At 57.8% G+C, this 56,225-nt stretch carries 49 protein-coding genes, 3 tRNA genes and 1 pseudogene (1 of these 53 only partly in view); 30 read left to right on the top strand and 23 right to left on the bottom strand.

Annotated features, from left to right (window positions below):
- Positions 1–126: 126 nt before the first annotated feature.
- The 5 genes and pseudogenes from F0319_RS08695 to F0319_RS08675 form a co-directional block, all read left to right on the top strand.
- Positions 127–409: pseudogene (locus F0319_RS08695) on the top strand (integrase arm-type DNA-binding domain-containing protein); the annotation flags it as partial.
- A 180-nt stretch (positions 410–589) separates the two neighbouring features.
- Positions 590–856, top strand: coding sequence for a hypothetical protein (locus F0319_RS22245; protein ID WP_188035092.1), 267 nt, complete (start codon positions 590–592; stop codon positions 854–856).
- Between the two features lie 2 nt (positions 857–858).
- Positions 859–1,005, top strand: coding sequence for a hypothetical protein (locus F0319_RS22335; protein ID WP_240168086.1), 147 nt, complete (start codon positions 859–861; stop codon positions 1,003–1,005).
- An 818-nt stretch (positions 1,006–1,823) separates the two neighbouring features.
- A complete protein-coding gene (locus F0319_RS08680; RefSeq protein ID WP_008502540.1) occupies positions 1,824–2,180 on the top strand; it encodes a hypothetical protein in 357 nt (118 codons plus the stop codon).
- Between the two features lie 105 nt (positions 2,181–2,285).
- Positions 2,286–2,846 (top strand): YceI family protein, encoded by a 561-nt coding sequence (locus tag F0319_RS08675; RefSeq protein WP_115876103.1) that lies wholly within the window; start codon positions 2,286–2,288, stop codon positions 2,844–2,846.
- Here the strand turns inward: F0319_RS08675 and F0319_RS08670 are convergent.
- From F0319_RS08670 to F0319_RS08660, 3 genes are read right to left on the bottom strand one after another with little or no spacing between them, the layout of a single operon-like run.
- On the bottom strand, positions 2,838–3,629 hold the full coding sequence (locus F0319_RS08670) for an anti-sigma factor family protein (protein ID WP_136195164.1): 792 nt from the start codon (positions 3,627–3,629) through the stop codon (positions 2,838–2,840). The two genes, F0319_RS08675 and F0319_RS08670, sit on opposite strands and share 9 nt — an antisense overlap.
- Positions 3,626–4,156: a sigma-70 family RNA polymerase sigma factor gene (locus F0319_RS08665; RefSeq protein WP_133295001.1), complete on the bottom strand. Its 531-nt coding sequence runs from the start codon at positions 4,154–4,156 to the stop codon at positions 3,626–3,628. Before F0319_RS08665 ends, F0319_RS08670 begins: the two co-directional genes overlap by 4 nt.
- 7 nt (positions 4,157–4,163) lie before the next feature.
- Positions 4,164–4,691 (bottom strand): tetratricopeptide repeat protein, encoded by a 528-nt coding sequence (locus F0319_RS08660; RefSeq protein WP_023294382.1) that lies wholly within the window; start codon positions 4,689–4,691, stop codon positions 4,164–4,166.
- A gap of 760 nt (positions 4,692–5,451) precedes the next feature.
- Here F0319_RS08660 and F0319_RS08655 point away from each other — a divergent pair.
- From F0319_RS08655 to F0319_RS08630, 6 genes are all read left to right on the top strand, one after another.
- The gene (locus tag F0319_RS08655; RefSeq protein ID WP_149366687.1) at positions 5,452–15,519 is read left to right on the top strand and encodes a BapA/Bap/LapF family large adhesin; all 10,068 of its coding nucleotides are present in this window, start codon (positions 5,452–5,454) and stop codon (positions 15,517–15,519) included.
- A gap of 79 nt (positions 15,520–15,598) precedes the next feature.
- Positions 15,599–17,002, top strand: a complete 1,404-nt coding sequence (locus tag F0319_RS08650; protein ID WP_111965879.1) for a TolC family outer membrane protein — start codon at positions 15,599–15,601, stop codon at positions 17,000–17,002.
- The gene (locus tag F0319_RS08645) at positions 16,999–19,197 is read left to right on the top strand and encodes a type I secretion system permease/ATPase (protein ID WP_149366686.1); all 2,199 of its coding nucleotides are present in this window, start codon (positions 16,999–17,001) and stop codon (positions 19,195–19,197) included. The genes F0319_RS08650 and F0319_RS08645 overlap by 4 nt, the downstream gene beginning before the upstream one ends.
- A gap of 10 nt (positions 19,198–19,207) precedes the next feature.
- The gene (locus F0319_RS08640) at positions 19,208–20,377 is read left to right on the top strand and encodes a beta-barrel domain-containing protein (protein ID WP_149366691.1); all 1,170 of its coding nucleotides are present in this window, start codon (positions 19,208–19,210) and stop codon (positions 20,375–20,377) included.
- 250 nt (positions 20,378–20,627) lie between these two features.
- Positions 20,628–20,927 carry a type II toxin-antitoxin system RelE/ParE family toxin gene (locus F0319_RS08635; protein WP_063408809.1) on the top strand — a complete coding sequence of 100 codons (300 nt, stop codon included), beginning with the start codon at positions 20,628–20,630 and terminating at the stop codon, positions 20,925–20,927.
- Positions 20,928–20,937: 10 nt separating this feature from the next.
- Positions 20,938–21,285 carry a HigA family addiction module antitoxin gene (locus F0319_RS08630; RefSeq protein WP_063408808.1) on the top strand — a complete coding sequence of 116 codons (348 nt, stop codon included), beginning with the start codon at positions 20,938–20,940 and terminating at the stop codon, positions 21,283–21,285.
- A gap of 20 nt (positions 21,286–21,305) precedes the next feature.
- Here F0319_RS08630 and F0319_RS08625 read toward each other — a convergent pair whose 3' ends face one another.
- The 3 genes from F0319_RS08625 to F0319_RS08615 all read right to left on the bottom strand — a co-directional run bounded on the left by F0319_RS08625 (position 21,306) and on the right by F0319_RS08615 (position 23,999).
- On the bottom strand, positions 21,306–21,824 hold the full coding sequence (locus F0319_RS08625; RefSeq protein WP_149366685.1) for a DUF6622 family protein: 519 nt from the start codon (positions 21,822–21,824) through the stop codon (positions 21,306–21,308).
- A gap of 85 nt (positions 21,825–21,909) precedes the next feature.
- Positions 21,910–23,091 (bottom strand): aminotransferase-like domain-containing protein, encoded by a 1,182-nt coding sequence (locus F0319_RS08620; protein WP_149366684.1) that lies wholly within the window; start codon positions 23,089–23,091, stop codon positions 21,910–21,912.
- A 20-nt stretch (positions 23,092–23,111) separates the two neighbouring features.
- Positions 23,112–23,999 (bottom strand): LysR family transcriptional regulator, encoded by an 888-nt coding sequence (locus tag F0319_RS08615; protein ID WP_149366683.1) that lies wholly within the window; start codon positions 23,997–23,999, stop codon positions 23,112–23,114.
- Between the two features lie 97 nt (positions 24,000–24,096).
- Here F0319_RS08615 and F0319_RS08610 point away from each other — a divergent pair, with 97 nt between their 5' ends.
- Entirely contained in the window at positions 24,097–24,699 is a 603-nt protein-coding gene (locus F0319_RS08610; RefSeq protein ID WP_023308908.1) for a short chain dehydrogenase, read from the top strand.
- Positions 24,700–24,816: 117 nt separating this feature from the next.
- On the opposite strand, the gene F0319_RS08605 is transcribed toward F0319_RS08610, so the two are convergent.
- The 6 genes from F0319_RS08605 to F0319_RS08580 form a co-directional block, all read right to left on the bottom strand.
- Positions 24,817–26,196: an amidohydrolase family protein gene (locus tag F0319_RS08605; RefSeq protein ID WP_111965884.1), complete on the bottom strand. Its 1,380-nt coding sequence runs from the start codon at positions 26,194–26,196 to the stop codon at positions 24,817–24,819.
- 1 nt (position 26,197) lies between these two features.
- The gene (locus F0319_RS08600) at positions 26,198–27,154 is read right to left on the bottom strand and encodes a carbamate kinase family protein (RefSeq protein ID WP_111965885.1); all 957 of its coding nucleotides are present in this window, start codon (positions 27,152–27,154) and stop codon (positions 26,198–26,200) included.
- A complete protein-coding gene (locus F0319_RS08595; RefSeq protein WP_115876113.1) occupies positions 27,151–28,704 on the bottom strand; it encodes a xanthine permease in 1,554 nt (517 codons plus the stop codon). Before F0319_RS08595 ends, F0319_RS08600 begins: the two co-directional genes overlap by 4 nt.
- A gap of 11 nt (positions 28,705–28,715) precedes the next feature.
- On the bottom strand, positions 28,716–30,131 hold the full coding sequence (locus tag F0319_RS08590; RefSeq protein ID WP_188035091.1) for a YlbE family protein: 1,416 nt from the start codon (positions 30,129–30,131) through the stop codon (positions 28,716–28,718).
- A complete protein-coding gene (gene fdrA / locus F0319_RS08585) occupies positions 30,131–31,672 on the bottom strand; it encodes an acyl-CoA synthetase FdrA (protein ID WP_149366682.1) in 1,542 nt (513 codons plus the stop codon). Before fdrA ends, F0319_RS08590 begins: the two co-directional genes overlap by 1 nt.
- Positions 31,673–31,780: 108 nt before the next feature.
- Positions 31,781–32,386, bottom strand: a complete 606-nt coding sequence (locus F0319_RS08580; RefSeq protein ID WP_149366681.1) for an ankyrin repeat domain-containing protein — start codon at positions 32,384–32,386, stop codon at positions 31,781–31,783.
- A 320-nt stretch (positions 32,387–32,706) separates the two neighbouring features.
- Between F0319_RS08580 and F0319_RS08575 the strand changes: the two genes are divergently transcribed.
- Positions 32,707–33,636 carry a LysR substrate-binding domain-containing protein gene (locus tag F0319_RS08575; protein ID WP_149366680.1) on the top strand — a complete coding sequence of 310 codons (930 nt, stop codon included), beginning with the start codon at positions 32,707–32,709 and terminating at the stop codon, positions 33,634–33,636.
- Here F0319_RS08575 and F0319_RS08570 read toward each other — a convergent pair.
- Positions 33,633–33,791: a YqaE/Pmp3 family membrane protein gene (locus F0319_RS08570; RefSeq protein ID WP_045286357.1), complete on the bottom strand. Its 159-nt coding sequence runs from the start codon at positions 33,789–33,791 to the stop codon at positions 33,633–33,635. The genes F0319_RS08575 and F0319_RS08570 overlap by 4 nt on opposite strands.
- Before the next feature lie 181 nt (positions 33,792–33,972).
- On the opposite strand from F0319_RS08570, the gene F0319_RS08565 reads away from it, so the two are divergent.
- The 3 genes from F0319_RS08565 (at position 33,973) to F0319_RS08555 (ending at position 35,062) form a co-directional block, all read left to right on the top strand.
- The gene (locus F0319_RS08565; RefSeq protein ID WP_115876118.1) at positions 33,973–34,272 is read left to right on the top strand and encodes an ArsR/SmtB family transcription factor; all 300 of its coding nucleotides are present in this window, start codon (positions 33,973–33,975) and stop codon (positions 34,270–34,272) included.
- A 9-nt stretch (positions 34,273–34,281) separates the two neighbouring features.
- Complete coding sequence (locus F0319_RS08560; RefSeq protein ID WP_149366679.1) at positions 34,282–34,803, top strand: rhodanese family protein; 522 nt, start codon at positions 34,282–34,284, stop codon at positions 34,801–34,803.
- Between the two features lie 79 nt (positions 34,804–34,882).
- Entirely contained in the window at positions 34,883–35,062 is a 180-nt protein-coding gene (locus F0319_RS08555) for a YodC family protein (protein WP_133295013.1), read from the top strand.
- A 38-nt stretch (positions 35,063–35,100) separates the two neighbouring features.
- On the opposite strand, the gene stpA is transcribed toward F0319_RS08555, so the two are convergent.
- Entirely contained in the window at positions 35,101–35,505 is a 405-nt protein-coding gene (gene stpA / locus F0319_RS08550; protein ID WP_111965892.1) for a DNA-binding protein StpA, read from the bottom strand.
- 494 nt (positions 35,506–35,999) lie between these two features.
- On the opposite strand from stpA, the gene alaE reads away from it, so the two are divergent.
- A complete protein-coding gene (gene alaE / locus F0319_RS08545) occupies positions 36,000–36,449 on the top strand; it encodes an L-alanine exporter AlaE (RefSeq protein WP_008502567.1) in 450 nt (149 codons plus the stop codon).
- A gap of 32 nt (positions 36,450–36,481) precedes the next feature.
- Here the strand turns inward: alaE and F0319_RS08540 are convergent, their stop codons facing one another.
- On the bottom strand, positions 36,482–36,826 hold the full coding sequence (locus F0319_RS08540) for a DUF2002 family protein (protein ID WP_023308923.1): 345 nt from the start codon (positions 36,824–36,826) through the stop codon (positions 36,482–36,484).
- 160 nt (positions 36,827–36,986) lie between these two features.
- Between F0319_RS08540 and F0319_RS08535 the strand changes: the two genes are divergently transcribed.
- The 13 genes from F0319_RS08535 (at position 36,987) to leuA (ending at position 51,750) form a co-directional block, all read left to right on the top strand.
- The gene (locus F0319_RS08535) at positions 36,987–37,313 is read left to right on the top strand and encodes an ElaB/YgaM/YqjD family protein (protein ID WP_008502569.1); all 327 of its coding nucleotides are present in this window, start codon (positions 36,987–36,989) and stop codon (positions 37,311–37,313) included.
- Between the two features lie 252 nt (positions 37,314–37,565).
- Positions 37,566–37,805, top strand: a complete 240-nt coding sequence (gene nrdH, locus F0319_RS08530) for a glutaredoxin-like protein NrdH (RefSeq protein ID WP_111965893.1) — start codon at positions 37,566–37,568, stop codon at positions 37,803–37,805.
- The gene (gene nrdI, locus F0319_RS08525; protein ID WP_133295016.1) at positions 37,802–38,212 is read left to right on the top strand and encodes a class Ib ribonucleoside-diphosphate reductase assembly flavoprotein NrdI; all 411 of its coding nucleotides are present in this window, start codon (positions 37,802–37,804) and stop codon (positions 38,210–38,212) included. The genes nrdH and nrdI overlap by 4 nt, the downstream gene beginning before the upstream one ends.
- Positions 38,185–40,329: a class 1b ribonucleoside-diphosphate reductase subunit alpha gene (gene nrdE / locus F0319_RS08520; RefSeq protein ID WP_149366678.1), complete on the top strand. Its 2,145-nt coding sequence runs from the start codon at positions 38,185–38,187 to the stop codon at positions 40,327–40,329. Before nrdI ends, nrdE begins: the two co-directional genes overlap by 28 nt.
- Positions 40,330–40,338: 9 nt before the next feature.
- The gene (nrdF, locus tag F0319_RS08515; protein ID WP_149366677.1) at positions 40,339–41,298 is read left to right on the top strand and encodes a class 1b ribonucleoside-diphosphate reductase subunit beta; all 960 of its coding nucleotides are present in this window, start codon (positions 40,339–40,341) and stop codon (positions 41,296–41,298) included.
- Positions 41,299–41,628: 330 nt separating this feature from the next.
- The gene (gene proV / locus F0319_RS08510; protein ID WP_024907685.1) at positions 41,629–42,831 is read left to right on the top strand and encodes a glycine betaine/L-proline ABC transporter ATP-binding protein ProV; all 1,203 of its coding nucleotides are present in this window, start codon (positions 41,629–41,631) and stop codon (positions 42,829–42,831) included.
- Positions 42,824–43,888, top strand: coding sequence for a glycine betaine/L-proline ABC transporter permease ProW (proW, locus tag F0319_RS08505; protein ID WP_111965898.1), 1,065 nt, complete (start codon positions 42,824–42,826; stop codon positions 43,886–43,888). The genes proV and proW overlap by 8 nt, the downstream gene beginning before the upstream one ends.
- A gap of 9 nt (positions 43,889–43,897) precedes the next feature.
- Positions 43,898–44,893 carry a glycine betaine/L-proline ABC transporter substrate-binding protein ProX gene (gene proX, locus F0319_RS08500; RefSeq protein ID WP_111965899.1) on the top strand — a complete coding sequence of 332 codons (996 nt, stop codon included), beginning with the start codon at positions 43,898–43,900 and terminating at the stop codon, positions 44,891–44,893.
- 174 nt (positions 44,894–45,067) lie between these two features.
- Complete coding sequence (locus F0319_RS08495) at positions 45,068–46,252, top strand: MFS transporter (RefSeq protein ID WP_127732096.1); 1,185 nt, start codon at positions 45,068–45,070, stop codon at positions 46,250–46,252.
- Positions 46,253–46,565: 313 nt separating this feature from the next.
- Positions 46,566–47,096 (top strand): transcriptional repressor MprA, encoded by a 531-nt coding sequence (gene mprA / locus F0319_RS08490; RefSeq protein WP_023333174.1) that lies wholly within the window; start codon positions 46,566–46,568, stop codon positions 47,094–47,096.
- A gap of 126 nt (positions 47,097–47,222) precedes the next feature.
- Positions 47,223–48,395: a multidrug efflux MFS transporter periplasmic adaptor subunit EmrA gene (gene emrA, locus F0319_RS08485; RefSeq protein WP_045909303.1), complete on the top strand. Its 1,173-nt coding sequence runs from the start codon at positions 47,223–47,225 to the stop codon at positions 48,393–48,395.
- A 16-nt stretch (positions 48,396–48,411) separates the two neighbouring features.
- Complete coding sequence (emrB, locus tag F0319_RS08480) at positions 48,412–49,965, top strand: multidrug efflux MFS transporter permease subunit EmrB (protein ID WP_149366676.1); 1,554 nt, start codon at positions 48,412–48,414, stop codon at positions 49,963–49,965.
- A 129-nt stretch (positions 49,966–50,094) separates the two neighbouring features.
- The gene (leuA, locus tag F0319_RS08475; protein ID WP_149366675.1) at positions 50,095–51,750 is read left to right on the top strand and encodes a 2-isopropylmalate synthase; all 1,656 of its coding nucleotides are present in this window, start codon (positions 50,095–50,097) and stop codon (positions 51,748–51,750) included.
- Here the strand turns inward: leuA and F0319_RS08470 are convergent.
- The 8 genes from F0319_RS08470 to F0319_RS08435 form a co-directional block, all read right to left on the bottom strand.
- A complete protein-coding gene (locus tag F0319_RS08470) occupies positions 51,737–52,501 on the bottom strand; it encodes an AraC family transcriptional regulator (RefSeq protein WP_149366674.1) in 765 nt (254 codons plus the stop codon). The genes leuA and F0319_RS08470 overlap by 14 nt on opposite strands.
- Before the next feature lie 53 nt (positions 52,502–52,554).
- Positions 52,555–53,070: an S-ribosylhomocysteine lyase gene (gene luxS / locus F0319_RS08465; RefSeq protein ID WP_008499539.1), complete on the bottom strand. Its 516-nt coding sequence runs from the start codon at positions 53,068–53,070 to the stop codon at positions 52,555–52,557.
- A 153-nt stretch (positions 53,071–53,223) separates the two neighbouring features.
- On the bottom strand, positions 53,224–54,768 hold the full coding sequence (gene gshA, locus F0319_RS08460) for a glutamate--cysteine ligase (protein ID WP_115876132.1): 1,545 nt from the start codon (positions 54,766–54,768) through the stop codon (positions 53,224–53,226).
- Between the two features lie 83 nt (positions 54,769–54,851).
- Complete coding sequence (locus F0319_RS08455) at positions 54,852–55,280, bottom strand: YqaA family protein (protein ID WP_048975561.1); 429 nt, start codon at positions 55,278–55,280, stop codon at positions 54,852–54,854.
- Complete coding sequence (yqaB, locus tag F0319_RS08450; protein ID WP_032648006.1) at positions 55,277–55,843, bottom strand: fructose-1-phosphate/6-phosphogluconate phosphatase; 567 nt, start codon at positions 55,841–55,843, stop codon at positions 55,277–55,279. The genes F0319_RS08455 and yqaB overlap by 4 nt, the downstream gene beginning before the upstream one ends.
- A gap of 117 nt (positions 55,844–55,960) precedes the next feature.
- Positions 55,961–56,037, bottom strand: a tRNA-Arg gene (locus tag F0319_RS08445).
- A 28-nt stretch (positions 56,038–56,065) separates the two neighbouring features.
- Positions 56,066–56,142: transfer RNA gene (locus tag F0319_RS08440), tRNA-Arg, on the bottom strand.
- A gap of 20 nt (positions 56,143–56,162) precedes the next feature.
- A tRNA-Arg gene (locus F0319_RS08435) sits at positions 56,163–56,225 on the bottom strand; it runs 14 nt beyond the window's last position.

Genomic DNA, 56,225 nt, shown 5'->3' with positions numbered 1-56,225 from the left:
CGCTTACCGCTCATGGGCACCTCTCTTTAAGTCATCTTAAATGACTCTGAGGTGTCTGTTAAACCCGTGGCGATTCATACCAATTCATGAAGGAACGGCCACGATGGCACGGAACCCACTGAAATTATGCACTCTAAAGCGTTAGAGAAGGATCTAACGCTGCATGATGGCGACGTGCTTTTCCTGATAGTGAAAACAGTGGCAAAAAGCGCTGGCACTTTCGCTTTCAACGTCCGGCAACAAAACAGAGGGCAATCATAGGACTTGGTGCTTTTCCTACCCTTTCGCTTGCGGATGCCCTAGGGTTAAGAGCGGATTACCTTGCCCTATTAGCCACGGGGTTGACCCGCAAATTCAGGCCGAAGTTGCAGAGAAACAGCAGCAAATCGCTCTCGCAGTACTCCACTCGGACGGGCAATGGCCGAACGAATAAAAAGCGAGGGTAAGACGCTTAATGAGTTGGTAGCAAAAAAAGCGAAAACTTTTTTCGGCCCACAGGCAAATTTTAACAACCTTTCGGAAGTACAAAAAAAATCAGATCTATGCAGGTATCGTTGAATCCGCAGGCAAGTCAAACCCACTAGTAAACATGAAAATGATGCAGCTCTCGCGCGTTGCAAGGGGGTTAATTGTTCTTTCGATTGCGATTTCTGTTTACGAAATTTATGCCGCTGATGATAAGGTTTCTGAATCAGGCAGACAGATAGCGATTAATGGTGCAGGTATTGCCGGTGCTGCCGTAGGTGGTGCAATCGCGGGATTAATGTGTGGGCCAGGCGCACCTGTTTGCGTGCTCATCGGTGGCTTCGTCGGCGGCGCGCTTGCCGCATGGGAAATGGGACGTTTGTGGAATTGATTATGCAACAGGTTAATTCAATAACATTGGTTAAGGTTAGTGAAGCTACCGATGTTTCCCAGGCTCAATCTGACGTTGTGCTCAATGGTAAAAGCACCGGCATTATTGTACCGGGGCAAGTGCTTGAAGCAGCGGTCCAGATTAATTAGCAGCGTTATATCCTGTTTCTGACGGATGACATTATTTTTGAAGAATCCCTGACAATTGCCCTTATTGACGTTCATGACGGGCTTAAAGAAATTGTTCATTTGGGCAATGAGTACTCGACAGGAGCTTTTGCGGATCTCCAGGTCACTGACGATAGCGTGGATTTCAGGTTTATTGGGGATTATATCTGGACACTGAAAGTATCAGATTCACCTCGCCTGCGGCTTCCTTTTATTTCCGATCCAAAAGGCATTAAACGGAAGTCTGGTCTGAAAAAGTACATAACGATTTCTGCCACACCGGCGTCGGAAAACGTAAGCTGAAGTCATTATTTAACCGAATGAAAAGGCTTTCTGCTGAGCGAGATAAAAGTTCCTGAGAATTATGCAGACCCAGATAGCCCACCAGAATCCCCCTCGGTGATAACCCTATTTATCTGATGAAATCCAGAAAGCCCACACGGTACAACCCCTGCGGGCTTTACAGTACCATCACCTCATCGTTCCCCCATCCCTTTGACAAACATCAACACCCTCTACCCCCTCCTGTGCAAAATTACCCACACCACCCAGCGCTACGGAATAGCCGCTCACCCCGGAAGGAGCCCCACCATGTACAGACCCATAACCGTCATAATATTCATTCTCCTGACCCTCGCCGCCCTCGCGGAAATAGGCGTTTTATCCTTTGGATAATCCTCAGGCGAAATACCCCTCATCGGGGCATGTTGATCTCATTACAGTTTTTTCCTAAAGCCATCCCGTTTCGCCTGTGCCATGCTGAATCACGCTCATAACCGATAACGTTAAATGAGGATATTATGAAAAAAACAATTATCGCATTATCTGCCGTTCTGCTGGCTTCCCCAGTATTTGCTGCGACCACACATGCAACTGACGATACCGTCGCGGCGGCGAACGCAAACGCCAACGAGGCGAAGCAAAAACTGCACGAAGAGCAGAACAAAGGTGAAGAGCTGAAGCTGAAACAGAAGCATGCTGCGGAAGGTAAAAGCGAAAGCTTTGGCAGCAAGGTCAGCGAAGATTCCCAGAAAGCCTGGCATAAAACCAAAGAAGGCACCGAAAAAGGGTGGGATGCCACCAAAGAAGGCGCTGAGAAAGGCTGGAACAAAACCAAAGAAGGTGCCAGCGAGCTGGAAAAGAAAGTCACTGAGTAAATATTTATGCTCGCAAAAAGGTCGCGCTTGCGGCCTTTTTTATTTCTTCGAATATAATTAGCACCTCGGGCGTTTACGCAGTGCGCATTTATCGGAGAAACCACTATGTATCGCCTTTTGGCCTTTCTGGCCGTTCTGCTGTTATGCCCTTCCCTGCATGCTGCCCCGAAAAGCTACATTATCGACACCGATAACACCGCCATTCGGCTGTCGTGGCATGCCTTCGGCGGCATCCTCTCCTGGGCGACATTCAGCGGCGTGACGGGAGCCGTAACGCTCAACCCGGAAAACGACGTCGACGATCATATTCACGTCACCATTCCCGTAGCGACTCTCGTAGCCTCAAACAAGCTGCTCACCTGGCAGCTCAAAAGCGACATGTTTTTTGAATCCGAGCGTTACCCGACTATCGAGTTCATCAGCTCTCGCGTGGTCGCCCAGGGCGACGGTCGGTTCAGGGTGTTCGGCACGCTGACCGTGCGAAACATTGCCCGTCCGGTGATCCTGGAGGCCATCGTGAAAAACCCGCATGCGCAAGCCCTCACGCTGGATGCCACCACGGCGATCTCGCGCGCGTCCTACGGAATGGATAAGTTTGCCCTGGTCGTGGACGATCGAATTGCCATTGCCATTGCGATTCAGACGAATAAAGTGCCGTCATCCTGAGATCAGGCGCTGTAGCTGCTCCGCGTTTCCCCGCAGATGAGACGGCGGGTTGCGGCCAATCAGGACAAACTGGTAGCCCGCATCCTGCCACCACGCCAGGTTCATGCTGTGCCGCTTCTCCTGGCGGAGCGAGGCCGTCGCCTTTTCATCAACAGGAGAGATACAAAGCGCCATCGGGCCGTAGTCGGCGTTGATCCAGGCAATCTGCGCGATCGAGGTGGTTTCATAGCGCAGCATGCGCACCATTTTAAGCTCTGCCCCCTGAAGGACAAGCTGCGACATGTTCAGCTTCAGGCCAATGTCCTGCGCAGCCCGTTCCAGCCCGCGCTGCAGGACCGGCGTCGCGCTGTCCATATCCAGCAGCGTCTCGACGCTGTACAGGGACATATATTGCGCTTCGAGGTCGCGGATATGGGCATTCTCATCCGCAGGCGCAGCTGCGGGACGCAGCAGGTAGCCCAGACCGGAGCCAACCATCAAAAAGCTGACCGATGCGGCAATCAGCGCCCGCCTGCTGACGCCGACCGGCGAGGAGGATTGTGGATCGGGAAGAGCTGCCAGACGCGCCTGCATTGTCTCAAGAGGCGCGTCATCCAGCAGGGAGGCAAACGCCCCGGCGTAATCCTGGCTGCTTTTCATCAGTTCGTCGGTTCGCCCGGCGAGGCGTTCGTCATTTTTCAGTTGTTCTTCAAACTGCTGCGCGTCGGCGCGGCACATCTCGCCATCTATCCAGGCCACGATAGCGTCGTCGTTATAGGGCGGTACAAAACGGTGCGCGTTCAAGAGCGTTTCTCCTTTACCGGAGGCAGTGCGTCAGCGGATCTGGCAAGCCGAGCCCGTGCCGTCGCCAGCCGGCTCATCACGGTTCCGATCGGCACCGCCAGAGTGTCTGCCGCCTCCTGGTAGGTAAAGCCTTCGACATAAACCAAAAATACCGCGTTGCGCTGGGCTTCAGGCAGCGCGTTGACGCGCTGCATCACCTTAAGGTAATGCAGGCGTGTCTCATCCTGTTCACGGGTGTCCGGTGCCATAAGCTCGTCGCTGGCCACAAATCCCTGCCCCTGACGCACGTGTCGTGCCCGAAGTTCAGAGATCCAGATGGAGTGAAGGATCGCGAACAGCCACCTGTCTATGCGTGTGCCCGGCGTATACTGGCTGCTTCTTTCAAGCGCACGCACGCAGGTGGACTGAACCAGCTCTTCGGCGATATCCCTGTTTCGCGACAGCACCAGCCCATACCGCCAGAGACGCGGCAGGTGTGCGGCTAACTGTTGACGAACCTCACGGGTAGCGATGTGTTTTCCCTCCACGAGAAAATCAGGATTCCGGATGTCCGTTGATAGCGGCCTGCAGGTCGCGATACTCCTCACAGGACTGGCCACAAATACCGGCAATCACCTTCAGCTGTTCTTTCGCGAGGTCCGGGCGTCCTTTTACCATCCACGCTTCACCGAGATATTCCCGGGCTTTGGCATAATCCGGGGCGATAGCCAGCGCGCGCTGGTAGTAACCAATCCCTTCGTCCGTGCGGCCCAGTTTGCGCGTGGCGAACCCGCGGTAGTTCCACGCTTCAGCCGTATTGCCATTTTTCAGCGAATCAAGCAGGTTCAGCGCCGCCTGGTATTCTCCTTTCTTCGCAAGATGGTACGCATAGTTGGTTTTGTCCTGATCGCTGAGGCTGCTGCTCTTGTCCGGCACGCATTTCTGTGTGGCGCTGTCATACACCTGTCCGGAAGGACAATCGGGCGTTTTGCTCTCGGTACTATTATTGCCCATGGCCAGCGCCAGTGGGGACAGCAGGGAAAAAATTAGCACCGGGATCAAACGAAACGAGGTCGTGTTCATACAAAGCTCCAGGGTAAGAAGGAAGTGACGTCAGTTAACGCCCGACTGACGATTTTTATTCATTCTCCCCGTATTTTTTTGTTGTCGCAAAATCATGCCGACATCGTAGCTGCAATGGAAATAAATCAGGTTATTTTACCCTTTCCTTAACGCTATTCATTTCGCGTGATAGCAGAACTTTAACCCCTCACAAGAATATATTTCATTGTACGAGTGATATAATATATTTTATATCAAAAATGTTATCCTAACTTAAATGCATATTAAGCACGCTTAAAAAACAACGTTGATCATTATATTGAAAATGTCCCCTACCAATTATCATACTGCGTTAATGATATTCATAATCAGCATCAAAAGGAAAAAACAAAAGCATATAAAACAATATGTTATGCAATTTAAATTATTAACACCCCCCATGTATTAATGCCCTCTTCATTGTTTTGGCACTTATTTACGAAAGCTTAAGTTGCACAACTATCGTTTTCTGTCTATATCATTTTTATATTCCGAAAAATAATTCCTCTATTAAATACAGGGTTTTATAAGACGCAAAACACCCATAAAAACTGTTCTCTTTTATAAGTCATTAGATTCGCTCTGATGTTGCCACTCTGAATTCTGGCGGGCATCGTGCGCGCAAAAAACGACGGTGAGTGCTGCGTTATAACAGCGACTGCGCCGGGGGCGCCCTTTACCTTCTGCAGAGATGGCTCGTCTTGCTCGCCGTTCATGACACATCTGCTGGAGTAATACCTAAATGAGCCAAATCTCTGTTATTTCAAAACTTACTGGCGTGGAAACGACCACGGAAGGCACACAGGTTACGCTGAGCCATTCCTCTGTCGTCGAGCTCCATGTTGAGCGAGCGAGCGTCTCCCACTTCGCGCGAAATGGTAACGATCTGCTGGTTACGCTCCACTCCGGCGAGGTGATCACCCTTAAAAATTTCTACGTCGCGGACGCGCAGGGCGTGAGCCAGCTGGTGCTGCAGGACAGCCAGGGCGCTTTATGGTGGATTGAAGATCCAACCGGAGCCGCCACGTACGAATCCATCGCGTCTACGGACATGCTGCTTGCGGCCTCCGGGAGCGACGCCGGTGGTGCCGCCATCTGGCCATGGGCCCTGGGCGGGATTGCCGCTGCGGGCGGCATCGCGGCGGCGGCAAGCACCGGCGGCGGTGGTGGTGATAATGGCAGCAGTAACAATTCGGCCGATCCGGATACGACAGCGCCGAACGCGCCTTCCGGCCTTAAGTTTTCTTCAGATGGCAAAACGGTCACCGGTACCGCAGAACCCGGCAGTACCATCACGCTGAAAGACGCGAACGGTAACGTCATTGGCACAGGAAAAACGGGCAGCGATGGCAATTTTACCGTATCTCTCGACACGCCGTTGACCAACGGCGAGCAGGTGACCGCCACCGCGACGGATAACGCCGGGAATACCAGCCCGGGCACGAATCTTACCGCCCCGGACACCACTGCGCCCGATGCGCCAGCCATCACCAGCGTAACTGACGATACGGCTCCACAGACGGGGGCAGTCAGCAACGGTGGCAGCACCAACGATCAGCGCCCGCAGCTTACCGGCACCGGTGAAGCGGGCTCGACCGTGACGATTTATGACGGCGGGATCGCCATTGGTACGGCGGTCGTCGCCAGCAACGGCACCTGGACCTTTACTCCTTCAGTTGATCTGGGCGAAAGCACTCACCAGATTACCGTGCGGGCAACCGACGCTGCCGGCAACACCGGGCCTGCCTCGCCGGTGTTTACCCTGACGGTGGATCTTACTCCGCCGGACGCCCCGACCGCGATTGTGCTGACCGACGATACGGGCGTTATCAAGGGAACCATCACGTCGGGCGCGCCTACCGATGCTTCACTGCCGATCCTGGCGGGAACGGGCGAGCCCGGCGGAACCATCACTATTTACGATAACGGCGTGGTGGTTGGCACAACGACGGTGCTGCCCAACGGTACCTGGAGCGTAACGCCGAACGGTCCGCTTCCGGACGGGACACACTCCATAACCGTTACTGAAACCGATGCCGCCGGAAACCTGAGCGCGACCTCAGAGCCTGTCATCTTCACCGTGGACACCACGCCGCCGTTAGCCCCTGGAAACCTCGTGGTTTCAAATGATGGCGGCACCATCAGCGGTACAGCAGAGCCGGGCAGCACGGTGACCATCCGTGAAGGCGGCGCACTCGTTGGCACTCCAGTTGTTGCCGATAGTCAGGGTAACTTCAGCCTGACGCTGACCCCGCCGAAGCTCAACGGCGAAATCCTGACCGCTGACGCCACCGACACGGCAGGCAACACGAGTCCTACCACCTCCGCGGCGGCACCGGATATTACTCCACCGCAGACGCCAGTTATCGTGTCGGTGATTGATGACGTACAGGCCTCCACCGGCCCCGTGGGCCCGAACGGGATCACCAACGACCGGGCGCCGACCGTGAACGGGACGGGCGAAGCGGGCTCGACCATCACGATTTATAACGGCAGCGATGTCCTCGGTACGGTGGTTGTTCCCTCTTCCGGCCTGTGGAGCTTTACGCCGCCCGCACCGCTAACCGATGGCACGTACGTGCTGACGGCGAAGGCGACGGACCCCGCCGGTAACCCGAGCGGGTTATCTGACTCCTGGATAATTAACGTCGACGGGACGGCGCCTGGCGCCCCGTTGATTTCACAAGTCGTGGACGATGTCCCCGGGCGCACCGGCGCGATCGACCTGAATGGGACCACTAACGACACCACCCCGACGCTCAGCGGTACCGCCGAAGCAAACGCGACTGTCACCGTACGCGTGGACGGTGTTGCTGTTGGTACGACCGTCGCCAATGGCCTTGGCGTATGGATCTTTACCCCTTCCACCCCGATCGGTGAAGGCCCCCATGATCTTACCGCCGTCTCGACCGATGCGGCAGGCAACACCAGCGGCGTCTCCAACACCTGGACTCTGACGGTTGACAGCGTGGCGCCTGCTGCCCCGATCATTACCCAGGTGGTGGATGATGTGCCGGAACGCCTCGGCGCGCTCAACCCTAACGACAGCACTAACGACACCACGCCGACGCTCAACGGCACGGCTGAACCCGGTTCAACCGTCACCATCCGCCTCGATGGCACCGATCTTGTCACGGTTCCGGTCGACAACAATGGCGCGTGGACCTATACCCTCACGACGCCTCTTATCAGCGGGCCTCATACCTTTACCGTTGTCGCCACCGATACGGCGGGTAACACCAGCCAGCCGTCAGGCGGCTTCACCCTGACCGTCGATACCACGCCACCAGTGGCGGCAACCATCGGCACCGTGACCGATGACGTCGGCAGCGTTCAGGGTCCGCTCAGCAGCGGCGATACCACGGATGACACCAAACCGCAGCTGCAGGGCACCGCTCCGGCTGATGCGACGATCACCGTTTATGACGGCACCACCCTGCTCGGCACCGCCACCCTCGACGGCAACGGCGGCTGGAGCTTTACGCCCGTTACCCCACTCACCGACGGCCCGCATTCGCTGACGGTTCACGCCACCGATGCCGCGGGCAATACCACCATCTCCAGCCCGTTTGTGTTGACGGTAGATACCGTCGCGCCTGTCACGCCGGACGTGCCGGCCATCACCGTCAATCCTGACGGAACAGAAACAACGCTGAACCCGGGCGAAACCACCCGCGACACCACGCCAACCCTGAGCGGTACCGGCACGGCGGGCGATACCGTGACGATCTACAACAACGGCGTCAAACTCGGCGATGCTGTCGTGGACAATACCGGCAGCTGGTCGTGGACACCATCAACCCCGCTGCCCGGCGGTACCTATGACATCACCCTGACCGTCACCAACGTGGACGGCACGGGCAACGAAAGCGCCCCGTCGCAGCCGGTTACCATCACCATTGATACCGAGGCGCCGGCTACGCCTGCGGCACCGACCGTCACCGACAGCGTCACCCAGATCACCGGCCCCGTACCCGATGGCGGAACCACCAACGATCCGCGCCCGGTCCTGAGCGGCACCGGGACGCCGAACGATGTCATCAACATCACTGACACCGTCAACGGCATATCGACCGTCGTGGGCACCGTCACGGTAGACAGCAGCGGCAACTGGAGCTGGCGTCCTGGCAGCGACATTGCCGAGGGCAGCCACGCCTTTACCGCCACCGCCACCGATGAAGCGGGCAACATCTCTGACCCGTCGTCAGCGATTACGATCGTCGTGGATACCCTGGCACCGGCTACGCCAGCGATCAGCGCCGTGGGCGGTGAACCGAACGGAGGCTACATTACGGATACCACGCCGACAGTGGGAGGAACCGGCGTTAACGGTGAGACGGTGATCGTCTACAACAACGGCGTCGAGCTGGGTCGTGTCGTGGTGGCTAATGGAGAATGGAGCCTGACGCTTCCCACGCAAACGGACGGCCCGCTCAACATTACCGTAGTGGGAGTGGACGCAGCGGGTAACCTCAGCGCGCCGAGTTCAGTCTTTACCGTCACGCTCGATACCGTTGCGCCTGAGATCCCCGTCATTAGTGCCGTAGCCGACAGCCAGCTGTCCAGTAACGTGCTCTACACGAAGGACGGCACGCCAACCCTTACCGGGACCGGTGAACCCGGCACCACCGTTATCGTTTCCGTAGACGGTAACCCGTCGGGAGTGCCGGTGACGGTACAGCAGGACGGCAGCTGGAGCTGGACCGCCGGTACAACGCTGCCGGATGGTCCTCATACGTTCACCGTCTCTTTCAGCGATCCAGCGGGTAATTCCTCCGGTGATTCAGTACCGCTGAGCGTGACGGTGGATACTGCCGCGCCTGCCGACCCGGTCAACATGGCTCTGGCTCAGGAAGGAACGCCGCTGACCGGTACAGGTGAAATAGGAAGTACTATTACCGTGAAAGATAGCGGTGGCACGGTCATTGGTACCGGCGTTGTCGGCAGCGACGGCAGCTTCTCGATTGCGCTGAGTCCGGCGCAGCTGGATCCGACCACGCTGACCGTGAACGCTACGGACGCCGCAGGGAATGCCAGCGCGGGCGTGCCTTTTGTCGTCACCGACTCGTCGCTTGAGCTGCCGCAGGTGCCCGTCATCACGGCGATCGTCGATGACGCGGATCCGGTAACTGGCGATGTGAAAGGCAAAACGACCAACGACACCACGCCAACGCTTACCGGCACGGCCGAAGCGGGCAGCCTGATTACCATCTATCAGGACGGTAGCGCGACGCCATTGACGACGGTGACCGCCGACGGCAGCGGCAACTGGAGCTATACGCCGGCGGCGCTTGGCGAGGGGCTGCACACCTTTGAAGTGACTGCGACCCTCAACGGCCAGACCAGCGGCCGCTCTCCGGCGGCCAGCGTCACCGTCGACCTCACCGCTCCGGGCACGCCAACTATCGGCGCGGTGATTGACGACGTCGGTCCGGGCACCGGCCCGCTGACCAGCGGCCAGACCACCAACGACAACCAGCCGACCCTCACCGGTACCGGCGCGGTGGGCGATACCATCTCCATCTACAACAACGGGACGCTGCTGGGCAGCGTGCTGGTAGGCAACACCGGCACCTGGAGCTACACCACACCCGCCCTGGCAGAGGGCAACCATGTCCTGACCATCCGCGAGACCGATCCTGCGGGGAATCAGAGCGGCCCTTCGGCGGGCTTCACCGTCGTGGTGGACTCCGTTTCCGCCACGCCGGTCATAACCAACGTCACGGATAATGTCGGCAACGCCGCCACCACGGTGGTCAGCGGCAGCGAAACGAACGACGCCACGCCAACCCTTTCGGGGACAGCGGACGCAAACAGCGTGGTGACCATTTTCGACGGCGGCACCCAGATTGCCGTGGTAACGGCTGACGGCACCGGCGCATGGACGTTTACCCCTGACACCGCGCTCGGCGAAGGCTCGCACAGCTTCACCGTCCGGGCGACCGACCCGCTGGGCAACGTCAGCGCGGTCTCTGCTCCCTGGAGCGTGGTGGTTGACCTGACCGCTCCGACGGTTCCGACGCTGGATAATGTGAACGACGACGTCCCTGGCGGCGTCCAGGGTAACCTCACCAGCGGCCAGGTAACCAACGACAGCACCCCAACCATCAGCGGCACCGGGCTGGCGGGCAGCACTATCCACATCATGAATAACGGCACGCAGATTGGTACAACGACCGTTGACGGAAGCGGGAACTGGTCCTTTACGCCGACCGCGCCGCTGAGCGACGGCAGCTACTCCCTGCGCGCGTATGCAACGGATACTGCAGGCAACGCCTCGGCGAACTCATCGGTCTTCGCTTTTACCATTGATACCGCAGCCCCCGGCGTACCGGTGGTGACCAGCGTGATTGACGATGTCGGTCCGGTCACCGGGACGCTCACGTCGGGTAACAGCACCAACGACGCGCGTCCAACCCTCAACGGCACGGGCGAAGTGGGTTCTACCGTGCACGTGATCGTTGATGGCAACGAAATTGGCACAGCGGTGGTCAATGCCCAGGGCAGCTGGACCTTTACCCCGGGTACCGATCTGGGCGAAGGGCCACACGCCATCACCTTCAACGCCACCGATGCGGCGGGCAATACCGGCGGCACGACGACGCCGTTTACCCTGACGGTGGATACGGGCGTGCCGTCGGCGCCGATCATTTCGACCGCGGGTGACAACGTGGGCAGCATTCAAACTCCGCTCTCTTCGGGGCAGAGCACCGACGACACCACGCCGACGCTGAACGGCACCGCGACCGCCAACGCCACGGTCACCGTTTATGAGAACGGGCAGCCGGTCGGCACCGTTCAGGCGGACGGTACCGGAGCATGGAGCTTTACGCCATCAGCGCCGCTGGCCAACGGCAGCCATACCTGGACCGCCACGGTCACCGATGCAGCGGGCAACGTCAGCCCGACCTCGCCGGGCTTTACCCTGATTGTTGATACCGCGGCACCAAACGCGCCGGTTATCAGCCAGGCGATAGACGACGTGGGCAGCATCACCGGCCCGCTGACGTCCGGGCAAGCAACCGACGATACCGTTCCGCGCCTTGTCGGGACCAGCGAACCGTTTGCCACCGTGAAAATCTATGAGGGAACTACGCTTGTCGGAACAGGCACTGCGGATAGCAACGGGAGCTGGAGTATCTTGCTCAACACCACGCTGACAGCGGGCGCGCACAGCTTCACCGCGCAGGCAACGGATGCGGCAGGCAACACCAGCGTGTCCTCCACCAGCTTCAGCCTCACCGTCGACACCACGCCGCCTGCGCTGCCGGTGCTGACCAGCATTCTGGATGACGTGGGCAATGCGGCGACGCCGGTTGCGAACGGCGGGTTCACCAACGACGCGCAACCAACCCTCAGCGGCACGGCGGAAGCCGGGTCGACGGTGAAAATCTTTGATAACGGCGTACAGATCGGCAGCGTGACGGCGACCGGCGGCGCGTGGAGCTTTACGCCATCTCCGGCGCTGAGCAACGGCGCGCACACGTTGACCTTTACCGCCACCGATGCGGTGGGCAACGCCAGCGCACCTACCGCCGGGTATGTGATTAACGTCGATACCCTCGCGCCGGGCGCGCCGGTCATCAGTTCGGTGATTGATGATGTCGGCAGCGTTATCGGTCCGGTGACCGGTACGAATCCGACCAACGATACGCGCCCAACGCTAAGCGGGACAGCCGAAGCGAATGCCACGGTCAGGATCTACGATGGTATTACGCTGGTCGGCACGGTGACCGCCGATGGCAACGGCAACTGGACCCTGCCGCAAACCACCACGCTGACGCAGGGCACGCATAACTTCACCGCCACGGCCACCGATGCGGCAGGCAACACCAGCGCGGCGTCAGGTGTGACGACGATTATCGTCGATACGACCGCCCCAACGGCGCCGACCGGGACCCTCAACGCCGACGGTAGCGTCCTGACCGGGAGCGCGGAGGCGGGAAGTACCGTCACAATCCGCCTTGCGGACGGCTCGACGGTGACCGCGATTGCGGGCAACAACGGCACCTACAGTTACACCTTCATTAACAAACAGATCGAAGGCCAGACGCTGCAGATCACCGCTACCGACGCCGCGGGCAACACCTCCCTGCCGGGCTCCGTCCTTGCGCCGGTGTTGCCGCTCTCCGCCAGCAATAACGTTGAAGAGCTGAACCTCAGCACCACGGCGACCGTGACCAACAGCCAGTACAGCGACTACGGCTTCCTGCTGGTCGGCGCCGTGGGCAACGTCCTGACGCTGCTGGGCAATGACACGGCGCAGGTGAACTTCACGGTGGGCAACGGCGGCAGCGCGGATATCGTGGTGAATGCTAACGCTACGGGGGCGGTGCTCTCTCTGCTCAACACTCTTGAGCTGGTAGTTCAGCACTACGTCAACGGCGTCTGGACTACCGTGGTGGATACCGGCCAACCGCAGTTTGCCGATCTCCTGACCCTCGGCGCTACCGGCGTCTCACTGAACCTGACCGGGCTGGCCGACGGTAACTACCGCGTGCTTAGCTATAACACCAACCTGCTGGCAACCGGCTCCTACACCAGCCTCGACGTGGCGGTGAAAGAGACCGGTCCGGGTACGGTTACCGGCGATACCAGTCTCAACGGCAACGTGATCCTTGATACGGATCCGACCGCCGGCAGCGACAACGCGCCGGCCGGAACCACTATCTCCACGGTTACTAACGCGCAGGGCGTTACCACCAGCGTGAACGCCGACGGCACGGTGATCCAGGGCAAATACGGTACGCTGACCATCAACCGAGACGGCAGCTATACCTATAACCTGACCGACACCAGCGCTGCGGTCGTTGGCCGGACGGAGAGCTTCACCTACACCATCACCCATAACGGCGTCAGCGCGTCGGCGAACCTGGTGCTGTCTCTGGGTGCCGGTACGGTAATCAACGGCATTGTGGCAGTGGACGACACGGCCTCGCTGACCTTTGACACCACCGTGAGTGAGGTGAATAACGGCGCCTCATCTCAGAACGGTTTTACCCTGGTGGGCATTAATCTCGGCAGCACGCTGGGGCTTAACCTGCTGGACGACATGACCAACCCGATCATCTACAACGTGGAGGAAGGGACGACCCGCACCATGACCATCCAGGCCTCCGTGGGCGGCGTGGCGCTGGCGTCGGTGTTCGACCTGTACGTCTATAAGTTCAACAATGCGACCCAGACCTTCGAGCAGGTTCGCGTCGAGTCGGGCTGGCTGCGCGCTCCAGTGCTGGGGGGTACGTCACCGCAGCTGACGCTGAACCTGCCTGCCGGGGAGTATCTGTTCCTGCTGAATACCGCATCCGGGATCGCCGTACTGACGGCCTACACGCTTAACGTCCTGCAGGACCATGTCTACAGCGTGGCGAGCATCAGCGAAACCACCACGGGCGACGTGCTGGCGAATGATCCGGTTCCAGCGGGCACGCTGGTTACCGAAGTGAACGGCGTGGCGGTCAACAGCAGTGGAACCACCACCATTCAGGGAGAATATGGCACGCTGACCATCAATTCGTCCGGCCAGTACACCTATACCCTGAGAAGCGGCGTGGGGGCGGACCATATCAGCACGCCGGATACCTTCGTCTACACCGTTACCGCGCCTGACGGCTCGAAGGATACGGCATCGCTCAACATCACCCCAACCGCGCAGGCGATGAATGCGGTGAACGATGTCAGCGCCACGATGGACCTTACCTCGGTACATCACACGTCGGTCTATTCGGATACGACCGTGGGCACCGCCAGCTGGACAACGGCCCTTCTCTCGTCAACCCAGGGCAGCGGCAGCGGAACCTTCGTGGTCGACGCGAATACCGCGCTGCACAACGCATCGCTGCATTTTAACGTGGCATCGCTGCTGTCGCTGACCGGGTTGACGGTGAACTGGTCCATCAGCGACGGCTCTGGCGTGATCCGCAGCGGCTCCTTCAGCGGGGCCTCGCTGCTGGGCGGCAGTATCGACGTCGCGCTGACCGGGCTGGATCTCAACGCCGGAACCTATACGCTGAACTTTACCGGTAGCGTCCCGGGGCTGAGCGTCGGAAACATCACCATTACCCCAAGCGTGAACGGCACCACCTACTCGCTGAGTAATTTCGACGTCACCGGCAGCCACACCGTCAACGGCAATATCTTTGACGGCACCGACTCCGGCGGCGTGCTGGATCAGCTCCACTCGGTGGATACCCGTCTGAGCGTGACCGGCTACAACGGCGTGACCACCACGCTGGATCCGTATACCGGCAGCGCAACGGTGAATATTGTCGGCCACTACGGCACGCTGGCGATCGGCGCTGACGGCCATTACACCTATACCCTCAACAGCGGGGTATCGCTCTCAACCATGACCTCGAAGGAGACCTTCAACTACACCCTGACCGACTCTACAGGAAGAACGGACAGCGCCACGCTGACCATCAATATGGCGCCGCAGTTCATCAGCTCTGAGCATAACGACGCCATCACCGGTACGGCCTACGGCGATACGCTGATTTACCAGGTGCTGAACAGCACGGTGGGCAACGGTACGGGGGGTAACACCAGCAGTGCCGCGGGCGATCACTGGACCGGCTTCTCGCTGGCGCAGGGCGACAAGATCGACATCGGCGATCTGCTGGTGGGCTGGAACGGTAGCGCCGCGACGCTCGGGAATTATCTCCATGTCACTAATAGTAATGGCAATACCGTGATCTCCATCGACCGTGATGGTGCAGGGGGCACCTACACTAATACCACGCTCGTTACGCTTGATGGCGTTCAGACCACCTACGACGAGCTTGTTAACCAGCAACACATCATTACCTGATACCACCTGCAAGAGATGACCCGGGCGCGCAGCGCCCGGGCATAAATAATAAAGCCGTATTTTTTTATAGGGACATGACATGGGAATGAAGATGCCTTACTGGTGGCTCTCGTGCTGCCTGATATCTGTGCCCGCTTTCTGCGCAAATCCGGCGGCCACCATCAATACCGGACAGCTTCGCGAAACGCAGGAACTCCCCTCGCTCAACGGCCGCGTCGCACCTGCGGCTGGCAAAGCCGCACCCGGTTCATTGCAGCTTGGCGATGCCGTTAACCGCGCCGTCACCTGGCACCCGGCCATCAGCGAAGCCGTGGGGAAACTCTACCAGCAGAGCGAAGAGGTAGACGTCGCTAAGTCAAAATACTATCCGCAGATTAATGCCGGCGTGGACAACGGTTATTCCCACGACGGCGACCAGAACGGCTTTACGCCGTCGCTGGTGCTTTCTCTCTCACAGATGCTCTACGACTTTGGCAAAGTGGCAAGCCAGGTACGCGCCGAGAGCGCCGGCGTTGCCCAGCAGCAGGCCAACGTGCTGGTGAGTATCGACACTATCGCCCACGATACCGCCGTCGCCATGGTGCAGGTGCAAACCTGGCAGCAGATGGTTGAGACCGCTAAAGAGCAGCTCGACGCCCTCTCCTCTATTGGCACGCTGACCCGCCAGCGTAACGACGAAGGGGCCACATCGCTCTCTGACGTGGTGCAGACCGATGCCCGAATCGAAGGCGCGCGAGCTCAGCTGATGCAGTACCAGGCCAGTCTGGACAGCGCCCGCGCCACGCTGATGAGCTTTCTCGGCTGGAACAGCCTGAACGCGATAAGCAATGACTTTCCGCAAAAGCTGGGCCGGAGCTGCGACATCGCCGAGCCGGACGACCGCCTGGTTCCCGCCGTTCTCGCCGCCTGGGCGCAGGCTAACGTCGCCCAGGCTAACCTGGACTATGCCGACGCGCAAATGACGCCAACCGTCTCGCTGGAGCCGGAGGTGCGCCACTACATGAACGATCGCTACGCGGGCAGCGACACGCGGGATCGCACCCAGTATTCCGCATGGGTGAAAGTTCAGATGCCGCTTTATCAGGGCGGCGGCCTCACCGCACGGCGTAACGCTGCCGGACACGCGGTGGAGGCGGCGCAGTCCACCATTCAGCGCACGCGTCTTGATGTCCGCCAGAAACTGCTGGAAGCCCGCAGCCAGGTGATGAGCCTGCAAAGCACGCTGCAAATTCAGGGCCGTCAGGAGGCGCTCAGCGCACGCACCCGCGAACTGTACCAGCAGCAGTATCTTGACCTCGGCTCGCGCCCGCTGCTCGACGTGCTCAACGCCGAACAGGAGGTTTATCAGGCGCGCTTCACCCAGCAGCAGACCCTCGGTCAGCTGCACCAGCTGCAGCTCAACTGCCTGTATAACACCGGACAGCTGCGTCACGCGTTCGATCTTGATAACCGCACCATCCAGACCGTGGAGATCCAGCCATGAAGCAGCGTGATATCCCGCAAGGTGAAAACATGACGGATGAGGCGCTGGCGCAGTGGGCACAGGCCTTTGGTTTTGTTGCCACGCGCTATCGCGTCGCCTGCTCGCCCGGCGCGCTGATTGCAGGCGCACCCTGGCTGAAAGGCAAACCGATGGTGCCCGCCCTCACCCAGCTGGCCCGCGAAGCAGGGCTGTCGTTTCAGCTCCTTACCGACGATCGACAGGCGATCAACAGCTGGCGTCTGCCGGTTGTCGTAGCGATGAATGACGGCAGGATCGGCGTGATCGAGCATTTCGACGGGGACGATACGCTGGAAGTCAGCTTTTTCGACGACGAGACCTACACCAACCGGCTGTCGATGACGGCGATGCTGCCCGCTATACGCCACGTTATTGCCCTGCGTCCACTCGCCGCGCTAAAGGACAGCCGCGTGGATGCCTATATCTCCAAATATCGTCCGGACTGGCTCTACCGGCTGGTGATGCGCGATCTCCGCCCCTACAGCTGGGTGATGCTCGCCGCGCTGTTTATCAACGTGCTGTCGCTCTCCGGGATCGTCTTTTCCATGCAGGTCTATGACCGGGTGATCCCCGCCCAGTCCTACCCGACGCTGTACGTCCTGACCATAGGGGTGCTGATTGCCACCCTGTTTGGTTTTGTGCTGCGCGTGGCGCGCGGGCACATTATGGATCTGCTGGGCAAGCGCTCGGATATGCGCGTTTCGGATCGCGTATTCGGCCACGCTCTGCGGCTGCGTAACAGCGCGATCCCCCGCTCCACCGGCAGCTTTATCTCACAGCTGCGCGAGCTGGAGCAGATCCGTGAGATGGTGACCTCGTCCACCATCTCGACGATTGTCGACCTGCCCTTCTTTTTACTGTTCGTGGTGGTGCTGGCGATCATCGCCCCGCAGCTGGCGTGGATCGCCCCGGTCGCGGCGGTGATCATGGTCCTGCCCGGCCTGCTGCTGCAGAAGAAGCTGGCGGAGCTGGCAAAGCAGTCGGCGCATGAATCAACCCTGCGCAACGCGGTGCTGGTGGAGAGCGTGCAGGGCCTGGAGGACATCAAGCTGATGCAGGCGGAAAACCGCTTTTTGCAGCAGTGGAACAGCTATATCCAGATCACCGCGGAATCCGGCCTGCGCACTCGCGAGCTGACGCAGAATCTGATCAGCTGGGGGATGACCATTCAGAGCCTGGTCTACGCCGGGGTGATTGTGGTCGGCGCGCCGATGGTGATCGACGGTACCCTGACCACCGGCTCGGTGGTCGCCGCGTCGATGCTGGCTTCCCGCATGATCGCCCCAATGGCGACGCTGTGCGGCGTGCTGGCGCGCTGGCAGCAGGTCAAAGCCGCAAAAGAGGGGCTGGACAGCATCATGCAGCTTCCCACCGAAAACCAGCGCGAGGAGACGCCGATCCGCCAGGACGTCCTGCGCGGACACTATCTTTTCGAGCAGGCGCAGTTCCGCTATCAGCCGGACGATCCGCGCATGGCGCTGCGCATTAATCGCCTGGAGATAAGGCCGGGAGAAAAAGTGGCGATCCTCGGGCGCAACGGCGCGGGCAAATCAACCCTGCTGCAGGCGATGGCGGGCGGGATGGACCTGGCGGCGGGCGAACTGCGGCTCGACGGCTTCAGCCTGCCGCATCTCGACGTGGCGGACGTGCGGCGCAACGTCGGCTTTATGACTCAGAACGCGCGGCTGTTTTACGGCACCCTGCGCGAAAACATCACCCTCGGCATGCCGCGCGCCACCGACGAAGAAATTTTCGAGGCGCTGGAGCTGACCGGCGCAGCGGGCTTCGTCCAGAAGCTGCCCAAGGGGCTGGACTATCCGTTCATGGAAAACGGCGTAGGGCTCTCCGGCGGGCAGCGCCAGTCGATTCTGCTGGCGCGAATGCTCCTGCGCGATCCGAATATTGTGCTGATGGATGAACCCACCGCGTCGCTGGATGAGCACACCGAGCGGGAATTCATCCAGCGCCTGGGCGACTGGCTCGGGCATCGCACCCTGATCGTCGCCACGCACCGCGTACCGGTTCTGGAACTGGTGGAGCGCGTCGTGGTGTTAAAAGAAGGCATGCTGGTGATGGACGCGCCAAAAGCCCAGGCGCTGAGCAACAGCCGTATGCAGCAGCAACAGCAGCAGGCAGCAACCGGACGGGAGTGGAAAAATGAAAATCAGTCAGCGTGACGTGGCGGCAATGGACGATCTGGATAACGCCCTCGACTCCGAAAGCGGCTACACCGGCGCGCGCCGGATCGTGATCTTCTCGCTGCTGATGTTTGTGGTGCTGGGCGTCTGGGCGTGGTTTGGCGTGCTGGATGAGGTGTCAACCGGTTCGGGTAAAGTGATCCCCAGCTCGCGCGAGCAGGTCTTACAGTCTCTCGACGGCGGGATCCTCACCGAGCTGAACGTCCACGAAGGCGATCAGGTGCTGGCCGGACAGGTGCTGGCGCGGCTTGACCCGACGCGTTCTGAGTCGAACGTCGGCGAAAGCGCGGCGCGCTACCGGGCCTCACTGGCCTCCAGCGCCCGCCTGTACGCCGAGGTGAACGATCTGCCGCTGAAATTCCCGCCTTCGCTGGCGAAATGGCCGGATCTGATTGCCGATGAAACGCGGCTGTACAACTCGCGCCGCGCGCAGCTGGAGGATACCCAGCGGGAGCTGCGCGCCGCGTTAGATCTCGCCAATAAAGAGCTGGCCATCACCCAACGGCTGGTCAAAACCGGGGCCGCCAGCCACGTGGAGGTGCTGCGGCTGCAGCGGCAGAAAAGCGATCTGGAGCTGAAGCTCACCGACGTGCGCTCGCAGTATTACGTCCAGGCGCGCGAGGCGTTATCCAAAGCCAACGCTGAGGTGGATATGGTTTCAGCCATCCTCAAGGGCCGCCAGGATTCCGTCACCCGTCTGACGGTAAAATCCCCGGTGCGCGGGATCGTGAAAAATATCAAGGTGACCACCATCGGCGGGGTGATCCCGCCCAACGGCGAGCTGATGGAGATTGTGCCGGTGGACGATCACCTGCTGATCGAAACTCGCCTGTCGCCGCGCGATATCGCCTTTATCCACCCGAACCAGGAGGCGCTGGTCAAAATCACCGCCTACGATTACGCCATTTACGGCGGCCTGCACGGGGTCGTTGAGACGATTTCCCCGGATACCATTCAGGATGAGGCCAAGCCGGAGGTGTTCTATTACAGGGTGTTTATCCGCACCAGTCAGGATTACCTGGTCAATAAGGCGGGCAGGCACTTCTCGATTGTACCGGGGATGATTGCGACGGTGGACATTAAGACCGGAGAGAAAACGGTGCTGGATTATCTGATTAAACCGTTCAACCGGGCGAAAGAGGCGCTAAGGGAGCGATAGCCAATCGCCGGGTGGCGGCTGCGCATTACCCGGCCTACATCCCCCCAGGCCCTTGCAAGCGCAGCGCCGCCGGGCATTAAACCGCACGCCAGAACTGGAACCTGCCTCGGAGGATTAATCTTTAGTCATGCATCCCACTTCCCTTCAGCCATCGCCCAGGTAATATTAACCGCAGACAAAACGCACTTGCGCACAGTGCAGGAGTGCATTACTATTCATTCAGCTTCACGGACTGGAGCTCGCCAGCATTATGATTAGTTATTTTCGGGATCAATGGCTTGAGGATTTTTTTCTTTACGGCAGATCGAGCAATGTTATCCCTTCAAATCTGGAAACAGCGCTTGCGAGAAAGCTCGATATCATCAGGGCAGCAACCTCGCACAGGGATTTGCGATCGCCACCGGGTAATATGTATGAAGCATTGAATCCTCCGCTGAAGGGCTATTCCTCCATCCGGGTAAACAGGCAATACAGGCTCGTATTTCGCTGGACAGAGGGTAAAGCAGAAGATCTGTACCTCTCTCCACACAAGTACACGCAACACAAGTGAGGCATCATCTATGACACTTCAACAGGCACTCCGCAAACCCACCACGCCGGGCGACGTGTTGCAGTATGAGTATCTTGAACCGCTCAATCTGAAAATCAGCGATCTGGCGGAGATGCTCAATGTTCACCGCAACACCATCAGCGCGCTGGTCAATAACAATCGCAAGCTTACTGCCGATATGGCGATCAAGCTGGCAAAAGCCTTTGATACCACGATTGAATTTTGGCTGAACTTACAGCTGAACGTCGATATCTGGGAAGCGCAATCTAACGCCAGGACGCAGGAGGAGCTAAGCCGTATAAAGACCGTTGCGGACGTCATGGCTAAGCGAAAATCTGGCCAACCGGATGTAGCCTGATTCGAACAGGCGCGGAGATCTTACTCCGCCGGGCGAGGTGCGGCGCTGTTATACACGCCAATATAACGCGCAAATTTCCCAATAAACACACCGGCAAACACGCCGCCGGAGACGATCGCCAGCACGCTCATGGCGGGCTGCTGCATCGCCTGGGGAGAGACCGCGCTCATCACGCCCAGCACATACTTCACCCCGAACGCCAGCATCATAAACGGCAGCGCGGTGTAGTCGGCCTGGCGGTAAAGGCTGCGCGGCGCCTCTGCGCGGGTAATCACAGCCTGCTTAATCAGGACATACCCCAGCGCGGCCCCGGCAAGGATCCCCGCCGTCCACAATGCAACAGTCCCGGGAGTCAGCGTGCGATAGACTATCAGATCGTAAATATCCCAGATAAGAAAGATGCCCGGAATAATGGCAAGCCGCTCCAGCGTCACGGTGGCGGGCCGTCGGGCTTTAAGGCCGCGGGAGATAAGGAAGATAAACAGCACCCACACCCAGACGGGCGTGTGCGTCACAACACCGATCAGAAATTCAAACATGGAGTTCTCCATGGACGATTGCGGCCCGTGCCGCCCTGAACGCGTATTGCGCATAACGGCAAAACCACCGTTATGCGCAGGTCTTTTACAGCGATTTTTTCAGGCGTCGAACCGCTTCTATCAGCTGCTCATCCGTTGGGGTGACGAATGACATGCGCAGCGTTGTCTGGTCCGGCTCATTACAGTAGAAAAATTCGCCCGGCACAAATACTACGCCGTTACTTAACGTTTTTTCCAGCCAGCGGGTGGTATTACTACCATTTTTCATATTCGCCCACAGGAACATGCCGCCCTTCGGCTTGTGGAAAGACATCACGTCGCCAAGCTCGGCCTCCAGCTCGGTTGCGAACGTCTGGTATTTCTGGCGATAGGCTTCGCGGATCGTTTTAATCTGATCGGCCAGACGGCCGGTCTTCAGATACTCATACGTCATCAGCTGCGACAGCGTGCTGGTGTGCAGATCGGTGGTTTGCTTCAGGTTCACCACCGCGCGCTTCAGCCATTCCGGTACCACCACCCAGCCCACGCGAGTGCCCGGCGCGAGGATTTTAGAGAAGGTAGAGGTATACACCACGTTCTCTTCGTTGCCGATATCTTTGGCATGAGCAATTAACGGGCGGAAGACTTCATCGGTATAGTTAATTTCGCTATACGGATCGTCTTCGATGATCACGAAGTCATAGCGCTTCGAGAGTTCCACCAGCTGTTTACGACGCGCCTCAGAAAGCGTCACGCCGCCCGGGTTGCCAAACGTCGGGACAATATAGACCGCTTTGATAGTTTTATTTGCCACCAGCACTTCGAGCTCGTCGACCTTCATGCCGTCACCGTCGGTGCCGACGGATTCAAAATTCGCCTGCGCCAGGCCGAATACCTGCAGCGCAGCAAGATAGGTTGGACGCTCGACGACGACAATATCGCCCGGGTTAATCAAAGCACGCGCCAGCACGTCGAGGGACTGCTGTGAACCAGAGGTCACGACCACGTCATCCGCCTTACAGCGAATGCCTCGCCCCTCGCAAATACGCTGAATCTCTTCCCGCAGTCCCGGCACGCCTTCGGTCAGGCCGTACTGGAATGCCTCGCCAAAATGCTGAGATAACACGGCATCAGCGGCAATTTTCAGCCCTTCGCGATCGAACAGGTCTGGGTTTGGAATACCGCCCCCCAGCGAGATCACGCCCGCCATTTTGCTGTGTTTTAATAATTCACGGATGGCAGATGATTGCAGGCCCTGCGCGCTGCTGGCGAGTTTACTCACGGACATTCTTTGCTTACCTTCTGTTTTTATAGTGTGCCCAATCTTAGCAGAATATGGGCGATAAATTCCGTAAGCTTAGGCAGTTGACGTAAATCCTGACGCCACAATAAATGCACGGGTCTCGGCGCCGGAATATACTCTTCCAGCACCCGCACCAGCCTGCCGCTTTCCAGATCTTCCGCCACCAGCACCTCCGGCTGCAGCAGCAGTCCCGCTCCGGCTCTCGCGGCCATCCAAAGCCCGTAGCCGTCATTACATTTTAAGACCGCATCCCGCTTCCAGCGCACCTCGCCCTCGACGCCCGGCAGCCGCCACTCGTTGCGCGCGGTCCACACGCTGTGGGACAGGCAGAGATGATCCACCAGATCGGCAGGGGTTTGCGGCGTACCGTAGCGTGCCAGGTAGTCCGGCGCGGCGCAGATCACCATCCGGTAAGGGCAGAGGTATTTCGCCACCAGATCGTCGTTGTGAATGTCGCCAATACGAATGGCCAGATCGATACCCTCCTCCACCAGATCCACCATCCGGTTGGTGAGATCCAGCTCGATGCGCACTTCCGGGTAGCGTTGTAAAAAAGAGGCCGTAAGCGGCGCGATCGCGCTGCCGCCAAACGAGGTGGGCGCCGTCACGCGCAGGGTGCCGGACGGTGCGGCGCGCAGGCGTTCCACGGCGCTTTCAGCGATCGCGACCTGCTCCAGCACCCGCTTCGCCTCGTCGAAATAGACGCGTCCGGCGTCGGTCAGGCTCTGGCGCCGCGTGTTACGCTCCAGCAGGCGGGTGCCAAGCTGGGATTCCAGCAGCGCAACGTACTTCCCCACCATCACCGCCGACATCTCGAGCCGTGCTGCCGCAACGGTGAAGCTGCCGCTTTCAACCACCGCAATAAAGGTCTCCATGCTGCGAAGCTTATCCATATTCCAAACCTCTGGTTAGCAATCTTCTAACTTTAGCCCAGTTTATCCGTATTTTAATTTATTAAAGAATGAAGGCTCACAACAGAAGGAGTCGGCTATGAAAATCGTCATTATTGGTGCTAGCGGTACGGTTGGTCGTGCGGTAACGGAAGAGCTGAGTCGTCGCCACGAGGTCATCCGCGTCGGCCGCACGCAGGGCGACGAACAGGTAGATATCACCTCTCAGGCGAGCGTTCAGGCGCTGTTCGAGAAAATCGGTCCGGTGGATGCCATTGTGTCCGCCAGCGGTGGCCTCTACTTTGGCCCGCTCGCGACCATGAAAGATAGCGACTTTAACCAGGGGCTACAGGATAAGCTGCTAGGACAGGTGCGCCTGGCGCTGACCGGCCAGCACTACCTGAACGAAGGCGGCTCGATTACGTTGATAAGCGGGATCGTCGCGCACGAGCCGATTGCGCAGGGCGTAAATGCCACTACGGTGAATGCGGCGCTGGAAGGGTTTGTTCGCGCCGCAGCCTGCGAATTGCCGCGCGGGATCCGCATCAATCTGATTAGCCCGACGGTTCTCACCGAATCCGTCGAAACGTACGATGGCTTCTTCCCGGGCTTCGAAAGCGTGCCTGCCGCGACGGTGGCGCAAGCCTATCGCCGCAGCGTGGAGGGCGTGCAGAGCGGGCGGGTATACAAGGTCGGCTACTGAGCCGTGCGCGCGGCGATCGGCACCAGCATCGGGCGTGGAAGCAGCGCTTACCCGGCCTACATAAGTGCGGCCTGATGCCCTCCCCCCCTCTCCCACAGGGAGAGGGAGAAATGCACATCAATCCACAACGCCCCAGACGAGGTTACCCTTGTGGAACGTTGCGGTACGCGGAGAGATGCGCGCCACGGCTTCGGCGGAACAGGAGGCGTCCACCAGCACAAAGCTGGCGTCATCCTGCGCTTTCGGCCATACGCGATCGCCTTTGTCGTTCAGGGGCAGCACGTCGCCGGTCGCGATACCTAATGCGCGGGAGAGCGTCTGCTCGTTCGGGCGGATGTAGAGCTGGGCGTAGAGATTAGCTTTTTCCAGCATGTCCCCCAGACCGTACGGCGACCAGTGGTCGATCACGCTGTCGGTTCCCGTCATCACAAACACGCCCTTGTCCCGCAGCTGCTTCAGCGGCATATGCAGGGTGCCAATCGGCACGGTGGAGGCGATGGTCACCTGCTGCGCCGCCATGCGGGTGGCGATCTCATCCACCTGCTTTTCGTTAAGCGTCGCCAGCGCAAAGGCGTGGCTGATGGTCAGCTTCCCCTTCAGCTCCGGCGTTTTCTCCACGGTTTCGACCATGTAGTTCACCGCCGCCACCCCCGCTGGGCTGGTCTCGTGCAGGTGAATATCCACTCCTTTGTCGTAGTCCAGCGCAATCTGGAACATCAGGTCGAGAGATTTCTCCATCGCGCCGTCGACGTTGGTCGGGTCCAGCCCGCCCACGTAGTGCGCCCCGGCCTGCATAGCCTCACGCATCAGCTTTTCGGAATGGGACAGCAGTAGCCCGTGCTGTGGGAAGGCGACGATTTCACAGTCAAAGCCGGGCTTACGGCGCGATAAAACCGCCTGCAGGTTTTCAAGATTCTTCAGGCCGGAGGTCGGCTCGATATTGCAGTGGCTGCGGGCTATGGTGGAGCCTTTCGACTGGATAAGATCGATCAGCTTTTCCGCTCGCTCCTGGGTGTAGGGCTGAAGCTCCGGCAGCAGCTTCTGTTCCAGGCGGATCATATCCTGAATGGTGGTACCTGCCGGGCGGTTGAGGGAACGCCACGGGCCGCCGTAAAAGGTTTTATCCAGGTGAATGTGCATGTCGCGCATCGCCGGAAGCATCAGCTTGTTGCCCGCGTCGTAGTGCGGCAGCGTGGCGTCGGCGTGGCGCTTGTTATCGCGCAGGGCGACGATCTTCCCGTCTTGAATCTCCAGCGTCTTCAGCTCGGTGCGGGTGCTCGTCGCCACGTTGCCGTCAAAATTAAACCCGGCTTCGAGCAGCACGTTGTCCAGATAGTAATGTTTCGCGGTGATATTCACAGGCTTACCGGTCTCGCAGAGTGGCTTTGCGGAGTCAGCAGCATACGCGACGGATCCGGTCGCGCCAAACAGCGCGCAGGCGGTAACCATTTTGCCGCTCTGGCTGATGAATTCACGGCGGCTTTTATTTTCACTCATCTTATCTTCCTTCATTCACAATATGGGTACCGGTTTCTCCGCGCAGCGCGGCGGGCAGGCAGTCCGGCGAGGTGATGATCACGCGCTTGCCGCCGTGATGTAAAAACGCCAGCGAGGCGACGATTTTGGGCAGCATGCTGCCCGCCGGGAAATGACCTTCTTCCATGTAGTGCGTCATCTCCGCTACGTCGACGGTCTCCAGCGCCTGTTGATTTGGCTTACCGAAGTTGACACACACCTTTTCCACGCCGGTGGTAATCACCAGCACGTCGGCGCCGATCTCGCGCGCCAGCAGCGCGGTGGAGAGATCTTTATCAATCACCGCGTCGACGCTCTGGTAATCGCCCTGCGCCGAGCGCACCACGGGAATACCGCCGCCGCCCGCGCCGATCACCACGAAGCCTTTTTGCGTCAGTGTCTTGATCGCGTCGGCCTCGACAATGCGCAGCGGCTGCGGGGAGGCCACCACGCGACGATATCCCCGGCCCGAATCTTCAACAAAGTGCCAGTCCGGGTGCGCGAGCTGCAGTTCGTCTCGCTGCGCCTCGCTGAAGAACGCGCCGATCGGCTTCGTGGGGTGCGCAAAGCCGGGATCGTTTTTATCCACTTCCACCTGCGTGACGACCGTGACCGCCTTTTGCTCGCCGCGCGCGGCAAGGCGGTTGTTCAGCGCCTGCTGGATCAGGTAGCCAATGCCGCCCTGGGTGTCCGCCACGCAGTTTGCCAGCGGCGTCAGAGGGAGCCCTTCCCGCTCGTGGGCGATTTCAGCGCGGCGCAGATCCAGCCCCACCTGCGGACCGTTGCCGTGGGTAAGCACGATGTCATAGTCGGAGGCCAGCATTTCGAGCACCGTGTCTGCCACCGCTTTGACCGCCTGCGCCTGATGTTCAACCGACTGGCTGGCGTTGTCTTTGATAATGCTGTTGCCGCCGATGGCAACGACCATAAGCTCTTTCATACGTGTTCCTTCGCAACATTACCCGACGCGGCGCTCGCAACTTCCCGGCTGTCGAGAAAATGCTTCACCACAAACATGCCGCCCATCATCAGATACGCGGTGACGAACATCAGCGAACTGCCTTCGGCAAAACCCACCACCGGGGCGTGGATCACCCCGAACAGCGCCAGCAGTGCCCCGCCCGCCGCGGCCACGGCTCCGCGCAGCGGTTTGTTGATAATGGCAAAGATGGCGATACAGCCCCACAGCATGCTGGCAAGCGGTGCCCCGTTCCCCAGATGGACTAATCCTTCGTAGTAGATCCCTTTGCTGTGCAGCACGTCGGTACCGATTTTGGCGGCATTCGTGCCCGCCGCTCCCATCACGCTGTTCATCATGGTCAGCGCCCAGTTGGCGATCCACGGGAACAGGCAGATGAAGATCACGGGCACTTCCACCTTCGGCGTTTCCCTCACCACCTGGTTGGCGGTGACCACGCCGATAAACACCAGAATCGGCACGATGGCGGTCATCGGAATGATGGCGAGCATAAACGCCCCCAGCCCGAAAAGCGGCACAATGAACATGGTCACGCCGGAGGCCAGCGTGTAGCCGATGCTGGCCCCCATCGCTTTCCAGCCGGGATGGCCGACGTAAACCGTCACCGGGAACGGGTTCCCCATCAGGCAGCCGAGCATGGAGGCCAGACCGTTCGCCAGCATGACTTTACGCGTCGGGTATTCATCCCCCGCCGCGTGGGCACTTTCGATGTTCTCCAGGTCAAAGATGTAGTTCGCCAGCCCCAGCGGTACGGCAGAGGCAAGATACGGCAGCGCGTGCGGCAGGCCCTGCAGGAAGCCTTCCACATGCACCTGCGGCGGGTTAAAGCCGAAGGATGACATGGACGCTTTAATCGCTTCCGGGCTCTGCAGGCCAGAGATCCACGCCAGTGCGGTACCGGCTATCAGCAACAGCAGGCCGGTAGGGATTCTGGCGAAAATCGGCTTTTTGCCGAACCAGTTGATGAAGATCAGCAGCAGGACGATGAACGATACGGTCGGCGCTTCAAACGCCTGCAGCATCGGGTTCATCGCCAGCAGCAGCAGGCCTAAACCGGACAGGCATGACAGCAGCACGGTGCGCGGGATCATCTTGCGGATGGTTTCGCCCAGGAATGAACCGCCCGCAAGAATCATCGCCTCAACGAAGCACCAGACAAGGCCAATCTGAATAGCAAACTCCGCATCGCCCGTTTGCTGATACACCGGCATCAGCACCAGGAAGGTCACGGTAAAAATTGACGGCGCGCTGGGGCCGGACGGCAGCGCTGTCACGTCCGTGCGCCCGGTCTGGCGCGCCATCTGCATGCCGAACCACGCGTAGCAGATACTCGCGGCCAGCACCGCCAGCCCGAAGGCCGGCGCGATGCGTCCATAAACAATCTCCTTCGGGATGCCGACGACAAAAATGAGCAACCCCATCATGGTCAGCAAATTGGTCAGGTTGTTGGTCATCAACCCGAAATAAGCCGCCCAGTCACCTCTTTTCCACTCCAGTTTCATGTTTTTCATGGATGCATGCCTTATAAAAAGTAGCGATCGCGGAAGGTCAACAGCGCCTTTTCAAAACAGCTAAACGGCGGGTGAACGATGCCCGCCCCAATCATGCCGATGCCCGCGTCTTTGTGCGCAATGGCGGTATTGATGACCGGCAGAATGCCGCTGCCAGCGACCTTCGTGATGTCGATGGCGGTCGGGATCCCCATAAACGAGAGCAGCGGAATGGTGACGTTCGGGTTTTCTCCGAGGGTGATTTCGCGCATCTGGCGGGAGAAGTCGATAGCTTCCTCCACCGTCCCGCCCACCAGGGCGACAATCGCCGGAGCCGTCGCCATCGCAAAGCCGCCGATGCCGTAGGTTTCGGTAATGGCGCTGTCGCCGATATCCAGCCCGGAATCTTCCGGCCGGTAGCCCGCAAACATCGGGCCAATCACCTTCTGCGCCGGGCCGGTGAACCACTGCCCCGGAAGCCCCGAAACGCGCAGGCCGAATTCGTAGCCGTTGCGCGCCATGGTGGTAACCACGGTGCTGTATTCAATGCCGTGGGCGGCGTCCAGCGCGGCTTTACACATCGCCATCCACGTCGGGCCGGAGAAGTAGTCGCTGCTGGCAACAAACTCGAACACCTCGCGCTGCTGCTCCACCGGATAGCCCGCCTGAATTAGCCCCGGCGCCAGCGCCTGGATCAGCAGCGTCGTGCCCGCGTTATTGCGGTTGTGGCACTCGTCGCCCATGTGCAGCGCCTGGGCCAGCATCAGGCGCAGGTCGATTTCGCCGATAATCTTCATCGCGTCGCGCAGCATCGGGCCGAGCACGTCGCGCATCCAGTTCAGGCGGTCGATGACGCTCTGGTCGTTGGCCCCCATGCGCAGGATCTTCGCCATCTGCTCGCTAAGGTTGGTGAACGCGCGGTTGCCGTAGGTTTTGTTTTCAACGATGTGCATAAACATCGACGCGGAGGTGACGCCCGCCATGGAGCCCACGCAGTCGTGCTCGTGGCACGGCGAGAAGGCGATCTTCCCGGAGGCGGCAAGTCGCGCCGCGTCGTCCAGATCTTTCGCCAGCCCTTCAAACACCAGCGCCCCGGTGACCGCGCCCTTCATCGCGCCGCACATGTTTTCCCAGGAGACAGGCGGACCGGCGTGCAGAATGGTGGTGCGGGTCATCCCCGGCACAACGTTAATCGCCTGGTCATAGCCCACCAGCACCGGATGAGACTGAATAATGCGCTCAAGGGCGATTTGGTTGGCAGCGGCGATTTTCTCCGCCAGCGGTTTTTCCGCCAGCTGGTCGAGCGCTTCAACGACCTGCATATTGCCCTGCCCCGGCGGCGTCCAGTCGAGCTGGGTCACGGGAACGTGCTGCTTTTTAAGATCGTCGCTGAACATCGCGAGACCCACGTTAATGACGTTCAGCGGCTGGTTAAATAAGGTAGTCATTATGCGTTCTCCCCTTTGCAGACAAATTCGCGTGCCAGTAATCCGGTATTGGTGCTGCTGCTGGCCCAGATGACGCCTGCGTCGGTCAGCAGCTGACACTGCTGCGCCAGCGACTGCGGATCCTGGTCGGTGCCGAGCACGTAGCCGAGGATCTCCAGCGGACGGTTATCGGCCTTCGCGATCGCCTGTGCTTCTTTAATGGCGTCGATCATCACGCCGACCGGATCCTCGTGGGCGCCGAAGCCGAGCACAAAGTCCATCACAATCACCCCGACTTCCGGGTCGCGAGCCTCCTGGAGCAGGCGGCTGATGCGGTTGGTCGGGTCAATCATCGGGTGCGGCTTGCCGTTGGTGAAATCGTCATCGCCAAAGTCGAGGAAGGTGTGGGCTTTACTGACGCTGATGTCGCTCAGGCGCTTAGCTGGATCCGGCTGGATGTTGCTGTAAACGTCGTCGAATTTCGCAAGAGCGGCAAACATCGCCTCGTCGCACAGGGTGCCGCCGCAGAACAGGCCGCGAATGTACTTCTGCTGCGGGGTCAGGCGAGCGCGCACCTCTTCAATTAATGGCCAGTTGAGCGGGTGCAGATCGAGGGACTCTTTTTTGATGCCGGTGAGCAGGACGGCCTTCAGCGCCGCCTCTTTGGTGCCGCGCGCGAACTGCAGTCCGTCCTCATCGGCGGGCGGTTCATTGCGCCCGAGGAAGCACGCGATCACGGGCTTACCACAGGCGCGCGCGCGGGCCAGCACTTTCTCCGCCACCGCAGGCGCGGGCGGCTTGGAGATCAGCGCAATCACTTCTGTACCCTCGTCGGCTTCCAGCATGTCGATGGCGTCGAGCATCATCAGGCCGCCGATCTTCTCGCTGAGATCGCGTCCGCCGGTGCCGATCAGCTGCGACACGCCGCCGCCGAATTCGTGAATACGCACGCTCAGCTCCTGGCTGCCGGTGCCGGATGCGCCGACGATACCAATCGGTCCGCGACGCACCGCGTTGGCGAAGCACAGTCCCGCGCCGTTGATGATGGCGGTGCCGCAGTCCGGCCCCATCATCAGCAACCCTTTCTGGTGCGCCAGCTGCTTCAGCGCCAGCTCGTCGTCAAGCGACACGTTATCGGAAAACAGCATCACGTTGAGATCGTTTTCCAGCGCCTGACGCGCTTCGCGGGCGGCGAAGGTCCCGTTGACGGAAATCACCGCGAGGTTGCTGTCCGGGCGATGGGTTTTGGCGCTGGCAATCGTCGCGTAGCGCGCTTCATGGGAGCCCGCGCTCTCTTTACGCGTGAACAGCGCTTCAATAGCGGCCAGCGTTTCTTCATTCGCCGCGTCGCCTTTAATGACGATCATCAGGTCACCGTTTTTCGCCTCATTTAATTCCGGCGTTAACAGCCCGAGGTTTTTTAAAACGCCCTTATTCATTTCCGTTGCCATGGCGACAAAGGCCTGTTCGACGCCCGGCAATTTATTGGCTTTAGTGGAAACGGACATTAATGATACGGAGTCAAAATAGGTGTTCTTTTTAATCACGATTTTCGTTGGCATTATTTGCACCTGTTCGCGGATAAAAGGAGGCCGCCGTCGTGCAAAATGCACGTCGGTAAAAATGCTTTATTTAATTAGCGGCCAGCCGGAATGGGCTGACCGACCGTCTTATGCGCCCGCCGCCAGCAGCAGGTCTGCAATCTCGGTGAAGCCTTTCTCCCGCGCCAGTTCGAGCGGGGTTTTGCCGTATTTGTCGGTCATATGCGGGTTCGCGCCATGCTCCAGCAGCAGCTTCACGATATCCTGCTGCTTTGCGCCGCCGTCGTTGAGTACGATGGCTTCCAGCAGCGGCGTCCAGCCGACAAAATTGGTGTGGTTAACGTTGATATCGGTTTTTTCCAGCAGCTCGCGGACGATCTCCACGTGCCCTTTTTCACTGGCTGGCGTAATGCCTACGCCGCCGAAGCGCGTCAGGCGGTCGAGATCCGGGTTCGCGGGTAATACCAGCCGCAGGAGAGTTATATCGTTCGTCAGGCAGCTAATCAGGAAGGGGTTAAAGCAGGTCTGATCCTGTTTATCAATATCCGCCCCGGCGGCAATTAAGAACTCCACGCAGGCATAATGTTTTTTCAGGCTGGCAATAATAACGGCGGTTCTTTTCTGGCGGTTCGTGGCGTTAATATCCACGCCCTTCTCCAGACAGGCTTTTAGCGCATCGCTATTGCCTTCTTCTGCCGCCAGCAAAAATTCCGTAACCAGTTCAGTTGCAGACATATTCAGACTCCCGATGTTTTTATTTCTGTTGACCTGAGAATAGCAACAGCCTGGTCATAAAAGAATCCGCTTAAAAATGATTCATCGACAGACAATTCATTGTTGAGGTAAATTCAACAAACCGGTCAAAACGTGCGTCTGTGCAACCTTTTTCTTATGTTTAACCGCTTTTTAGCGCGTCAAAACGCATTATGCTTATGTCTGAAAAAGCCTTGTATGGCGCGGCATTGATGAAATAGCCAGAACTGTGATCGGCTTCAAATGCGTTGTAACGACGCTGTTAAAATATGTTCAAAACTGATGGCTGAAGGGAGTGAGATATGAATTCCATCTTTACCGAGGAGAACCTGCTGGCCTTTACCACCGCCGCACGCTTCGGCAGCTTCAGCAAAGCCGCCGCCGAACTGGGTGTAACGACCTCCGCCATCAGTTACACCATTAAGCGCATGGAGACCGGGCTGGACGTGGTGCTGTTCGTCCGCAGCACGCGCAGCATTGAGCTAACCGAGTCCGGCTTTTACTTTTACCGCAAAGCCACCGACCTGCTTAACGACTTTCACGCCATCAAGCGCGGGATTGATACCATTTCACAGGGCATCGAGGCGCGTGTACGCATCTGTATCAACCAGCTGTTGTATACGCCGCGCCATACCGCGCGGCTGCTACAGGTGCTGAAAAAGCAGTTCCCCACCTGTCAGATCACCGTCACCACCGAGGTCTATAACGGCGTGTGGGACTCCATCATCAACAACCAGGCCAATATCGCCATTGGCGCGCCGGACACGCTGCTCGACGGCGGCGGAATTGACTACACCGAAATCGGCGCCATTCGCTGGGTGTTTGCCATCGCGCCGGAGCACCCGCTGGCGTTCGTTCCGGAACCGATAGCGGAAAGCCAGCTGCGCCTGTATCCCAACATCATGGTGGAAGATACCGCGCACACCATTAACAAAAAGGTCGGCTGGCTGCTGCACGGGCAGGAGGCGATTCTGGTGCCGGACTTTAACACCAAGTGTCAGTGTCAGATCCTGGGCGAAGGGATAGGCTTTTTGCCGGAATATATGGCGCGGGAAGCGGTTGAAGATGGCCTGCTGGTGACGCGGCGTATCAATAACCCACGTCAGGACTCGCGCATGCTGCTCGCCACGCAGCATGCCGCAACCGGCCAGGTCACGCGCTGGATCAAGAAGGAGTTTGGCCCTGCGGGGGTGCTGACCGATATTTATAGCGATTTACTGTGGCGCGCTTAGCTTTTGCTCTGTACCCAAAAAGCGTGAATGAGGCCGGGGAAGTAACCCAGCAGCGTCAGAAGAATGTTGATAATAAACGCCCAGCCAAACCCTTTGCCTAACAGCACGCCCAGCGGCGGCAACAGGATGGTAAAAACAATACGCCAAAAACCCATATCAAAACTCCGTGCAAGCTAATCCATTGAAAATAATAAAGAGAACTCTTTGTAAGCATAGCCAGTTTACCCGGCTGCGCCAGTTCTCTGCCCCGCGTTTACCCTCGTTTACGCTTTTGACGCTGGCTTAATGCGCACAATTACTTTAGCATTACCTTAATTAAGAAAACACTAAAGTACCATGACTGAACTCGAACAGCTTCAGGCCAGCGCCGAGCAGGCCGCCACACTCTTAAAAGCGATGAGCAACCCGCGTAGGCTGCTGATCCTCTGCACCCTGTGCGGAGCGCCCGGCACCAGCGCGGGAGAACTGGCGCGAGCCACGGGGCTTAGTCCTTCCGCCACATCGCAGCATCTGGCGCGCATGCGTGAGGAAGGTCTTATCGACAGCACCCGCGACGCGCAGCGCATTCTCTATTTCATTAAAAACGATGCGGTGCATCAGCTCATCAGCACCCTGAAAAAGCTTTATTGCCCGTAAGGAGCCGCTATGTCACTTCCCCTTATTTCGCCGCGCGAGGCCAGTGCCCGCATCGCTGAAGGCGCAAAACTGATTGATATTCGTGATGCCGATGAGTACGCCCGCGAGCATATTCCCGCCGCGCGGTCCGTGCCGCTGGGTACCTTACCCGGTGGACTTAAAACGCAGGCGGGCGAAACGGGGATTTTTCACTGCCAGTCCGGCGCCCGTACCTCAGGCAATGCCGATCGCCTGGCGCAGGCTGCCGTTCCCGCTCAGGCATTTGTGGTCGAGGGTGGCATTCAGGGCTGGAAGCAGGCCGGGCTGCCAACTGTCGAAGACAAATCCCAGCCGCTGCCGCTGATGCGTCAGGTGCAAATTGCCGCCGGGCTGCTGATACTCTGTGGCGTGGTTCTGGGCTATAGCGTCTCCAGCGGCTTTTTCCTGCTCAGCGGCTTTGTCGGTGCCGGGCTGCTGTTTGCCGGTGTGACGGGCTTTTGCGGCATGGCGCGACTGCTTAGGGTGATGCCATGGAACCGACGTAACTCATAAGCAGTAATCGGTGAAATACGCTGTACCCGGCGTCATGCGTGGGCTAATGTGAAGATCGCTAAAACGATGAGGAGGTAATATGTTTTCTGTCGGTGATTATGTGCAACCGCGTAAAGGCGGCCCGAAACTGAAAGTGCTCGAAGTGAACGGTGACAGCATTGTGGCGGTCCAGGCCAGCAATGAGCAAGGCGAGAAATATACGCTGAAAGCCGCCGATGTTGCGCCGTATAGCGAAGAAGGTGATTTCGGCGTCTGCTGAACAGATAACCGGGCGGCATGTTCCGCCCGGTCAACGCATTAGATTAGAAAATCATCCAGTGATTTACCGTTTTCCAGCGCGCTGGCAATAGGCTTAGGCGTGCGGCCCTGGCCGGTCCACGTTTTCTCTTCACCGTTCTGGTCAATAAAGCGATATTTTGCTTCACGCGGCTTACGCTTTTTCGTTTGCTTACCCGCCAGCGCCAGTTCAGAGCCCAGCAGATCGGTCGGTGAAATACCATCGGCTTTCATCAGTTCCAGCAGGGCATTAATTTTTTCCTGCTGCTCGGCGCGCTGCTGCTCTAATTCCGTCAGTTCACTCCGTTTCTCTTCAGTAACGACCCTGACCTTTTCCAGCATTTCCTCAAGAACGTCCAGGGATAATTCACGCGCCATGGCGCGCAGGGTTCGGATATTATTAAGATTCTGTAACGTCAAAGACATATTATTTGAAAACCTTTCTTTGGGGTAAATAGATAAATCGCCGACAGAATAATTCATTTGAGTTGAAATATCTACCCAAGGGTCCGTATGGGCTTCAGTGTAAATATATTAAAATCTCATTGCGAATAATAGCGCACGGGGCTGCCAGGAAACAGGGGAATCTAATCACCGCATTAATATAAATGGTCAACTTTACTCCAAATCGCAGCATACTTCGCCGCTGTCAGAAGGCGGATTCGTCGCCTGCGCCATCAATAAAACCAAACTATTGATTTTGATATAAAAAAAGCCAAACAAGAGAGATTATAACGATCGGAGCAAAAAACGAACAACTTTAGAGAATTTTGTGGACAAAAGGCGATTAAATAAAAATTAATCACTAGTTGTTAGTTCAAACTCAGAGATATACGCTATACACGTCAAACAAACCAACCTAAAGCACTATGCGCTGAAGGGAAATCGTTTCTTTTGTGTTCTTCTCAAGGAGTTCAGACATGTTCTCGCCGCAATCTCGCCTGCGCCACGCGGTGGCGGATACCTTCGCGATGGTTGTTTACTGTTCCGTCGTGAACATGCTGATCGAAATATTCCTCTCCGGAATGTCCTTCGAGCAGTCACTTTCTTCTCGTCTGGTGGCGATCCCGGTCAATATTATTATTGCATGGCCTTACGGATTATACCGCGATGCGGTAATGCGTTTCGCGCGTCGAATTAGTCCTGCAGGCTGGGTGAAAAACCTGGCAGACGTCCTGGCGTATGTAACGTTCCAGTCGCCGGTTTACGTGGCCATTCTTCTGACAGTCGGCGCAGACTGGCACCAGATCGCTGCGGCAGTGAGTTCGAATATTGTCATTTCGATGCTGATGGGAGCCGTTTACGGCTATTTCCTCGACTACTGCCGCCGCCTGTTTAAGGTCAGCCAGTACAGCCAGGCAAAAGCGTGATGTGAAGCGACTGGCGCACGCCAGTCGCGGATTTACTGTACGTCGCCAAACAGTCCCTTCAAAAATCGCTCCAGCGCCATACGCGAACTGAAACCGTGCGGAATACCATAATGCTCATGCCGTTCACCGCCTAAATAGAGCGGAAATTGCTGATAATGATCGCAGGTTTTAATATCCGAGGCAGGCTCAGCAAATGACAGGCTTCTGTCTTTCAGCGTCGGGTGAATAATGAGAGCGGTACGTCCCATTCTTGCTTCGCGATTAACATAAACATAATTCTCGCCGCGGCGATATCCATACGCTTTTGGCGTCACCTCATCCATGGTGAATCCCTCTTTTTCAAGAACGCGTGCCACCTCGTCAGGTCGTAAATACATATCTTTTCCTCGTTATCTTTTCCTGCCCGGCAACCTTACAGTATTCAGCAATAGCAGGGCTTTCAGAATAGTCCATAAACTGCCGGATAACGCGTGATGGGCTTCAGATATTAAATTTCTGAACTAAACTGAACGGGAACACAAAATTACGGAGGATCGCATGTTTAACAGACCGAACCGAAACGATATTAACGACGACGCTCAGGATATTCGTAATGATGTCAGCCAATTAGCGGATACGCTGGAAGAGGTGCTGAAGTCCTGGGGAAGTGACGCGAAGGACGAAGCGGATGCCGCAAAGCGTAAGGCTCAGTCTCTGCTCCGTGAAACCCGCGCACGTTTAAACGGCCGCACGCGTACGACACAGGCTGCCTGCGATGCGGTCAGCTGCGCAACGACCTTCGTGCGCGAAAAACCGCTCTGTACGCTCGGCACGGTAGCGGCAGTCGGTATCTTCGTGGGCGCTCTGCTTAGCCTGCGTAAATAACCCGAACGCGCACCGTTATCTGCCCCGGTGGTCAGTAGCTGCCGGGGCTTTTCTTTATCTTCTCGCCTGTAAAACCCGTATAGCCTGCCCTGCCCCGCTGGGCTCATCATCGGGACATCATCAATCTAAATTTCCCATATCTTGTATGGTTGAAACTTAAGGCAACTACATCTAGTATTCCTTGTAGCAAGACACACACAACCTGACGCGATGATTCGCGCCGTTCTCTCATTTTAAATGGAAATACGAATCATGAGCATTATTATTTACACTCGTAACGATTGTGTTCAGTGCCACGCGACCAAACGGGCGATGGAAAGCCGCGGCGTGGCGTTTGAGATGGTGAATATTGACCAGCAGCCCGAGGCCGCAGACACCCTTCGCGCGCAGGGTTTCCGTCAGCTTCCGGTGGTAGTAGCCGGGGAGACCAGCTGGTCAGGCTTTCGCCCGGACATGATCAACCGCCTCGCCTCGCAGGCCGCACGGGCATGAGCAGACTGGTGTTCTTCTCCAGCAGCTCGGAAAACACGCTCCGTTTTATTGAGCGCGTCGGGCTGCCTGCGGTGCGCATTCCGCTCAACGAGCGGGAGCGGATCCGTGTAGAGGAACCGTACATTCTGGTGGTGCCCAGCTATGGCGGAGGCGGTACGGCGGGCGCGGTACCTCGCCAGGTGATCCGCTTTCTGAACGATCCTCATAATCGCGGGCTAATCCGCGGCGTGATCGCGGCGGGGAATCGCAATTTCGGCGATGCCTTTTGCCGCGCCGGGGATGTCATCTCTCAAAAATGCGGCGTGCCGTATCTCTATCGCTTTGAGCTGATGGGGACGCAGCAGGACGTCGAAAACGTGCGTAAAGGAGTGAACGAATTTTGGCAACGACAACCGCAGAACGGGTAATGCAGGCGACGCCGGATTACCACGCATTAAACGCGATGCTTAACCTCTATGACCGGGAGGGACGCATTCAGTTTGATAAAGACCGTGAGGCGGTGGACGCCTTTTTTGCCGCCCACGTGCGGCCCAACAGCGTGACCTTTGCCAGCCAGGATGAACGTCTTGACCATCTGGTTAACGAGGGTTACTACGACGCGCGCGTACTCACCCGCTACGACCGTGCCTTTGTGGTGAAGCTGTTTGAACGCGCCCACGCCAGCGGTTTTCGTTTCCAGACTTTCCTCGGCGCATGGAAGTACTACACCAGCTATACGCTGAAGACTTTCGACGGCAAACGCTACTTAGAGAGCTTTGAAGATCGCGTGGTGATGGTCGCACTGACCCTGGCGCAGGGCGATGAAGCGCTGGCGCAACAGCTCACCGACGAGATCCTCTCCGGCCGCTTCCAGCCCGCCACGCCGACCTTCCTCAACTGCGGTAAAGCCCAGCGCGGCGAGCTGGTTTCCTGCTTCCTGCTGCGTATCGAAGATAACATGGAGTCGATTGGCCGCGCGGTGAACTCGGCGCTGCAGCTTTCCAAACGCGGCGGTGGCGTGGCGTTTCTGCTTTCTAACCTGCGTGAAGCGGGCGCGCCGATCAAGCGCATCGAAAACCAGTCTTCCGGCGTGATCCCGGTGATGAAGATGCTGGAGGATGCGTTCTCTTATGCTAACCAGCTTGGCGCGCGCCAGGGTGCGGGAGCGGTTTACCTGCACGCGCATCATCCGGACATTCTGCGTTTTCTCGATACCAAACGCGAAAACGCCGACGAAAAAATCCGCATCAAAACCCTGTCGCTGGGCGTGGTGATCCCGGATATCACCTTTAAACTGGCCAAAGAGAATGCCGACATGGCGCTCTTCTCGCCGTACGACGTTGAGCGTATTTACGGCAAAGCGTTTGGCGATGTGGCCATCAGCGAGCTGTACAACGAGCTGGTGGCTGACGATCGCATTCGCAAAAAAACCATCAACGCCCGCGATTTCTTCCAGACGCTTGCGGAGATCCAGTTTGAGTCCGGCTATCCGTACATCATGTATGAAGATACGGTGAACCGCGCGAACCCGATTGCCGGGCGCATCAATATGAGCAACCTGTGCTCGGAGATTTTGCAGGTCAACAGCGCATCGGCCTACGACGAGAATTTGGACTACGCGGACGTCGGCAAGGATATCTCCTGCAACCTCGGGTCGCTGAATATTGCCCACACCATGGATTCCCCAGACTTTGGCCGCACGGTGGAGACCGCCATTCGCGGGCTAACGGCGGTATCGGACATGAGCCATATCCGCAGCGTGCCGTCTATTGAAGCGGGTAACGCCGCGTCGCACGCCATCGGGCTGGGGCAGATGAACCTGCACGGCTACCTGGCGCGGGAGGGCATCGCCTACGGCAGTCCGGAAGGGCTGGACTTCACCAACCTCTATTTCTACACCATTACCTGGCACGCGCTGCACACCTCGATGATGCTGGCGCGCGAGCGCAACCAGCGGTTCGCGGGCTTTGAGCAGTCCCGCTACGCCAGCGGGGAATACTTCAGCCAGTATCTGGAAGGCGACTGGCAGCCGAAAACCGAAAAAGTGCGCGAACTGTTTGCCCGCGCGGGGATTACTCTGCCGACGCGCGAGATGTGGCACCAGCTGCGTGACGACGTGATTCGCTACGGCATTTATAACCAGAACCTGCAGGCCGTGCCGCCAACCGGTTCGATCTCCTATATCAACCACGCCACGTCGAGCATTCACCCGATCGTGTCGAAAATTGAAATTCGTAAGGAAGGCAAAACCGGGCGCGTTTACTACCCTGCCCCGTTTATGACCAATGAGAACCTGGCTTTATACCAGGACGCGTATGAGATCGGCCCGGAAAAAATCATCGACACCTACGCCGAGGCGACGAAACACGTGGATCAGGGGCTCTCGCTGACGCTGTTCTTCCCGGATACCGCCACCACGAGGGATATCAACAGGGCGCAGATCTACGCCTGGAAGAAAGGCATCAAAACGCTCTACTACATTCGCCTGCGCCAGCTTGCGCTGGAAGGCACCGAAATCGAAGGCTGCGTGTCCTGCGCGCTGTAAGGAGAAAGGATGAAACTGTCACGCGTGAGTGCCGTGAACTGGAACAAAATCCAGGACGACAAAGACCTGGAGGTGTGGAACCGCCTGACCAGCAACTTCTGGCTGCCGGAAAAGGTCCCGCTCTCCAACGATATTCCGGCCTGGCAAACGCTCGGCCACGCCGAGCAGCAGCTGACGATCCGCGTCTTTACCGGCCTGACGCTGCTGGACACCATTCAGAATACCGTTGGCGCACCTGCTCTGATGAGCGACGCGCTGACGCCGCACGAAGAGGCGGTGATGTCGAACATCAGCTTTATGGAGGCGGTGCACGCCCGCTCTTACAGCTCGATTTTCTCCACGCTGTGCCAGACCAAAGACGTGGATGCAGCCTATACCTGGAGTGAAGAGAGTGAGTCATTACAGAGAAAGGCGGAGCTGGTACTGACGTATTATCGGGCCGACGAGCCGCTGAAGAAGAAAATCGCCAGCGTATTCCTGGAATCGTTCCTCTTCTATTCCGGCTTCTGGCTGCCCATGTACTGGTCGAGCCGGGGCAAGCTCACCAACACCGCCGATTTGATTCGCCTTATCATTCGTGATGAAGCGGTACATGGGTATTATATCGGCTATAAGTATCAGAAAGGGCTGGAGAAAATCAGCGAGGCAAAGCGCGATGAGCTTAAAGGCTTTGCGCTCGATTTGCTGATGGATCTGTACGACAACGAGTTGAGCTATACCGAGGAACTCTACGCCGGCACCGGCTGGGAGGAAGACGTGAAGGCCTTCCTCTGCTACAACGCCAACAAGGCGCTGATGAACCTGGGCTACGAGGCGCTTTTCCCACCGGAGATGGCGGAAGTGAACCCGGCCATTCTGGCTGCGCTGTCGCCCAACGCCGACGAAAACCACGATTTCTTCTCGGGATCGGGCTCATCGTATGTGATGGGCAAAGTGGTGGAAACCGAAGATGAAGACTGGGATTTTTAATGAACGTTAACGTTCGTTAATTTAATATAAACCCAACAATTTCCTCTCTAATATTTACAAAGCAACTACACTGTCATTTCCACGCCATATTCGCCTGAATCGTCCGATTCAGGCGAAATTCCCCGACTCCAGAGCAAAAAATTGAGAAAAATTCAAATCACGCTCGGCCCTTTATTCATGGGAAATTCAGCCGTTTCGCTTCCCTGAAAATTCATGCCATAAGCAAACCCAGGGTTGTCTCAGATTCTCAGTATGTTAGGGTTATGCCCGTTAACAATTTACCATGGTAATCATATCGGCATAAACAAATAACGGGACACTCTCTATTGCATGGCAATTAAATTAGAAGTGAAAAATCTTTATAAAGTATTTGGCGAGCACCCGCAGCGCGCATTCAAATATATTGAGAAAGGCCTCACAAAAGAGCAAATTCTGGAAAAAACCGGGCTATCGCTTGGCGTTAAAGACGCCAGTCTGGCCATTGAAGAAGGCGAGATTTTTGTCATCATGGGATTATCCGGTTCGGGTAAATCCACTATGGTTCGCCTTCTCAATCGCCTGATTGAACCCACCCGCGGACAGGTGCTGATTGACGGCGTGGATATCGCCAGAATATCAGACGCCGAGCTTCGCGAGGTGCGCAGAAAGAAGATCGCAATGGTGTTTCAGTCATTCGCACTAATGCCGCACATGACGGTACTGGATAATACCGCCTTCGGCATGGAATTAGCCGGCACGCCGGCTCAGGAACGTCAGGAAAAAGCTCTGGATGCACTGCGTCAGGTTGGGCTGGAAAATTATGCGCATGCGTACCCGGATGAACTTTCCGGCGGTATGCGCCAGCGCGTGGGATTAGCCCGCGCATTAGCCATTAATCCAGACATATTATTAATGGACGAAGCCTTCTCCGCCCTCGATCCGTTAATTCGTACCGAGATGCAGGACGAGCTGGTAAAATTACAGGCTAAACATCAGCGAACCATTGTGTTTATTTCCCACGATCTGGATGAAGCCATGCGTATTGGCGACCGTATTGCCATTATGCAAAACGGTGAAGTGGTGCAGGTCGGCACGCCGGATGAAATTCTCAATAATCCGGCGAATGATTATGTACGCACCTTCTTCCGCGGCGTGGATATTAGCCAGGTCTTTAGCGCCAAAGATATTGCCCGTCGAACGCCAAACGGCATTATTCGTAAAACCCCAGGTTTCGGCCCACGCTCGGCGCTTAAGCTGCTGCAGGACGAAGACCGTGAATACGGTTATCTGGTTGAACGCGGCAATAAATTTGTCGGCGTTGTCTCCATCGACTCCCTGAAAACCGCGCTTGGCGAAAACAGGGGCATCGATGCGGCGTTAATTGACGCTCCGCTTGCCGTGGACGCCGAAACGCCGCTCAGCGAGTTGCTTTCTCACGTGGGACAGGCACCGTGTGCCGTGCCGGTCGTGGGTGAAGAACAACAGTACGTCGGCATCATCTCAAAACGCATGCTGCTGCAGGCTTTAGATCGCGAGGGGGCAAACAATGGCTGACCAATCAAACCCGTGGGGCACCGCTGATGCATCGGACAGCGCTACTCAATCCGCCGATGCGTGGGGTTCCACGCCAGCTCCTGCCGATGGCGGCGGCGCGGCAGACTGGCTCAATAGCGCACCCGCGCCTGCGCCAGAGCACTTCAACATCATGGATCCGTTCCATAAAACGCTGATCCCGCTGGACAGCTGGGTCACGGAGGGGATCGACTGGGTGGTGACGCACTTCCGCCCGGTTTTCCAGGGGATCCGCATTCCGGTGGATTACATCCTGAACGGCTTCCAGCAGCTGATGCTGGGCATGCCGGCGCCGGTGGCGATTATTCTGTTCTCTCTGATTGCCTGGCAGTTTGGCAGCGCCGGGATGGGGATCGCCACGCTGATTTCGCTGATTGCCATCGGCGCGATTGGGGCCTGGTCGCAGGCGATGATCACCCTGGCGCTGGTGCTGACTGCCCTGCTCTTCTGCATCGTCATCGGCCTGCCGATGGGGATCTGGCTGGCGCGCAGCCCGCGGGCGGCGAAGATTATCCGTCCGCTGCTGGATGCAATGCAGACTACCCCGGCATTCGTCTATCTGGTGCCGATTGTGATGCTGTTCGGCATCGGCAACGTGCCGGGCGTGGTGGTCACCATTATCTTCGCGCTGCCGCCGATTATTCGTCTGACCATTCTCGGGATCAACCAGGTGCCTGCGGACCTGATCGAAGCGTCACGCTCGTTCGGCGCCAGCCCGCGCCAGATGCTGTTTAAGGTTCAGCTCCCGCTGGCCATGCCAACCATCATGGCGGGCGTTAACCAGACGCTGATGCTGGCCCTTTCGATGGTGGTGATTGCCTCGATGATCGCCGTTGGCGGTCTGGGTCAGATGGTGCTGCGCGGCATTGGCCGTCTCGACATGGGGCTGGCTACCGTTGGCGGCGTCGGGATTGTGATCCTCGCCATTATTCTTGACCGCCTGACCCAGGCCGTCGGTCGCGATTCACGCAGTCGCGGCAACCGTCGCTGGTATTCCACCGGCCCTGTCGGGTTACTCACCCGCCCATTTATAAAATAAGGAACAACGATGCGACATAACGTACTTTTTGCCACAGCGTTTGCCACCCTTGTCTCCACCAGCACGTTTGCGGCAGACCTGCCGGGCAAAGGCATTACCGTGCAGCCGGTGCAGAGCACCATTTCGGAAGAGAGCTTCCAGACCCTGATCGTCAGCCGCGCGCTGGAAAAACTGGGCTATACGGTTAACACGCCGAGCGAAGTGGATTACAACGTGGGCTACACCTCGATTGCCTCCGGTGACGCCACCTTTACCGCCGTCAACTGGCAGCCGCTGCACGACGACATGTATGCCGCCGCCGGTGGCGACAAGAAATTCTATCGTGAGGGTACCTTCGTGACGGGCGCGGCGCAGGGTTATCTGATCGACAAGAAAACCGCCGATAAGTACCACATCACCAATATTGAACAGCTGAAAGATCCGAAGATCGCCAAACTGTTTGACACCAACGGTGACGGCAAGGCCGACATGATGGGCTGCTCGCCTGGCTGGGGCTGTGAAGCGGTGATTAACCACCAGAACAAAGCTTTCGATCTGGCGAAAACGGTCGACGTGAGCCACGGCAACTATTCAGCGATGATGGCCGACACCATTGCCCGCTTCAAAGAGGGTAAACCGGTGATCTACTATACCTGGACGCCGTACTGGGTGAGCGACGTGCTGAAGCCGGGTAAAGACGTGGTGTGGCTGCAGGTGCCGTTCTCTTCCCTGCCGGGCGAGCAGAAAGATATCGACACCAAACTGCCGAACGGCATGAACTACGGCTTCCCGGTGAACACCATGCATATCGTGGCGAACAAAGCCTGGGCGGAGAAAAACCCGGCGGCGGCGAAGCTGTTTTCGGTAATGAAGCTGCCGCTGGCTGACATCAACGCCCAGAACGCGATGATGCACGCGGGCAAATCGTCTGAAGCGGATGTCAAAGGCCACGTCGACGGCTGGATCAAAGCCCACCAGCAGCAGTTTGACGGCTGGGTGAAAGAGGCGCTTGAGGCGCAGAAGTAAAACATTTTTCCTCACCCTAACCCTCTCCCAAAGGGAGAGGGCCGGGGTGAGGGGATCAAACCGCACCCAACCTAAACCGCACAATCCATCACCCAACAATCCCCCAACTTTCACAATCATTAGCTATTATGGTTTCCGGAAAAATAATCACTCAACTAACGATTCCTGAAACTAATGACAAAAACAACTCAAGGGCTTAGCCCCGCACTCATCCTTTTAATGTCCGTGGCAACGGGTCTGGCCGTCGCCAGCAACTATTACGCGCAGCCTCTTCTCGACACCATCGCCCGCGCGTTCAATCTCTCCGCCAGCTCCGCAGGCTTTATCGTCACCGCAGCACAGCTAGGCTATGCCGCCGGGCTGCTGTTTCTGGTGCCGCTGGGCGATATGTTTGAACGCCGAATGCTGATCGTCTCCATGACCCTGCTGGCCGCCGGTGGGATGCTGATCACCGCCAGCAGCCAGTCGCTGACGATGATGATCGTCGGAACCGCGCTAACGGGACTGTTCTCCGTGGTGGCGCAAATTCTGGTCCCGCTCGCCGCGACTCTCGCCTCTCCGGAAAAACGCGGCAAGGTGGTGGGTACCATCATGAGCGGCCTGCTGCTGGGGATTTTGCTGGCTCGTACCGTTGCAGGGCTGCTGGCAAGCCTCGGCGGCTGGCGCACCGTATACTGGGTGGCGAGCGTGCTGATGGTCGTTATGGCGCTGGCGCTGTGGCGCGGGCTGCCAAAAGTGAAGCAGGAAAATCACCTGAACTACCCGCAGCTGCTGGCCTCCGTTTTCAGCCTGTTCACCCAAGATAAGCTTCTGCGCACTCGCGCCCTGCTGGGCTGCTTCACCTTCGCTAACTTCAGCATTCTGTGGACGTCGATGGCGTTTCTGCTGGCCGCACCGCCGTTCAATTATTCCGAAGGGGTGATTGGCCTGTTCGGCCTGGCCGGTGCCGCAGGCGCGCTGGGCGCGCGTCCCGCAGGCGGGCTGGCCGACAAGGGCAAATCCCACCTGACCACCTCCGCAGGACTGATTTTACTTCTGCTCTCCTGGGCGGCGATCTGGTACGGACACATCTCGGTGCTGGCGCTGATCGTCGGTATCCTGGTACTCGATCTCACCGTACAGGGCGTTCACATTACCAATCAGACCGTTATCTATCGCGTGAAGCCAGAGGCGCGTAACCGCCTGACGGCCGGCTACATGACCAGCTACTTTATCGGCGGCGCTGCGGGTTCGCTAATTTCAGCGTCGGCGTGGCAGCATGCGGGCTGGTCGGGGGTGTGTGCGATTGGGGCCATCGTCGCTACCCTCAACCTGCTAGTATGGTGGCGCGGTTACCACCGTCAGGATGCAATTAACTAACATTTACATTGAGTTGGCCTCTTAGGGTGTTAAGAGGCCCTTCACTCTGTTAATGTAAACGTAATCATTTATCCCAGAAATTTTAATGTGGGTGACATATTTACAATTGGCATGAATAGTTCAGACCCCTGTCCTCACATCCTTTCCTCAGCGGGTTCATACCCTACGCTTTCTGTGCTCACCGGGTCACGGACTTACCCGGCGCTTTCTGATGGTGACATAAGTTTGGCGGATATAACCGCACAAATAATTCATTTACATTATTTGTCACTGTCGTTACTATATCGGCTGTAATTAATGAGGTTATGCCCAAATGGATAGTTCGTTTACGCCCATTGAACAAATGCTTAAATTCCGCGCCAGTCGCCATGAGGACTTTCCGTACCAGGAAATCCTGCTGACTCGCCTGTGCATGCACATGCAGGGTAAGCTGCTGGAAAACCGTAATAAAATGCTGAAAGCTCAAGGGATTAACGAGACATTGTTTATGGCGTTGATCACGCTGGAGTCTCAGGAAAATCACAGCATTCAGCCTTCCGAACTGAGCTGCGCGCTGGGCTCCTCCCGTACCAATGCGACCCGTATTGCCGATGAACTCGAAAAGCGTGGCTGGATTGAGCGCCGCGAAAGCGACAACGATCGCCGCTGCCTGCATCTGCAACTGACCGATAAAGGTCACCAGTTCCTGCGCGAGGTGCTGCCACCTCAGCACAATTGCCTGCACAAACTCTGGTCTGTCCTCAGCACTGCCGAGCGCGACCAGCTTGAGCACATCACTCGCAAGCTGCTCACCCGTCTGGACCAGATGGATGAAGACGGCGCCGTTCTTGAGGCGCTGCGCTAACGCGACGACACGCTCACCATTCCTGATTCATAAGAAAACCGACAGGCCAGCACGTCACACTGCTGGCCTTTCTGACAACAGGTCGGCTCAGCCGATGTGAAAATAAGAAGATCGTGGAGAACAACAATGAGCGCAAATGCGGAGAGCACTACCCCGCAGCAACCGGCCAACAAGAAAGGCAAACGTAAGAGCGCCCTTCTTCTGTTGACCTTGCTCTTTATCATTATTGCCGTGGCATATGGGATCTATTGGTTTTTAGTACTGCGTCATGCTGAAGAGACTGACGACGCGTACGTGGCAGGGAACCAGGTACAAATTATGGCGCAGGTGTCGGGCAGCGTGACGAAAGTCTGGGCTGACAATACCGACTTTGTGCAAAAAGGCGATGTGTTGGTGACCCTCGATCCAACCGACGCCCAGCAGGCGTTTGAAAAAGCACAGACCGCGCTCGCCTCGAGCGTCCGTCAGACCCGCCAGCTGATGATCAACAGCAAACAGCTGCAGGCCAACATCGACGTGCAGAAAACCGCACTCGCACAGGCGCAGAGCGACCTGAACCGCCGCGTGCCGCTCGGGACGGCTAACCTGATTGGCCGTGAAGAGCTGCAGCACGCCCGCGACGCCGTTGCCAGCGCTCAGGCACAGCTGGACGTGGCGATTCAACAGTACAACGCCAACCAGGCGATGGTGCTGGGCACCAGTCTGGAAAACCAGCCCGCCGTACAGCAGGCGGCGACTGAAGTGCGCAACGCGTGGCTTGCCCTGCAGCGTACCAAAATCGTCAGCCCGATGACCGGCTATGTCTCCCGTCGTTCCGTCCAGCCAGGGGCACAGATTAGCCCAACCACGCCGCTGATGGCGGTCGTGCCGGCGGACAACCTGTGGGTAGACGCTAACTTTAAAGAGACGCAGCTTGCCCATATGCGTATCGGCCAGACCGCGACGGTTGTCAGCGACATTTACGGCGATGACGTGAAGTACACCGGCAAAGTGGTCGGCCTGGATATGGGGACCGGCAGCGCCTTCTCCCTGCTGCCTGCGCAGAACGCCACCGGTAACTGGATCAAAGTGGTTCAGCGTCTGCCCGTACGTATTGAGCTGGATGCTAAACAGCTGGCGGATCACCCGCTGCGTATCGGCCTCTCTACGCTGGTGACGGTTGACACCGCCAACCGCGACGGTCAGATCCTGGCAAGCCAGGTGCGCAGCAGCCCGGCTTATGAAAGTAACGCCCGTGAAATTAGCCTCGATCCGGTCAACAAGCTGATCGATGACATCGTGAAGGCAAACGCCGGTTAATCCGAAGGTGAGCGTTATGCAACAGCAAAAGCCTCAAAAACCGCTGGAAGGGGCGCAGCTGGTCATTATGACCATCGCGCTGTCGCTGGCTACATTCATGCAGGTGCTGGACTCCACCATCGCAAACGTGGCGATCCCGACCATTGCCGGTAACCTTGGCTCGTCGCTGAGCCAGGGGACCTGGGTCATTACCTCGTTTGGGGTGGCAAACGCCATCTCCATTCCGATTACCGGCTGGCTGGCAAAGCGCGTCGGTGAGGTGAAGCTGTTCCTCTGGTCCACGGTGGCGTTTGTACTGGCCTCGTGGGCGTGCGGCATGTCCAGCAGCCTGACGATGCTGATTTTCTTCCGCGTCATTCAGGGGATTGTCGCCGGGCCGCTGATCCCGCTTTCTCAGAGTTTGCTGCTGAGCAACTACCCTCCCGCAAAACGTTCCGTCGCGCTGGCGCTCTGGTCGATGACCGTTATCGTCGCGCCCATCTGCGGACCGATTCTGGGCGGGTACATCAGCGATAACTACCACTGGGGCTGGATCTTCTTCATCAACGTACCGATTGGCGCCGTCGTGGTATTAATGACGCTGCAGTCGCTGCGGGGACGTGAGACCCGCACCGAACAGCGGCGAATCGACAGCATCGGGCTGGCGCTGCTGATCCTGGGTATCGGCAGTCTGCAGATCATGCTCGACCGCGGTAAAGAGCTCGACTGGTTCAACTCGCAGGAAATTATCATCCTGACCATTGTCGCGGTGGTGTCGATAAGCTTCCTGATCGTCTGGGAGCTGACGGACGACAACCCGATAGTCGATCTCTCGCTGTTTAAGTCGCGAAACTTTACCATCGGCTGCCTGTGTATCAGCCTCGCCTATATGCTCTACTTCGGCGCGATTGTTCTGCTGCCGCAGCTATTGCAGGAGGTGTATGGCTATACCGCAACCTGGGCGGGTCTGGCCTCAGCACCGGTCGGGGTGATCCCGGTCCTGCTGTCACCGATAATTGGCCGCTTCGCCCATAAGCTCGACATGCGCCGTCTGGTGACGTTCAGCTTCATCATGTATGCGGTGTGCTTCTACTGGCGTGCGTATACCTTTGAGCCAGGAATGGACTTTGGCGCCTCTGCGTGGCCGCAGTTCATTCAGGGCTTCGCGGTCGCGTGCTTCTTTATGCCGCTGACTACCATCACGCTCTCTGGCTTACCGCCCGAGCGTCTGGCGGCCGCGTCGAGCCTGTCGAACTTCACCCGTACGCTAGCGGGCTCCATCGGTACGTCGATCACCACCACCCTGTGGACGAACCGTGAATCTATGCACCACGCCCAGCTGACCGAAGCGGTGAACCCGTACAACCCAAATGCTCAGCAGATGTATAGCCAGCTTCAGGGGATGGGAATGACGGAGCAGCAGGCGTCCGGCTGGATTGCCCAGCAGATAACCAACCAGGGGCTAATTATCTCGGCCAACGAGATTTTCTGGATATCGGCAGGGATCTTTATCATCCTGCTGGGGCTGGTGTGGTTTGCCAGACCGCCGTTTGGTGCCGGCGGCGGCGGCGGCGGCGGCGGTGCGCATTAATCCTCTGCGCTGGTAGCCGCCACAGGGCAACCGCCCCGGTTGTCCAGAACGCGACAGCGATTGTCAGTTTCGATAAAGCAGCGCTCCTGTAATCAATTCACGATAGTGAAAAGACAACAGGAGCGCATCATGCTGAACACACCCGCTGACAAGTACCAACCCTATCCGACCCTTTCCCTGCCCGACCGCCGCTGGCCGGAGCAACGCATCACCCGCGCGCCTCGCTGGCTTTCCACCGACCTCCGCGACGGCAACCAGGCCCTTGCCGAGCCGATGGACAGCACCCGCAAGCTGCAGTTCTGGGATTTGCTGCTGGGCTGCGGATTCAAAGAGATTGAGGTGGCTTTTCCTTCAGCCTCGCAGACGGATTTCAACTTCGTTCGCCAGCTGATTGAAGAGAACCGCATCCCGGATGACGTGACGATTCAGGTATTAACCCAGGCGCGGGAAGATCTCATCCATCGCACTTTTGAATCCCTGCGCGGCGCAAAGCAGGCCACCGTGCATCTGTATAACGCCACCGCTCCGCTGTTCCGCCGCCTGGTCTTCGGCATGGAGAAAGCGCAAATCGTTGAGCTGGCGACGCGCGCGACGCGGCTTATTCGCCAGCTGTGTGAGGAAAATCCCGACACCCGCTGGCAGTATGAATACTCTCCGGAAACCTTCTGCTTTACCGAGCCGGAGTTTGCGCTGGAGATTTGTGAAGCCGTGGCGGAGATCTGGCAGCCGTGCGACGAACGGCCTATGGTGATCAACTTACCCGCCACAGTCGAAGTGAGCACGCCGAACGTCTATGCCGACCAGATCGAGTACTTCTGTCGCCACTTTAGCCGCCGCCGCGACGTCTGCATCAGCGTGCATCCGCATAACGACCGCGGTACCGGCGTCGCCTGCGCGGAGCTGGCCATAATGGCGGGGGCTGACCGCGTGGAGGGCTGTCTGTTTGGTAACGGGGAACGTACGGGCAACGTCTGCCTGGTAACGCTGGCGATGAACCTCTACAGCCAGGGGGTTAGCCCGAATCTGGACTTTAGCGATATGAACCGGGTGGTGGAAGTGGTGGAAACCTGCAACCAGCTGCCGGTGCACCCGCGCCATCCGTGGGCGGGACGGCTGGCCTATACCGCCTTCTCCGGCTCGCACCAGGACGCGATCAAAAAAGGCTTTGATGCCCGCAGGCCGGGCGATCGCTGGGAGATGCCTTACCTGCCTGTCGATCCCCAGGACATCGGCTGCACCTACGAAGCGGTGATCCGCGTAAACAGCCAGTCAGGAAAAAGCGGCAGCGCATGGCTCATCGAACAGAATCATGGCCTGAAATTACCTCGCGCCCTGCAGCAGGATTTCAGCCAGCACGTGCAGCAGGAAACCGATCGCCACGGACAAGAGATGACGCATAATGCACTTTGGCAGCTGTTCCGCGCCCGCTACGGCCTGGTAGCATCGCCGAATTATGCGCTGCAATCCTACCGCAGCGACAGCCAGCAGGACGGCCAGCTGCGTCTGACGGCCAGCGTCGCCACACAGGGAGGAACGCGCCAGCTGGAGGGTCAGGGTAACGGCCTGCTCTCCGCCGCTGCTCACGGCCTGAGCCGCTGGGTCAACGCCCCGTTCGTGATTAAGGATTACCACGAGCATACGTTAGGCGAACGCAGCGACAGCCGGTCGGTGGCCTACATCCGCTGCCTGTTCCAGGACGGCAGCAGCCGCTGGGGCGTAGGCATTGACAGCGACGTGGCGCGCGCGTCGCTTCAGGCGCTGTTTAACGCCGTCAGTCGTTCTTAAAGTAATCGCTGGGGGAGACGCCCATCACCCGACGGAACATGGCCGTAAAGGCGCTATGGCTGCCGTACCCCAGATCCAGCGCCACGCGTAATACCGGCTGGCCCTGCGCCAGCCGGACTAAGGCTTCCAGCAGGCGCGCCCTTCTCAACCACTCTCCGTAGCTTAATCCCGTCTGCTGCTGAAAATGGCGGTTCAGCGTGCGCTCGCTCATGTTCATCATGCTCGCGGCCTGCGCGCTGCTCCAGCTTTCCCCCGGGTTTTGCCGGATTTGCAGACACAGGCGACGTAGCGCCTCACTTTCCGGCTCCGGCAGGTGAAACGGCAGCACCGGCATAGTGCGGATTTCATCGAGAATCAGCTCATAGACGCGCTCATCCCGGCTTCCGGGTGAGTACGATTCAGGTAAAGCAAGGCAGACGAGGATCAGTTCGCGCAGCAGCGATGTGATCTGCACGATCTGGCAGGTGGCCGGAAGATCGGCCCGCGCCAGCGGATCGACAAACAGCGTTCGCGCCGCCACGTTACCGGTTATGCGGAGCGAGTGGCGGGTCCCCGCCGGCAGCCAGACGCCGCGACCGGGAGGCACAATCCAACAGCCAGATGCGGTATCCACCCGAACCACGCCGCTAAGGGTATGCAACAGCTGCGCGCAGTCGTGCTCATGCCACGGCTCGCTGTCACCATGAATGTAATCATGTGCAAACGGAACGAGGGGACGATGGATAAAGGAAAAAGTCGAAGTTGTGGTCATGGGTTAAACAACCCTCACCCTACCCTCTCCCTGAGGGAGAGGGAAAAGGTGCACTAGATATGCAGTTCCTGCAGCTTTTCTTTTGGCAGGGCCAGCTCTTCGTTACTGTTCACGCGAACATCACGCTCGATGATGTGGCGCGCGATTTCCTGCGCTTCTTCCAGAGAGTGCATCTGGTAAGTACCGCACTGGTAAACGTTCAGCTCAGGGATCTGGTTTTGCTCTTTCACCTTCAGCACGTCTTCCATCGCCGCTTTCCAGGCATCTGCCACACGTTTCTCTTCAGGCTGACCAATCAGGCTCATGTAGAAACCGGTACGGCAGCCCATCGGAGAGATATCGATGATCTCAACGCCGTTGCCGTTCAGGTGGTCACGCATAAAACCGGCGAATAAGTGCTCCAGAGTGTGAATACCTTTCTCCGGCATCACTTCTTTATTTGGCACGCAGAAACGCAGATCGAAAACGGTGATCGTGTCGCCGTGCGGGGTGTGCATGGTCTTCGCCACGCGGACTGCAGGTGCTTCCATACGGGTATGGTCGACAGTAAAGCTATCTAATAACGGCATACGTCACCTCCGACAGTGATTTTTTTTAAAATAAACTGAACTCTTCTACAGAATGCGCGTCTGAGTATATGAAAGACGCGCATTTGTTATCATCATCCCTGAATTCAGAGATGTATATTTTGGCCACAGCGATGTGGCCTTTTTCTTTTCTGCTTAAGCCTGCTTCGCCAGAAACGCCTCAAACGACTCGGTATCCGCCGCTTCAACCTCTTTCTGACGCACCACGGACGCTTCGCGTTCCGCGACAAAATCTGATTCGCTCAGGATTTCTAACGGCTCCTGTATCAGCATTTCACGGTACTCCGCCGAAAGTGAGCGACCCGTACCACCAATGCCCTGATCAATCATAGAACGCAGAATACGCGCTGAAAATGTCAGTTCCGGGTTATCAAAGCACGCTACCAGCTGGTCGCAAATCTGTTGATATGCGTCGCCACCGTCGATGCTGTCCATCGTCCGGGCAACTCGCTTCAGATCGCGGAACAGATCTTTACCGACTTTCGTCAGCGGGAACTGTGCCGTTTCGCAGCCGATACCCAGCGTCAGACCCGGTTTACGTCCTTCCAGAATAACGCGGTTCCAGTTTGTTCGGGTACAGAGCAGTTCGTCTGAACTCATTTCCGGCGCATCCGCCAGCACGCACCAGACCATAAACAGATCCAGGAAGCGCACCTGCTGCTCATCAACGCCAATCGGTGAGAACGGGTTGATATCCAGCGAGCGCACTTCAATGTATTCGATCCCACCGCGCTGCAGCGCATCCGACGGGGTTTCGCCGCTGCGCGTCACGCGCTTAGGACGAATAGGCGCATACAGCTCGTTTTCAATCTGCAGCACATTGCTGTTAATTTGCAGGCGCTTACCGTCTTTTTCGAGGCCGATTTTCTCGTACTCTTCCGACGGGGTTTTGATCGCCCGCTTCAATCCTGCCACATATTCGTGCAATTCGTTAAACGTAATACCGAGATTGCTTTGCGATTTATTGGTATAACCGAGATCGCTCAGCCGCAGAGAGGTGGCGTACGGAAGATAGTACATTCCGCACTCGGTCTTCTCGAACGGCAGCGTGGTCGGTTTCCCCTGCAGGAACGAAGAACAGATCGCCGGGGAGGCACCAAACAGATACGGGATCACCCAGCCGAAACGGTAATAGTTGCGGATGAGGCGGAAATAGCCCTCCGAGATCGCGTCTTTATCCGTTTCACCGCATTTCGCCTGCCAGAATGCCATTGGCAGCGAGAAGTTGTAATGCACACCCGAGATCGTCTGCATCAACGCGCCGTAGCGGTTTTTCAGCCCTTCACGATAGAGCGTTTTCAGCCGGCCGATATTTGACGTGCCGTACTGCGCCAGCTCAATCTCCTGGCCCTGCTCGATATAGCACGGCATGCTGAGGGGCCACATACGTTCGTCGCCCAGGTTGCGCGCGGTATAACGATGGATATCGCGCATGATCGTCAGCATATGATCAATATCACCCTCTACTGGGGTGATGAACTCCAGCAGCGCTTCAGCGAAATCGGTTGTGATCCATTTATGTGTCAGCGCCGAGCCTAACGCCTTCGGGTGACCCGTCGTCGCTAAACTGCCGTCTGCGTTAACGCGCAGCGTTTCACGCTCAAGACCACGCTGAATACCCTTCAATGCCTGAGGGTGGTTTTCCAGCCAGGCCAGCGCCTGAGATACGTCCGGGATCAAATTGACCTCCCGCCTGTCAAAGTAATGTTACTCAGCATAATTGTAATGGTTGACGATTGAAGGTCGCGTATTCATTCCACCAATTAGTGCCACCACGTCATACCCTGTAGTGTTGCCCACGCCACGAGAACATAGCGCAACGCCTTGCCAAGGCACAAAAAAAAGAGCACCGGTCCCCAGGAGATGCGCATCCATCCCGCCAGCAGACACAGTAAATCGCCTATTACAGGCATCCAGCTTAATAACAGCGTGGCAGCGCCATAGCGTTTTAGCCAGCCGACTGCCTTTTCCTGCCAGCGCGATTTTTCACGCAGCGGAAAGAAACGCCCAAGAATAACGTTAGTCAGCCCTCCAAGGCTATTACCCATTGTTGCTATTAATACAAGCAGCCAGGGCTGACTCACGCCGGACAACAGCATCGCCACCAGCACCACTTCCGAATTTCCCGGTAACAGCGTGGCGCTTAAAAAACTGCTGGCGAATAATGAGGCAAGTGACAGCACGTCACTCACAGTAAGCGTACATCCACCGCATCCATTCCGGCATCACGCGCGGCCTGGATGCCGAAATCGGCATCTTCAAACACGACGCATTTTGCCGCCGGGACGCCCATTAATTCTGCGCAAAGCAGGAAGGTGTCCGGTGCGGGCTTGTGATGTTTAACATGATCGGCGGCGACCACGGCAGAAAAATAGTGGCGCAGGCCAAGATGATTGAGCAAAGCTTCTGCAATCGCACTTTCGCTGCCTGTTCCTACCGACATCGGGCGACGCCCGTGCCACTCTTTTACCACATCAATCAGCGGCAGAGGGCGTACGGTATCTAAAAGCATGGCTTTTACTGCATCGGTTTTTTCGCGCGCGAGCAGGTGCGGGTCGAGATCGGCCTGATTCAGTTCAATCACGGCCTGTGCAATACGCCAGGTGGGAGATCCGTTGAGGGCAATCATCGCCTGAAGATCGAAACGCATACCGTAGCGGCCCAGGACGTCTGTCCAGGCTTGACGATGCGTGGGTTCGGTATCCAGGAGAGTGCCATCCATATCGAAGATCAAACCGTCATACTGTGCGTACATCGTGCTCTCGCTAAACGATTAACAAAGCATTACTTTATCGTAAATGGTGGTTTTTGTCGCTGACTGAGAGTGTGATTGCTGACGGAACGTCGAAGGAATAAACAAAGAAGGAGAATATGGTGCATCCGGGAGGATTCGAACCTCCGACCGCTCGGTTCGTAGCCGAGTACTCTATCCAGCTGAGCTACGGATGCATCGGGTAATGCTTCCAGAAATAGTAAATGGTGCATCCGGGAGGATTCGAACCTCCGACCGCTCGGTTCGTAGCCGAGTACTCTATCCAGCTGAGCTACGGATGCATCAGGGTATTGCTTCCATATGGTGCATCCGGGAGGATTCGAACCTCCGACCGCTCGGTTCGTAGCCGAGTACTCTATCCAGC

This window comes from Enterobacter vonholyi (genome assembly GCF_008364555.1).
Lineage (GTDB): Bacteria > Pseudomonadota > Gammaproteobacteria > Enterobacterales > Enterobacteriaceae > Enterobacter > Enterobacter vonholyi.
This window is presented reverse-complemented; position numbering and strand designations above follow the sequence as displayed.

Excerpts from the sequence above, each read along its gene's own strand:
- F0319_RS22245 (WP_188035092.1), top strand. The coding sequence starts at position 590 with ATGAAAATGATGCAGCTCTCGCGCGTTGCAAGGGGGTTAATTGTTCTT.
- F0319_RS22335 (WP_240168086.1), top strand. The coding sequence starts at position 859 with ATGCAACAGGTTAATTCAATAACATTGGTTAAGGTTAGTGAAGCTACC.
- F0319_RS08680 (WP_008502540.1), top strand. The coding sequence starts at position 1,824 with ATGAAAAAAACAATTATCGCATTATCTGCCGTTCTGCTGGCTTCCCCA.
- F0319_RS08675 (WP_115876103.1), top strand. The coding sequence starts at position 2,286 with ATGTATCGCCTTTTGGCCTTTCTGGCCGTTCTGCTGTTATGCCCTTCC.
- F0319_RS08660 (WP_023294382.1), bottom strand. The coding sequence starts at position 4,691 with ATGAACACGACCTCGTTTCGTTTGATCCCGGTGCTAATTTTTTCCCTG.
- F0319_RS08655 (WP_149366687.1), top strand. The coding sequence starts at position 5,452 with ATGAGCCAAATCTCTGTTATTTCAAAACTTACTGGCGTGGAAACGACC.
- F0319_RS08650 (WP_111965879.1), top strand. The coding sequence starts at position 15,599 with ATGGGAATGAAGATGCCTTACTGGTGGCTCTCGTGCTGCCTGATATCT.
- F0319_RS08645 (WP_149366686.1), top strand. The coding sequence starts at position 16,999 with ATGAAGCAGCGTGATATCCCGCAAGGTGAAAACATGACGGATGAGGCG.
- F0319_RS08640 (WP_149366691.1), top strand. The coding sequence starts at position 19,208 with ATGGACGATCTGGATAACGCCCTCGACTCCGAAAGCGGCTACACCGGC.
- F0319_RS08635 (WP_063408809.1), top strand. The coding sequence starts at position 20,628 with ATGATTAGTTATTTTCGGGATCAATGGCTTGAGGATTTTTTTCTTTAC.
- F0319_RS08630 (WP_063408808.1), top strand. The coding sequence starts at position 20,938 with ATGACACTTCAACAGGCACTCCGCAAACCCACCACGCCGGGCGACGTG.
- F0319_RS08625 (WP_149366685.1), bottom strand. The coding sequence starts at position 21,824 with ATGTTTGAATTTCTGATCGGTGTTGTGACGCACACGCCCGTCTGGGTG.
- F0319_RS08620 (WP_149366684.1), bottom strand. The coding sequence starts at position 23,091 with ATGTCCGTGAGTAAACTCGCCAGCAGCGCGCAGGGCCTGCAATCATCT.
- F0319_RS08615 (WP_149366683.1), bottom strand. The coding sequence starts at position 23,999 with ATGGATAAGCTTCGCAGCATGGAGACCTTTATTGCGGTGGTTGAAAGC.
- F0319_RS08610 (WP_023308908.1), top strand. The coding sequence starts at position 24,097 with ATGAAAATCGTCATTATTGGTGCTAGCGGTACGGTTGGTCGTGCGGTA.
- F0319_RS08605 (WP_111965884.1), bottom strand. The coding sequence starts at position 26,196 with ATGAGTGAAAATAAAAGCCGCCGTGAATTCATCAGCCAGAGCGGCAAA.
- F0319_RS08600 (WP_111965885.1), bottom strand. The coding sequence starts at position 27,154 with ATGAAAGAGCTTATGGTCGTTGCCATCGGCGGCAACAGCATTATCAAA.
- F0319_RS08595 (WP_115876113.1), bottom strand. The coding sequence starts at position 28,704 with ATGAAAAACATGAAACTGGAGTGGAAAAGAGGTGACTGGGCGGCTTAT.
- F0319_RS08590 (WP_188035091.1), bottom strand. The coding sequence starts at position 30,131 with ATGACTACCTTATTTAACCAGCCGCTGAACGTCATTAACGTGGGTCTC.
- fdrA (WP_149366682.1), bottom strand. The coding sequence starts at position 31,672 with ATGCCAACGAAAATCGTGATTAAAAAGAACACCTATTTTGACTCCGTA.
- F0319_RS08580 (WP_149366681.1), bottom strand. The coding sequence starts at position 32,386 with ATGTCTGCAACTGAACTGGTTACGGAATTTTTGCTGGCGGCAGAAGAA.
- F0319_RS08575 (WP_149366680.1), top strand. The coding sequence starts at position 32,707 with ATGAATTCCATCTTTACCGAGGAGAACCTGCTGGCCTTTACCACCGCC.
- F0319_RS08570 (WP_045286357.1), bottom strand. The coding sequence starts at position 33,791 with ATGGGTTTTTGGCGTATTGTTTTTACCATCCTGTTGCCGCCGCTGGGC.
- F0319_RS08565 (WP_115876118.1), top strand. The coding sequence starts at position 33,973 with ATGACTGAACTCGAACAGCTTCAGGCCAGCGCCGAGCAGGCCGCCACA.
- F0319_RS08560 (WP_149366679.1), top strand. The coding sequence starts at position 34,282 with ATGTCACTTCCCCTTATTTCGCCGCGCGAGGCCAGTGCCCGCATCGCT.
- F0319_RS08555 (WP_133295013.1), top strand. The coding sequence starts at position 34,883 with ATGTTTTCTGTCGGTGATTATGTGCAACCGCGTAAAGGCGGCCCGAAA.
- stpA (WP_111965892.1), bottom strand. The coding sequence starts at position 35,505 with ATGTCTTTGACGTTACAGAATCTTAATAATATCCGAACCCTGCGCGCC.
- alaE (WP_008502567.1), top strand. The coding sequence starts at position 36,000 with ATGTTCTCGCCGCAATCTCGCCTGCGCCACGCGGTGGCGGATACCTTC.
- F0319_RS08540 (WP_023308923.1), bottom strand. The coding sequence starts at position 36,826 with ATGTATTTACGACCTGACGAGGTGGCACGCGTTCTTGAAAAAGAGGGA.
- F0319_RS08535 (WP_008502569.1), top strand. The coding sequence starts at position 36,987 with ATGTTTAACAGACCGAACCGAAACGATATTAACGACGACGCTCAGGAT.
- nrdH (WP_111965893.1), top strand. The coding sequence starts at position 37,566 with ATGAGCATTATTATTTACACTCGTAACGATTGTGTTCAGTGCCACGCG.
- nrdI (WP_133295016.1), top strand. The coding sequence starts at position 37,802 with ATGAGCAGACTGGTGTTCTTCTCCAGCAGCTCGGAAAACACGCTCCGT.
- nrdF (WP_149366677.1), top strand. The coding sequence starts at position 40,339 with ATGAAACTGTCACGCGTGAGTGCCGTGAACTGGAACAAAATCCAGGAC.
- proV (WP_024907685.1), top strand. The coding sequence starts at position 41,629 with ATGGCAATTAAATTAGAAGTGAAAAATCTTTATAAAGTATTTGGCGAG.
- proW (WP_111965898.1), top strand. The coding sequence starts at position 42,824 with ATGGCTGACCAATCAAACCCGTGGGGCACCGCTGATGCATCGGACAGC.
- proX (WP_111965899.1), top strand. The coding sequence starts at position 43,898 with ATGCGACATAACGTACTTTTTGCCACAGCGTTTGCCACCCTTGTCTCC.
- F0319_RS08495 (WP_127732096.1), top strand. The coding sequence starts at position 45,068 with ATGACAAAAACAACTCAAGGGCTTAGCCCCGCACTCATCCTTTTAATG.
- mprA (WP_023333174.1), top strand. The coding sequence starts at position 46,566 with ATGGATAGTTCGTTTACGCCCATTGAACAAATGCTTAAATTCCGCGCC.
- emrA (WP_045909303.1), top strand. The coding sequence starts at position 47,223 with ATGAGCGCAAATGCGGAGAGCACTACCCCGCAGCAACCGGCCAACAAG.
- emrB (WP_149366676.1), top strand. The coding sequence starts at position 48,412 with ATGCAACAGCAAAAGCCTCAAAAACCGCTGGAAGGGGCGCAGCTGGTC.
- leuA (WP_149366675.1), top strand. The coding sequence starts at position 50,095 with ATGCTGAACACACCCGCTGACAAGTACCAACCCTATCCGACCCTTTCC.
- F0319_RS08470 (WP_149366674.1), bottom strand. The coding sequence starts at position 52,501 with ATGACCACAACTTCGACTTTTTCCTTTATCCATCGTCCCCTCGTTCCG.
- luxS (WP_008499539.1), bottom strand. The coding sequence starts at position 53,070 with ATGCCGTTATTAGATAGCTTTACTGTCGACCATACCCGTATGGAAGCA.
- yqaB (WP_032648006.1), bottom strand. The coding sequence starts at position 55,843 with ATGTACGCACAGTATGACGGTTTGATCTTCGATATGGATGGCACTCTC.